This is a genomic window from Zoogloea dura (assembly GCF_012927165.1).
GTDB lineage: Bacteria > Pseudomonadota > Gammaproteobacteria > Burkholderiales > Rhodocyclaceae > Zoogloea > Zoogloea dura.
This window is the reverse complement of sequence record NZ_JABBGA010000008.1, coordinates 167524-222116: the sequence shown is the minus strand read 5'-3', so window position 1 is coordinate 222116 and position 54593 is coordinate 167524. Positions and strand designations below refer to the sequence as shown.

General features: G+C 67.6%; 57 protein-coding genes, 2 tRNA genes and 1 riboswitch (2 of these 60 only partly in view). Of the genes, 34 read left to right on the top strand and 25 right to left on the bottom strand.

Going from position 1 to position 54593, the window contains the following annotated elements; all coding sequences use genetic code 11:
• On the top strand, window positions 1-554 hold the end of the coding sequence (locus tag HHL15_RS12530; RefSeq protein ID WP_169146105.1) for a cation acetate symporter. It extends 1114 nt beyond the left edge of the window; the window shows 554 of its 1668 coding nt (coding positions 1115-1668); the start codon falls outside the window, past its left edge; the stop codon is at window positions 552-554.
• Window positions 555-622: 68 nt separating this feature from the next.
• Here HHL15_RS12530 and HHL15_RS12525 read toward each other — a convergent pair whose 3' ends face one another.
• Together HHL15_RS12525 and HHL15_RS12520 are read right to left on the bottom strand one after the other, a co-directional pair.
• Complete coding sequence (locus HHL15_RS12525; RefSeq protein WP_169146104.1) at window positions 623-1687, bottom strand: zinc ribbon domain-containing protein; 1065 nt, start codon at window positions 1685-1687, stop codon at window positions 623-625.
• Between the two features lie 227 nt (window positions 1688-1914).
• On the bottom strand, window positions 1915-2121 hold the full coding sequence (locus HHL15_RS12520; RefSeq protein ID WP_169146103.1) for a cold-shock protein: 207 nt from the start codon (window positions 2119-2121) through the stop codon (window positions 1915-1917).
• 354 nt (window positions 2122-2475) lie between these two features.
• Here HHL15_RS12520 and HHL15_RS12515 point away from each other — a divergent pair, with 354 nt between their 5' ends.
• The 3 genes from HHL15_RS12515 to HHL15_RS12505 are packed head-to-tail and all read left to right on the top strand — an operon-like array spanning window position 2476 to window position 4666.
• A complete protein-coding gene (locus tag HHL15_RS12515; protein WP_169146102.1) occupies window positions 2476-3729 on the top strand; it encodes an ATP-binding protein in 1254 nt (417 codons plus the stop codon).
• Window positions 3726-4271, top strand: coding sequence for a response regulator transcription factor (locus HHL15_RS12510; protein WP_169146101.1), 546 nt, complete (start codon window positions 3726-3728; stop codon window positions 4269-4271). The genes HHL15_RS12515 and HHL15_RS12510 overlap by 4 nt, the downstream gene beginning before the upstream one ends.
• The gene (locus tag HHL15_RS12505) at window positions 4268-4666 is read left to right on the top strand and encodes an RNA-binding S4 domain-containing protein (protein ID WP_169146100.1); all 399 of its coding nucleotides are present in this window, start codon (window positions 4268-4270) and stop codon (window positions 4664-4666) included. Before HHL15_RS12510 ends, HHL15_RS12505 begins: the two co-directional genes overlap by 4 nt.
• A gap of 16 nt (window positions 4667-4682) precedes the next feature.
• Here HHL15_RS12505 and HHL15_RS12500 read toward each other — a convergent pair whose 3' ends face one another.
• The 11 genes from HHL15_RS12500 to dksA form a co-directional block, all read right to left on the bottom strand.
• Window positions 4683-5555 (bottom strand): AEC family transporter, encoded by an 873-nt coding sequence (locus HHL15_RS12500; RefSeq protein ID WP_169146099.1) that lies wholly within the window; start codon window positions 5553-5555, stop codon window positions 4683-4685.
• Window positions 5556-5683: 128 nt separating this feature from the next.
• Window positions 5684-7021, bottom strand: a complete 1338-nt coding sequence (gene hslU, locus HHL15_RS12495; RefSeq protein ID WP_169146098.1) for an ATP-dependent protease ATPase subunit HslU — start codon at window positions 7019-7021, stop codon at window positions 5684-5686.
• Window positions 7018-7557 (bottom strand): ATP-dependent protease subunit HslV, encoded by a 540-nt coding sequence (gene hslV, locus HHL15_RS12490; protein WP_169146097.1) that lies wholly within the window; start codon window positions 7555-7557, stop codon window positions 7018-7020. The genes hslU and hslV overlap by 4 nt, the downstream gene beginning before the upstream one ends.
• A gap of 118 nt (window positions 7558-7675) precedes the next feature.
• On the bottom strand, window positions 7676-8650 hold the full coding sequence (locus tag HHL15_RS12485; protein ID WP_206198731.1) for an STAS domain-containing protein: 975 nt from the start codon (window positions 8648-8650) through the stop codon (window positions 7676-7678).
• A 323-nt stretch (window positions 8651-8973) separates the two neighbouring features.
• Window positions 8974-9765, bottom strand: a complete 792-nt coding sequence (locus HHL15_RS12480) for a metal ABC transporter permease (protein WP_169146096.1) — start codon at window positions 9763-9765, stop codon at window positions 8974-8976.
• On the bottom strand, window positions 9762-10343 hold the full coding sequence (locus tag HHL15_RS12475) for an ATP-binding cassette domain-containing protein (protein ID WP_169146095.1): 582 nt from the start codon (window positions 10341-10343) through the stop codon (window positions 9762-9764). Before HHL15_RS12475 ends, HHL15_RS12480 begins: the two co-directional genes overlap by 4 nt.
• A 9-nt stretch (window positions 10344-10352) precedes the next feature.
• A complete protein-coding gene (locus tag HHL15_RS12470; protein ID WP_169146094.1) occupies window positions 10353-11261 on the bottom strand; it encodes a metal ABC transporter substrate-binding protein in 909 nt (302 codons plus the stop codon).
• A gap of 11 nt (window positions 11262-11272) precedes the next feature.
• A complete protein-coding gene (locus HHL15_RS12465) occupies window positions 11273-12724 on the bottom strand; it encodes a hypothetical protein (RefSeq protein ID WP_169146093.1) in 1452 nt (483 codons plus the stop codon).
• A 79-nt stretch (window positions 12725-12803) separates the two neighbouring features.
• Window positions 12804-13160, bottom strand: a complete 357-nt coding sequence (locus HHL15_RS12460; RefSeq protein WP_169146092.1) for a hypothetical protein — start codon at window positions 13158-13160, stop codon at window positions 12804-12806.
• Entirely contained in the window at window positions 13157-14227 is a 1071-nt protein-coding gene (locus HHL15_RS12455; RefSeq protein WP_169146091.1) for a CobW family GTP-binding protein, read from the bottom strand. The genes HHL15_RS12460 and HHL15_RS12455 overlap by 4 nt, the downstream gene beginning before the upstream one ends.
• Window positions 14228-14274: 47 nt before the next feature.
• A complete protein-coding gene (dksA, locus tag HHL15_RS12450) occupies window positions 14275-14706 on the bottom strand; it encodes an RNA polymerase-binding protein DksA (protein WP_169146090.1) in 432 nt (143 codons plus the stop codon).
• Between the two features lie 295 nt (window positions 14707-15001).
• Between dksA and ybgC the strand changes: the two genes are divergently transcribed.
• From ybgC to HHL15_RS12370, 16 genes are all read left to right on the top strand, one after another.
• The gene (ybgC, locus tag HHL15_RS12445) at window positions 15002-15442 is read left to right on the top strand and encodes a tol-pal system-associated acyl-CoA thioesterase (RefSeq protein ID WP_169146089.1); all 441 of its coding nucleotides are present in this window, start codon (window positions 15002-15004) and stop codon (window positions 15440-15442) included.
• 4 nt (window positions 15443-15446) lie between these two features.
• On the top strand, window positions 15447-16121 hold the full coding sequence (tolQ, locus tag HHL15_RS12440) for a protein TolQ (protein WP_169146088.1): 675 nt from the start codon (window positions 15447-15449) through the stop codon (window positions 16119-16121).
• Between the two features lie 13 nt (window positions 16122-16134).
• Entirely contained in the window at window positions 16135-16548 is a 414-nt protein-coding gene (tolR, locus tag HHL15_RS12435; protein ID WP_169146087.1) for a protein TolR, read from the top strand.
• Entirely contained in the window at window positions 16545-17531 is a 987-nt protein-coding gene (locus tag HHL15_RS12430; protein WP_169146086.1) for an energy transducer TonB, read from the top strand. The genes tolR and HHL15_RS12430 overlap by 4 nt, the downstream gene beginning before the upstream one ends.
• A gap of 21 nt (window positions 17532-17552) precedes the next feature.
• A complete protein-coding gene (gene tolB / locus HHL15_RS12425) occupies window positions 17553-18836 on the top strand; it encodes a Tol-Pal system beta propeller repeat protein TolB (protein WP_169146085.1) in 1284 nt (427 codons plus the stop codon).
• 65 nt (window positions 18837-18901) lie between these two features.
• Window positions 18902-19453 carry a peptidoglycan-associated lipoprotein Pal gene (gene pal, locus HHL15_RS12420; RefSeq protein ID WP_169146084.1) on the top strand — a complete coding sequence of 184 codons (552 nt, stop codon included), beginning with the start codon at window positions 18902-18904 and terminating at the stop codon, window positions 19451-19453.
• The gene (gene ybgF, locus HHL15_RS12415) at window positions 19453-20202 is read left to right on the top strand and encodes a tol-pal system protein YbgF (RefSeq protein WP_169146083.1); all 750 of its coding nucleotides are present in this window, start codon (window positions 19453-19455) and stop codon (window positions 20200-20202) included. Before pal ends, ybgF begins: the two co-directional genes overlap by 1 nt.
• Window positions 20203-20258: 56 nt before the next feature.
• The gene (queE, locus tag HHL15_RS12410; protein WP_169146082.1) at window positions 20259-20918 is read left to right on the top strand and encodes a 7-carboxy-7-deazaguanine synthase QueE; all 660 of its coding nucleotides are present in this window, start codon (window positions 20259-20261) and stop codon (window positions 20916-20918) included.
• A 62-nt stretch (window positions 20919-20980) separates the two neighbouring features.
• Window positions 20981-21664 carry a 7-cyano-7-deazaguanine synthase QueC gene (gene queC / locus HHL15_RS12405; protein ID WP_169146081.1) on the top strand — a complete coding sequence of 228 codons (684 nt, stop codon included), beginning with the start codon at window positions 20981-20983 and terminating at the stop codon, window positions 21662-21664.
• A gap of 30 nt (window positions 21665-21694) precedes the next feature.
• A complete protein-coding gene (locus HHL15_RS12400; protein ID WP_169146080.1) occupies window positions 21695-22798 on the top strand; it encodes a YeeE/YedE family protein in 1104 nt (367 codons plus the stop codon).
• 42 nt (window positions 22799-22840) lie between these two features.
• Window positions 22841-22916: transfer RNA gene (locus tag HHL15_RS12395), tRNA-Lys, on the top strand.
• A gap of 45 nt (window positions 22917-22961) precedes the next feature.
• Window positions 22962-23037 (top strand) — tRNA-Lys (locus HHL15_RS12390).
• A 161-nt stretch (window positions 23038-23198) separates the two neighbouring features.
• Complete coding sequence (locus HHL15_RS12385) at window positions 23199-23576, top strand: VOC family protein (RefSeq protein WP_169146079.1); 378 nt, start codon at window positions 23199-23201, stop codon at window positions 23574-23576.
• Between the two features lie 76 nt (window positions 23577-23652).
• Window positions 23653-24162, top strand: coding sequence for a YkgJ family cysteine cluster protein (locus tag HHL15_RS12380; RefSeq protein ID WP_169146078.1), 510 nt, complete (start codon window positions 23653-23655; stop codon window positions 24160-24162).
• A 493-nt stretch (window positions 24163-24655) separates the two neighbouring features.
• A complete protein-coding gene (gene infA / locus HHL15_RS12375; protein ID WP_169146077.1) occupies window positions 24656-24919 on the top strand; it encodes a translation initiation factor IF-1 in 264 nt (87 codons plus the stop codon).
• Between the two features lie 350 nt (window positions 24920-25269).
• Window positions 25270-27147 (top strand): bifunctional diguanylate cyclase/phosphodiesterase, encoded by a 1878-nt coding sequence (locus HHL15_RS12370; protein WP_169146076.1) that lies wholly within the window; start codon window positions 25270-25272, stop codon window positions 27145-27147.
• A gap of 3 nt (window positions 27148-27150) precedes the next feature.
• Here HHL15_RS12370 and HHL15_RS12365 read toward each other — a convergent pair whose 3' ends face one another.
• Both HHL15_RS12365 and HHL15_RS12360 read right to left on the bottom strand, forming a co-directional pair.
• Window positions 27151-27867 (bottom strand): uracil-DNA glycosylase family protein, encoded by a 717-nt coding sequence (locus HHL15_RS12365; protein ID WP_169146075.1) that lies wholly within the window; start codon window positions 27865-27867, stop codon window positions 27151-27153.
• Window positions 27868-27890: 23 nt separating this feature from the next.
• Window positions 27891-29153 carry an AmpG family muropeptide MFS transporter gene (locus HHL15_RS12360; protein ID WP_169146074.1) on the bottom strand — a complete coding sequence of 421 codons (1263 nt, stop codon included), beginning with the start codon at window positions 29151-29153 and terminating at the stop codon, window positions 27891-27893.
• Between the two features lie 112 nt (window positions 29154-29265).
• On the opposite strand from HHL15_RS12360, the gene HHL15_RS12355 reads away from it, so the two are divergent.
• Together HHL15_RS12355 and HHL15_RS12350 are read left to right on the top strand one after the other, a co-directional pair.
• Window positions 29266-29580: a hypothetical protein gene (locus HHL15_RS12355; protein WP_169146073.1), complete on the top strand. Its 315-nt coding sequence runs from the start codon at window positions 29266-29268 to the stop codon at window positions 29578-29580.
• Between the two features lie 46 nt (window positions 29581-29626).
• Window positions 29627-30115: a methyltransferase family protein gene (locus HHL15_RS12350; protein ID WP_169146072.1), complete on the top strand. Its 489-nt coding sequence runs from the start codon at window positions 29627-29629 to the stop codon at window positions 30113-30115.
• 24 nt (window positions 30116-30139) lie between these two features.
• On the opposite strand, the gene HHL15_RS12345 is transcribed toward HHL15_RS12350, so the two are convergent.
• On the bottom strand, window positions 30140-31078 hold the full coding sequence (locus HHL15_RS12345) for a diguanylate cyclase domain-containing protein (RefSeq protein ID WP_169146071.1): 939 nt from the start codon (window positions 31076-31078) through the stop codon (window positions 30140-30142).
• Between the two features lie 148 nt (window positions 31079-31226).
• Between HHL15_RS12345 and HHL15_RS12340 the strand changes: the two genes are divergently transcribed.
• From HHL15_RS12340 to HHL15_RS12330, 3 genes are read left to right on the top strand one after another with little or no spacing between them, the layout of a single operon-like run.
• Window positions 31227-31811 (top strand): cytochrome c oxidase subunit 3 family protein, encoded by a 585-nt coding sequence (locus HHL15_RS12340; protein ID WP_169146070.1) that lies wholly within the window; start codon window positions 31227-31229, stop codon window positions 31809-31811.
• A 3-nt stretch (window positions 31812-31814) separates the two neighbouring features.
• Window positions 31815-32075: a cytochrome C oxidase subunit IV family protein gene (locus tag HHL15_RS12335; RefSeq protein ID WP_169146069.1), complete on the top strand. Its 261-nt coding sequence runs from the start codon at window positions 31815-31817 to the stop codon at window positions 32073-32075.
• Window positions 32072-32881, top strand: coding sequence for a CbbQ/NirQ/NorQ/GpvN family protein (locus HHL15_RS12330; protein WP_169146068.1), 810 nt, complete (start codon window positions 32072-32074; stop codon window positions 32879-32881). Before HHL15_RS12335 ends, HHL15_RS12330 begins: the two co-directional genes overlap by 4 nt.
• 1165 nt (window positions 32882-34046) lie before the next feature.
• On the opposite strand, the gene HHL15_RS12325 is transcribed toward HHL15_RS12330, so the two are convergent.
• The 4 genes from HHL15_RS12325 to HHL15_RS12310 all read right to left on the bottom strand — a co-directional run bounded on the left by HHL15_RS12325 (window position 34047) and on the right by HHL15_RS12310 (window position 39707).
• The gene (locus HHL15_RS12325) at window positions 34047-34925 is read right to left on the bottom strand and encodes a PA4780 family RIO1-like protein kinase (protein ID WP_169146067.1); all 879 of its coding nucleotides are present in this window, start codon (window positions 34923-34925) and stop codon (window positions 34047-34049) included.
• Between the two features lie 188 nt (window positions 34926-35113).
• A complete protein-coding gene (arfB, locus tag HHL15_RS12320) occupies window positions 35114-35512 on the bottom strand; it encodes an alternative ribosome rescue aminoacyl-tRNA hydrolase ArfB (protein WP_169146066.1) in 399 nt (132 codons plus the stop codon).
• Between the two features lie 28 nt (window positions 35513-35540).
• Complete coding sequence (gene metH, locus HHL15_RS12315; protein ID WP_169146065.1) at window positions 35541-39260, bottom strand: methionine synthase; 3720 nt, start codon at window positions 39258-39260, stop codon at window positions 35541-35543.
• 87 nt (window positions 39261-39347) lie between these two features.
• A riboswitch (S-adenosyl-L-homocysteine riboswitch) is annotated at window positions 39348-39418 on the bottom strand.
• A gap of 37 nt (window positions 39419-39455) precedes the next feature.
• On the bottom strand, window positions 39456-39707 hold the full coding sequence (locus HHL15_RS12310; RefSeq protein ID WP_169146064.1) for an oxidoreductase-like domain-containing protein: 252 nt from the start codon (window positions 39705-39707) through the stop codon (window positions 39456-39458).
• Between the two features lie 161 nt (window positions 39708-39868).
• Between HHL15_RS12310 and HHL15_RS12305 the strand changes: the two genes are divergently transcribed.
• From HHL15_RS12305 to HHL15_RS12265, 9 genes are all read left to right on the top strand, one after another.
• The gene (locus HHL15_RS12305) at window positions 39869-41170 is read left to right on the top strand and encodes a DUF805 domain-containing protein (RefSeq protein WP_169146063.1); all 1302 of its coding nucleotides are present in this window, start codon (window positions 39869-39871) and stop codon (window positions 41168-41170) included.
• A gap of 2 nt (window positions 41171-41172) precedes the next feature.
• The gene (locus HHL15_RS12300) at window positions 41173-41784 is read left to right on the top strand and encodes a CDP-alcohol phosphatidyltransferase family protein (RefSeq protein WP_169146062.1); all 612 of its coding nucleotides are present in this window, start codon (window positions 41173-41175) and stop codon (window positions 41782-41784) included.
• Between the two features lie 10 nt (window positions 41785-41794).
• A complete protein-coding gene (locus HHL15_RS12295; RefSeq protein WP_169146061.1) occupies window positions 41795-43552 on the top strand; it encodes a bifunctional alpha/beta hydrolase/class I SAM-dependent methyltransferase in 1758 nt (585 codons plus the stop codon).
• Complete coding sequence (locus HHL15_RS12290; protein WP_328825032.1) at window positions 43549-44886, top strand: phosphatase PAP2/dual specificity phosphatase family protein; 1338 nt, start codon at window positions 43549-43551, stop codon at window positions 44884-44886. Before HHL15_RS12295 ends, HHL15_RS12290 begins: the two co-directional genes overlap by 4 nt.
• Entirely contained in the window at window positions 44873-45340 is a 468-nt protein-coding gene (locus HHL15_RS12285) for a hypothetical protein (protein WP_169146059.1), read from the top strand. The genes HHL15_RS12290 and HHL15_RS12285 overlap by 14 nt, the downstream gene beginning before the upstream one ends.
• Window positions 45340-45963: a lysophospholipid acyltransferase family protein gene (locus tag HHL15_RS12280; RefSeq protein WP_169146058.1), complete on the top strand. Its 624-nt coding sequence runs from the start codon at window positions 45340-45342 to the stop codon at window positions 45961-45963. The genes HHL15_RS12285 and HHL15_RS12280 overlap by 1 nt, the downstream gene beginning before the upstream one ends.
• Window positions 45964-45967: 4 nt before the next feature.
• The gene (locus tag HHL15_RS12275; protein WP_169146057.1) at window positions 45968-46912 is read left to right on the top strand and encodes a phosphatidate cytidylyltransferase; all 945 of its coding nucleotides are present in this window, start codon (window positions 45968-45970) and stop codon (window positions 46910-46912) included.
• Window positions 46909-48342, top strand: a complete 1434-nt coding sequence (locus HHL15_RS12270; protein ID WP_169146056.1) for a bifunctional aminoglycoside phosphotransferase/ATP-binding protein — start codon at window positions 46909-46911, stop codon at window positions 48340-48342. Before HHL15_RS12275 ends, HHL15_RS12270 begins: the two co-directional genes overlap by 4 nt.
• Window positions 48343-48418: 76 nt before the next feature.
• Window positions 48419-48907, top strand: a complete 489-nt coding sequence (locus HHL15_RS12265; RefSeq protein ID WP_169146055.1) for a hypothetical protein — start codon at window positions 48419-48421, stop codon at window positions 48905-48907.
• A 44-nt stretch (window positions 48908-48951) separates the two neighbouring features.
• Here the strand turns inward: HHL15_RS12265 and HHL15_RS12260 are convergent, their stop codons facing one another.
• From HHL15_RS12260 to HHL15_RS12240, 5 genes are all read right to left on the bottom strand, one after another.
• Window positions 48952-49263, bottom strand: a complete 312-nt coding sequence (locus HHL15_RS12260) for a hypothetical protein (protein WP_169146054.1) — start codon at window positions 49261-49263, stop codon at window positions 48952-48954.
• 38 nt (window positions 49264-49301) lie between these two features.
• Window positions 49302-50471 carry an ammonium transporter gene (locus HHL15_RS12255; protein ID WP_206198738.1) on the bottom strand — a complete coding sequence of 390 codons (1170 nt, stop codon included), beginning with the start codon at window positions 50469-50471 and terminating at the stop codon, window positions 49302-49304.
• Window positions 50472-50810: 339 nt separating this feature from the next.
• Window positions 50811-52808 (bottom strand): methyl-accepting chemotaxis protein, encoded by a 1998-nt coding sequence (locus HHL15_RS12250; protein WP_169146052.1) that lies wholly within the window; start codon window positions 52806-52808, stop codon window positions 50811-50813.
• A 165-nt stretch (window positions 52809-52973) separates the two neighbouring features.
• On the bottom strand, window positions 52974-54353 hold the full coding sequence (locus tag HHL15_RS12245; RefSeq protein WP_169146051.1) for a cbb3-type cytochrome c oxidase subunit I: 1380 nt from the start codon (window positions 54351-54353) through the stop codon (window positions 52974-52976).
• Window positions 54354-54380: 27 nt separating this feature from the next.
• Window positions 54381-54593 carry the 3' end of a c-type cytochrome gene (locus HHL15_RS12240; RefSeq protein ID WP_169146050.1) on the bottom strand. Its footprint extends 213 nt past the window's final position, so the window shows 213 of its 426 coding nt (coding positions 214-426); the start codon falls outside the window, past its right edge; the stop codon is at window positions 54381-54383.

Below are 54593 nucleotides of genomic sequence, written 5' to 3'. Positions count from 1 at the left end.
CCATCCTCGCGGTGGTGTCCGGCCTGGCCCTGGCCGGTGCCTCGGCGATCGCCCACGATATCTACGCCCGCGTGATCTGCAAGGGCAGCGCCAGCGAAGCCCAGGAAATGCGCGTCTCCAAGATCGCCACCATCGGCCTCGGCGTGGTTGCGGTGCTGCTCGGCATCCTGTTCGAGAAGCAGAACATCGCCTTCCTGGTGGGCCTGACCTTCGGCATCGCCGCTTCCACCAACTTCCCGATCCTGATCCTCTCCATGTACTGGCGAGGCCTGACCACCCGCGGCGCGCTGCTGGGCGGCCTGGCCGGGCTGATCTCGGCGGTGACCTTCGTGGTGCTGTCCAAGGCGGTGTGGGTGGTGGTGCTGGGCAACAAGGAGGCGCTCTTCCCGTACGAGCAGCCGGCCCTGTTCTCGATGCCCCTGGCCTTCTTCTTCACCTGGCTGTTCTCGGTCACCGACAGCAGCGCCCGGGCCAAGACCGACAAGGCAGGCTTCGACGACCAGTACGTGCGCTCCCAGACCGGCATCGGCGCCGCATCTGCCAGCGCCCACTGAGCGACAGCACACAGCGTTTCTTCCTCCCCCTCGAGGAATTTTCGGGCGCCTTCGGGCGCCCTTTTTTTCTAGACGGGGCTGGCTTCCTGTTCCCTGCGCGGCGTGCCGCAGGCATGGCAATAGCGCGCGAAGGCATTCTTGCGCGCCTCGCAGTGGGTGCAGCGGTTGTACAGGCAGATACCGCAATGGGGGCAGAAGTCGATGGCAGGATCCTTCAGGTCCACCGGCCGCTCGCACCCCGGACAGACGCCCTTGGCCAGGCGTGCCAGCGCCAGGTCGTAATCAAGCTCCTGGCGACGCTGGCTGTCCGGCTTGGCTTCGGCCTGCTTCTGCCGCTCCAGGTAGCGGTTCAGCGCCAGGATGGCGTAGCGCCCTGTCAGCACCGTCACCACGATTCCCACCCCGTAGCGCACATAGCCGCCGTAGCTGGGCAGATAGGGGACCAGCTCGACGAAGAAGGCAAACAGCGCGAAGAAGATGAAGCCCCACACGAAGGGCCACCAGGTGCTCTTGCGGTGTCTGGCGAACAGCCAGCCCGCCACCACCAGCAGGGGCAGCGTCAGGGCCAGCCGGTAAAGGAAGACACGCAGTTCGACCGCGCGCTGCTCGACCGCCATGCGCTGGCGTGCTCCGTCCTGCAGCCTGCCGAGTTCGGCCACCGCGGCGTCCCGGGCCTGCTGCGTATCCAGGGCCACCTGCTGCTGTGCCTGCACGGCCTGCCGGGCACGGCTTTCCAGCTGCTTCAGGTCCTCCAGCCTGCGGGTGCGCGCGATCACCTCCGGGTCCTGGTCGGCGCGCTGCGTCGCACGGCGCGTGGCCAGCCAGTTGGCCAAGGTCTCCCGCTCGGCCTGCACCGTGCCCTGGGCCTTGTTGAGCTGCAGTTCGGCCTGGCTTCGCGCGGCGTCGGTCTGCCGCTGCTGCTCTTCCGCCCGCGAGATGCGCTGGCGCAGATCCACGGCCCGCGCCTTGCCGGCCGCATCGAGGAAGTCATCCAGTTGCAGCGCCACCTCGACGCGCGGCAGATCGTCGACGACGCGCCCTCCCAGCCCGATCAGAAAACCCGCAAAGACGATGGCCACCAACCACAGGCCGCGGCGGAACCAGGTTTCGGACAGGCGTAGGGTCTTGCTCATTGCGGTCTCCGCGCGAGGAAAGGCAGTGCATCGGGGATGGCCACGCCTTTACCTTCGAAGCGGGAGCGTCCATCGCGCTGGATAGTGCCTGATGGCGCGATGAATCGTCCATAAAAGCAAAAAGCCCGGCGAACCGGGCTTTTTGCTGGGGAAGTCAGGCTCCGGAGAGCACGCTTCCAGTGGCTCCACCAGGCCGGCCATGGGGCCGACCGGCTTCGCTCCGCGAATTAGTCAGCGGCGCGAATGTTGGAAGCCTGCTGACCCTTCGGGCCAGTGGTGATGTCGAAGGTCACGCGCTGGCCTTCGGCCAGGGTCTTGAAGCCGGAGCCTTGGATCGCGGAGAAGTGAGCGAACAGATCGTCGCCGCCACCTTCCGGGGTGATGAAACCGAAGCCCTTAGCGTCGTTGAACCACTTCACGGTACCAGTTGCCATGTTGAATATCCTCAAAAAAATAAAAGCAGGGACATGCCCCGAAGGTAGGGCGAAGCTCAAGACGGCGGGGTGTGAAGGAAAGACTTCCGCAGGACTGCGGTGTACTGAACCAGCCAACAACAACACTACTTGAAGATCGCGAGCCGTACTTTGCACTGTATCTGCGGGCAACGCAAACACTATTTGCAGAAAACCCTGCCAAATGGCGTATTCAGGTGGACTGCGACAATCAACCGCAACCCCCGCCGCGATGGGAAAGGCAGAATTCCGGCTTCGCGTCGAAGCACCCCGCACGCCGTCCACGGCGCCCGCCCGCCCACCATGTGCCGGGCACGCTTCGAGGATAATCCCCCGATGCACACATCCTTGCCCACGCCCGCCAATCCTGCCGATGCCCTGCGCCGCCTGATCCATCTGCGCTGGCTGTCCATTGCGGCCATGCTCGGCGTGGTGGTGCTGGTGCCCTGGCTGCTCGACCTGTCCCTGCCCGGCCGGGCTCTGCTGCAGATCCCCGCGGCGCTGATCGCCATCAACCTGCTGAGTCTCGCCCGGGCCCGCCGGCTCGACGAGCACCGCCCCACCGAACTGTTCCTGCAGCTGGCCGTCGATCTGGGCGCCTGGAGCGTCTTCCTGTACTTCACCGGCGGCGCCACCAACCCGCTGATCTCCCTGCTCCTGCCCATCGTCGCCATCGGCGCCGCCACGCTTTCGCCGCCCTTCGCCTGGGCCCTCGCCAGCCTCGCCGTGGCGGCCTATTCGATCCTGTGGGATTTCAACGAACAGCTCGACATCTACGACTCCGGCCTTGCCGTGCATTGGCACCTGGCCGGCATGTGGCTGACCTTCGCCGTGTCGGCGGGCGTGATCGTCTGGTACATCGTGCGCATGACCGCCGCCATCCGCAGCCGCGACCAGGCCCTCGCCGAGGCGCGGGAGGCCCGCCTGCGCAGCGAGCGCATCGTCGCACTGGGCAATCTGGCCGCGGGAGCGGCCCATGAGCTGGGCACCCCGCTGGGCACCATGGCCATCGTCGCGGGCGAGCTGGCCCGCAATCCGGCCCTCGACGACGACACCCGGGCCGACGCCGAACTGCTGCGCGAACAGATCGGCCACTGCAAGGCCATCCTCGGCAACCTGACCCTGCGGGCCGGCAGCCTGCGCGCCGAAGGCGGGGAGACCCTGGCGGCCGACGTCTGGGTCAGCGGGATCATCGAACGCTGGCGGCGCCTGCGCCCCCACGTGGCGCTGACGGTGCAGTGCGACTGCGGCCCCTCGGCACCGCAGCTGATCGCCGACACCACCCTCGAGCAGGCCATCCACAACCTGATCAACAATGGCGCCGACGCCAGCCCCGATGGTCTGGCCTGCGAGATCGCAGTGGAGGCCGAACACCTCCGCGTGCGCGTCCTCGACCGCGGGCCCGGCATGCCCGACCCCCCCCTGCCCGCCGCCCCCGCCCCGGAGAGCCCCGGCAAGGGGCTCGGCATCGGCCTGCTGCTGGCCTTTGGCGCCGTCGAGCGTTGCGGCGGCCGGATCCGTTTCAGCGACCGCCCCGGTGGCGGCACCATCGCCACCCTCACCCTGCCTCTCTCCGCCCTACGCCCATGACGCCTTCCCAGGACGCGCCCCACATCCTCGTCATCGATGACGACCCCGCCTTCAACCGGGTGCTCACCCGCGCCCTCGGCCAGCGCGGCTTCGTCGTGTTTGGCGCCCTCGAACCGGAGTCCGCCCTGGCCCTGGCACGTCTGCACGAGCCCGAGTACGTGGTCCTCGACCTCAACATCGCCGGCAGCTCGGGCCTGCGCCTGATCGAGCCCCTGCTCGCCGCCAACCCGGACTGCCGCATCCTGGTGCTGACCGGCTACGCCAGCATCACCACCACGGTGGACGCGATCAAGCTCGGCGCCACCCAGTACCTGGCCAAGCCCGCCGACGTGGACGCCATTCTCAAGGCACTCAACGCCACCGAGGTGGTGATCGAGGACGGCGCACCGAGCAGCCCCATGTCGGTGGACCGGCTGGAGTGGGAGCACATCCAGCGTGTGCTCGGCGAACACGAAGGAAATATCTCGGCCACCGCCCGTGCGCTTAAAATGCACCGTCGCACCCTGCAACGGAAACTGGCCAAACGGCCGGTCAAGGAATGAAAGAACACAACACCGACGACAAGGTCCGCCTCGACAAATGGCTGTGGGCGGCCCGCTTCTTCAAGCACCGCACCCTCGCCACCGAGGCCGTGGACGGCGGCAAGGTCCAGCTCAACGGAATCCGGGTCAAACCCGCCAAGGACGTGAAAATCGGCGATCGGGTGGACATCCGCATCGCTGAGAGCCAGTACTGCGTGGTGGTCACCGGGATTGCCGAGAAGCGCGGCAGCGCCACCATCGCCCAGACCCTCTACACCGAGACCCCCGAGAGCATCGCAGCGCGGGAGGCCCAGCGCGAGAGCCACAAGCTCGCCGCAACACCGGGCTCGGACCTCCACGGCCGGCCGACCAAGCGCGACCGCCGCCAGATGGGGCGCTTCTCGGGCGACTTCTGAGGCCCGCAGCCGCGCCCTAGAGCACCATTGCCAGGGCCAGGGGCAGGAAGGCGACGGCCAGCACGTTGCCGATCAGCACCATCGATGCCACCTTGTCCGGCTCCTGCTGGTAGCGCTCGGCAAACATGTAATTCAGCACGGCCGGCGGCAGGGCGCCAAATACCACCAGCAGGGCCCGCTCCTGGGGCGGAAGCGGCACCAGCCAGACCAGCAGTGCAGACAGGACGAGCCCGATCACGGGCCGCGCCACCGCACCGAACACGCCAAGGCCGAGCGCACCGATGCGCGACTCGCTGATGCGCACGCCCAGGGCGAAGAGCATCAGCGGGATGGAGATATCCCCCAGCATCTTGATGGCCAGCATGGCCGGCGCCCAGATCTCGATGCCGGCAATGCCCACCGCCAGCCCGGCCACGGTGGCCAGCACCGAAGGCACGCGCCAGACGCTGCTGAGACGCGCGTGGTGATCCAGCAGCCAGGCACCAAACGTGAAATGCGCCAAGTTGGAGACCATGAACATCACCACGGCGGGCGCCAGGGCCTGCTCGCCGAAGGCCAGCACCGCCAGGGGCAGCCCCAGGTTCCCGCAGTTGTTGAACATCATCGGCGGCACGAAGGTACGCGGCGAGATGCCGGCAAGGCGGGCCACGCCCCAGGCAAGGAGCCCGGAGCCCACCACCGCCACACAGGTGGCCCCGAGCAGGGGCAGGTACTGGGTGATGTGGAAGGACTTGTTGGCCAGCGCCCCGAAGACCAGCGCCGGCACGAACACATCCATGTTCAGCTTGTTGGCCTGGGAGAGATCGGGCCGGGCACGGCGACCGACCAGAAAGCCGACGCCGGCGATGGCGAACAGCGGGAACAGGATGGATACGATGCGCAGCAGCATGGCCGGAAGCAGGAGATCCGGACAGGTGCCGGTGGAAGCCCGATTGTAGGGCCGGCCCCGCGGGGCCGGCGTCCGGGTTTTCCCGAAGTGAGCCTGTCCGCGCCGGAGTACCGGCGCGGTGCGGAGGATTACAGCACGTAGCGGGCCAGGTCTTCCCGCTGAGCCAGCATTTCGAGGCGACCATCCACGTAGGCCGCATCGATGGTGACCTGCTGCTCACCCGCCTTGCCGGCCTCGAAAGCCAGCTCCTCGAGGAGCTTTTCCATCACGGTGTAGAGCCGGCGGGCACCGATGTTCTCGGTCTTCTCGTTCACCTGGAAGGCGATCTCGGCCAGGCGGCGGATGCCATCCGGCGCAAACTCGAGGCTCACCCCATCCGTCGCCAGCAGGGCTTCGTACTGGCGGGTCAGGCAGGCATCGGTCTGGGTCAGGATGCGTTCGAAATCCTCGACGGAGAGGGATTCCAGCTCAACGCGGATCGGAAAACGTCCCTGCAGTTCGGGGATCAGATCGCTGGGACGCGACAGGTGGAAGGCCCCGCTGGCAATGAACAGGATGTGATCGGTCTTGATCATGCCGTACTTGGTGCTGATCGTGGTGCCTTCCACCAGCGGCAGCAGATCCCGCTGAACCCCCTGGCGGGACACGTCAGCGCCGTGGCTGTCCGAGCGGGTGGCGATCTTGTCGATTTCGTCGAGAAACACGATGCCGTTCTGCTCGACCATGCGCAGGGCCTCGGTCTTGAGATCCTCGTCATTGACCAGCTTGGCGGCCTCCTCGTCGGCCAGCAGCTTCATGGCCTCCTTGATCTTGAGCTTGCGGGACTTCTTCTTCCCGCCGCCCAAGTTCTGGAACATGCTCTGCAGTTGCCCGGTGAGCTCTTCCATACCCGGAGGGGCGAGGATCTCGGCGGTCATGCCGGGCACGGCCACTTCGAGCTCGACTTCCTTGTCGTCGAGTTCGCCCTCGCGCAGCTTCTTGCGGAATTTCTGGCGGGTGAGGTTATCTTCGGCCGCAGCCGGCTCGGCGCCAAAGCCCACGGTCGGGCGGGCCGGTGGCAGCAGGATGTCCAGCACCCGGTCCTCGGCGGCGTCCATGGCCCGGTCGCGGACCTTCTTCATGGCCTGCTCGCGGTGGCTCTTGATGGCGATCTCGACCAGATCGCGGATGATGGTGTCCACATCCCGCCCCACGTAGCCCACTTCGGTGAACTTGGTGGCTTCGATCTTGATGAAGGGCGCATTCGCCAGGCGTGCCAGGCGACGGGCGATCTCGGTCTTGCCGACGCCGGTCGGTCCGATCATCAGGATGTTCTTGGGGGTGATCTCGCTCTTCAGGGGCTCTGCCACCTGGGCCCGCCGCCAGCGGTTGCGCAGGGCCACGGCCACGGCCTTCTTGGCCTTGCCCTGGCCGACGATGTGCTTGTCGAGTTCGGAGACGATTTCCGGAGGCGTCATCTGGGTCATGGCTTGAGCACCTCGATGGTGTGGCACTGATTGGTATAGATGCACAGGTCGCCGGCGATGGTCAGGGACTTCTTGATGACCTCCTCGGGGGCCAATTCGGTGTTCTCGATCAGGGCGCGGGCGGCCGACTGGGCGTAGGCGCCACCGCTGCCGATGGCCACGATGCCCTGCTCGGGCTCGAGCACGTCGCCGTTGCCGGTGATGATCAGGGAGTTGTCGAGGTCGGCCACCGCCAGCATGGCTTCGAGACGGCGCAGGGCGCGATCGGTACGCCAGTCCTTGGCCAGCTCGACCGCGCTGCGGACCAGGTTGCCCTGGTGCTTTTCCAGTTTGGCCTCGAAGCGCTCGAACAGCGTAAAGGCGTCTGCCGTGCCGCCGGCAAAGCCGGCCAGGATGCGGTCCTGGTAGAGCTTGCGGACCTTGCGCGCACTGGCCTTGATGATGATATTGCCGAGGGTGACCTGGCCGTCGCCGCCAAGGGCTACGTGCCGACCACGCCGGACCGAGAGGATGGTGGTGCCGTGATATTGTTCCATCGCACTGATATGAGGACTGAAGAAAGAATTGCAAGGCCGGCCGATGGAGAATCGGCACGCCTCTGCTGCGATATTTCCCGCAGGCCGGGGCCACGGCCGGCCCGCTCCGGGCAACAGCTCAGCTGCGAGCTTCGATGCGCGCGACCTGGTGGATGCCCATGACCTGCATCAGCGCCCCGACCATCGAGTTGACCCCCTTCAGCACCACCAGACGCCCCTGCCCGTGCAGCTGGGAGACCACGTTGAAGAGCGTCCCGGCGGAAACGAAATCCATGCGGCGCAGATGCCTGCAATCCACCTCGACCATGGTGCGGGTCCCGGCAAAGGAGGTGATCTTGCGCAGCACTTCGGTGTTGGGCCCGATGACCTCGCCCTCGAGGCGATAGACATTGCTCATGACCGTCTCAGGCGGCTCACCGCCCGCGGGGCTGTCGGCCTCCACAGCAGGCGGCTCCCAGGAAGGCGGCGACTCCTCGAAGGTCATGGCGTAATCGACGGCAAGCTCTTCGAAGCGCTCATGCTGGTCGGTGAACTGGAGAACTTCGAGTAACAACAACCAGATCTGCTTGCCCTCCGCCTTGCCCGGCACCACCAGCGTGGCCAACACTCCGGCCAGATGGCTGGCACCGATCAGGCTCAGTTTGATGCCGGCCTTGCGCAGGCCGCGGACGGCCCGCAGCAGGAGATCGGCACCACCACCCTCGACACCGCGCAGCCGGGTCAGGTCGATGCGCAGGGCACCGGTGCGCATGCCGATCTGGATCAACTGGGCAAACTGTGCGGCAGCCTGGTTGTTGAGCTGCCCCGAAAGATTGACAGTCTGGACTTTGGCAGCGCCGCCCCGGCCGCCCTGCGTGGACAGATCCTGCCAGGCAGGTGGAGAGCGCTCGAATTCGGTGGCGTACATCAGGCTGAGGGACTCGAAACGCTCCTTGTCGCCGGTCAGGCGGAGCAGGTCGAGGAGCATGCCCCACAGGGCCAGGCGGGCGTCGGGCGTCGCGGTGGAGTCCAGGGCGCTGTCGAGCACACCCAGCGCCTCGTCACAATCCCCGTTGGCGTACAGGATTGCCGCCTCCTCGGCCGCGGCGGGCATTTCACCGGCGCCCTCCTCGACGTGGACGCGGTCCGCGCACTGGGCAAGAACCCGCTTGAGGTCGCCACCGGCGATGGTGAAATCGAGGGAAGAGGTCTCGGTCCGGGGGCCCGGAGTGGCGGAACGAACCGCCGTGCCTCCGGCAGGAGCCGGCTGCGGCGTTGAAGCAGTTGCGGAGCCTGAACCGGCCCGGGGGCGGGGTGCGGGACTTCCGGCAGGTCCTGGCTTCTTGCCGAAAAACGGTAGCACCACTCCACAGCCCTCCCAATCGAATGTCCAAGGATTGGACAGGATATCACTCAATGTCGCACCAGCTTCCGCATTTACAGGCGGTCAGATTTAACACCCGGCAACACAACGAGCCCGACCAGGAGCAGCGCACACACCGGACCGAAAGGCTGATCGAAACCCAGGGACAGCACAAAGGCGGCACTGTAGCCGAGCATCCCGACGAGGGCCGCCAGGGCCAGCCCGGCCCGCCAGCTGCGTCCGAAACGGGAGGCGATCAGCGGCGGCACGAAGACCAGGGCGAAAGCGGCCATGACCCCGATGCTCACGGTGGCCAGCGCGATGACCATGCCGGCCAGCACATCAAAGACCATCAGGCGGGGTCGCGGGTCCAGCCCGCGGGCCCGGTGGAACTCGGGGAAGACATGGGCCAGCAGCAGTGAGCGGTTGAGCCACCACAGCAAGGGCGCAGCCACCCCCCAGGCCACGACGGATGCCGCCAGATGGGCCTCGCCGGTGAAATACAGCTGCCCGTCAAAGAGGGCGTGCCCGGCCTGCTCAGCCAGCGGATGATTGGCCACCAGCAAGACCCCCGCCCCCCAGGCAACAAGCATCATCAGGACATAGGCATGCGCCCCGGCGCGGGCCATCAGCCCCTTGAACAGGGCCGCCAGCAGGGCCGCCAGAGCACCGCCCAGCAGCATCGGCCCATCCATCACCATGGCCACCAGGGCGCCGGCCGAGGCCATCTGCGCAAAAGCCAGGGCCGCCAGCCATTCGCCGCGCAGGCGCAGATACATGCCGATGAGCGGCAGCAGCCCGGCCAGCAACAGCCCGGTGATGAAAGGCAGCCGGAACAGCGGGTCGAACAACAAATCGAGGCTCACTCTTGCGCACCCCTTGCGTCCACCTGGACGAGGCGGGTGCACACCCGCTCGATCAGGGCCGGGTCGTGGGACACAATGACGATCCCCTGCTCTGCGTGGGCGCGGCCCAACCAGTCGGCCAGGTAGTCCACGCCGGCGCGGTCGAGGTTGTTGCTGGGTTCATCCAGCAACACGATGTCTGCCGGCGCCATCAGGCAGGCCCACAGGCGCAGGAACTGGAGCTGCCCGCCGGACAGGCGGTCGAGGCGCAGGCCGAGCCGCTCCGCCAGCCAGGGCGGCAGGCCCTCCGGCGGGGCACCGGTGAGGGCCAACAGCTCGCGCCCGGTGATGGGAACACCGCGCAGATCGGTGAAGCCCTGGGCCTGGTGGGAGATGCGCACGCCGGGCGGCTTCACCACCTGCCCGGCGAACACCTTCACCCCGCCCCACAAGGCCTTCAGCAGGGTGGACTTGCCCGCCCCGTTGGGGCCGGCAAGTCCGAGGATCTCGCCCCGGCGCAGCGTGAACGCCAGCGGACCGGCCACCGGCGCGGCATAGCCGGCAACCAGGCCTTCGACGCGGAGCAAGACCTCGCCCATGGCGGCCTCCTACTTCAGCCCGGCCAGCAGGCGCCGGAGGGTATCGTCGAACAGGGCGAACAGGTCACCGGATTCCGGCGAGCCTCCCACCGTGAAGGGCAGCACCACCACCGGAATGTGGGCGCGCTCCCCAAACCAGTCGGAGGCCGTGGCCCGGGCATAAGCCGGACGCAGGATCATCCGCCCCGGCGTCACCTTCTGCCGCTCAAGCAAGCCCGCCAGCTGGGTGCTGCCGGGCTCCACGCCAGGCTTGGGCTCGAGGGCACCCAGCTCCTTCAGCCCGAGCCAGTCGGCCATGTAGGCGAAGGACCGGTGCTGGACCCACACCGGCGCCCCGCGCAAGGGCGCGGCGCTCTGCTCCCAACGGGCCATCGCCGCCTTCCAGCGCTCGGCAAAGTTCGCCAGGCCGGCCTGGTAGGCCACCGCATTGGCGCCATCCAGCTGGGCGAGCCGGCCCGCCAGGGCCTCGGCCACCTTCAGGATGTTGCGCGGGTCGGTCTGGATGTGCGGATTGCCGCTGGCATGCACATCGCCATCGGCCCGATCGAGGCGGGCCGGCACTTCGAGCATGCGCACCTGGGCCGCCGCCTCGAAGTAACCGGGCTTGCCCGGCTGGATCGCCGCATTGCCGGATTCACGCAGCACCACCGGCAGCCAGCCGATCTCCAGGTCGGCACCGGTCGCCACGACCAGCTGGCTGCTGCGCGCCCGGGCGATCAGGGAAGGCCGGGCCTCGATGCGGTGCGGGTCCTGCAAAGCACTGGTGGCGGCAAAGACATTCACCTTGTCGCCGCCGATCTCGCGGGCCAAGGCCGCCCATTCGGGCACGCTGGCGAACACGTTGACGGCGGCGCCGGCCGGCAGGGCGGCTAGAACAAGCAGCATCGCGGCAAGGCGCAAGAGGGTTTTCACGATCATGATCGGTCTCCTCAGAACTTGTGGGCGCCGTGGGCACCCAGGCTCATGATGTACTGCAGCCAGACTTGATTGTCGGCCTCTCCGTCACGGGACTTGTCGCGGGCCAGTTGCAGGCGCAGGCGTGAGAACTCGGACGGGGACCAATCCACCATGGCCGTGTGACGGGTCGGGTTGTAGCCGGCCAGGATGGGCAGCTCGGTGCCGCTCAGGCTGCCCAGGTTGACGCTGCCGCTGTCCAGCCAGTCACCCCGCACGCCCACCCGCCACCGCGGCATGAATTGGTACACCGCCTGCAGGTAGCTGCCGGACTGACGCAGGCGGGATGCCGACGCCGCGGATGCACCACTCAGGTTGTCCACGTCGTAGGTCAGCATGCCGGTCTCGCGACGCTGGATGTACTCACCCTGGATCTTCAGGTAACGATCGCGGCTATTGCCATCCGGTGCCCACTTGTACACGAAGTCGGCAATCCAGGTCTGGCTGCGCCCGGAGAAGGCATTGGTGACGGCATTGTCTTCAAACGTCCGCTCGCGCGGCTGGGCGCCCACGTGGGACAGACCCACCTGCCAGGCCGAGGACGCCCCGATATCACCCCCCAGGTGGGCAAAGGCCGTCCACAGACCGGCGCCGTTGCGGTTGCGCTCCGCGCCGGGGTACTTCTCGCCGGCAGCCATTTCAGCGCCGAACTCCAGGAACAGGTCGGTGGGCGCCACCCAGCGCACCTGCACCCCGTCGTTCTGCAGGCGGTAGCCGAAGAAGGCCTTGTAGGCCAGCGGCGCGTCGGAAAAATCCCACTCGTGGGGGTGCTGCTGGTTGAGGTAGCCCACGCCGGACAGGAAACGCCCGCCCTTCACCTTGAGGCCGCCAGGCAGGCCGAGGGTCTCCACGTTGACTTCCTCCACCTCGACCACGCCCTGACCGTCATCCTCGGCGAGGGCGAAGCGGGCATTGGCGCGGAACAGATGATCCACGTTGGCCGAGAAAGCCAGCTCCGACTCACCCAGGGAGAAGCCCTTGCGCGGGGGGCCGACCTCACCGCCGGACGGGATGAAGCCGTCGATGCGGTAGGTGGAAGGATCCCGCTGGAAGCGGGTGAACTTGCTGTCGATGATCAGTGAAACAGCGGGATTGAAGGCACTCTCGCCAGCCTGAGGGCGGGAGCCGCCAGCGTTCGCGGCCGCTGCCTGCAGTTCGGCACTGCGGGCCTCGACCCGCGCTACCGACTGAGCGGCAGAGCCAGCGGCAACGCCTGCCTCGGCTGCGGCGGTTGCGGCACCGGCAGCCCGCTGTTCGGTTGCGGCAAGGCGCCGCTCGAGGGCATCGATGCGCTGCTGGTAGGACTCCTTGAGCTCCCGCAGCTGGTCGCGGAGCTGTTTCAGTTCAACATCGGATGCGGCGGATGCCACGGACGGAAAGGCGGCAGCAAGGGCGAGACACAGCGCACCCGGGCGAAGCAAAGTCATGGTCGGATCTCCTGGGATCGGTCCAAAAAAAGGGAATGCCGGCGCAGCCCGCAAGGGCTCGCCGGTCAGCGATCGGGGTTCAGGAGAGGAAGGGCGGGCCGCGGCTGGGCGGCAGGAGCAGCAAACGAGCCGCCCCCGGCAGCACGACACCGTCGGGCAGGGGCAGCGAGGGCAGGGCCACGGCCAGCATCGGCTGGCAGGGCGGAGGCGCGGCAGACAGACCTGCCGCGGCAAGACAGAGCAGGCAGCTCTCGTGACGGGCTGCCTCGGGCACCCCGCCGTCGAAGGAGCTCGCCTCGACAATCGCCTCTCCCCGCGACGGGGCCAGCAGATCGGCCACGTGGCCGACGGCGTGGGCGGCCGCAAAAATCTGGGCCAGGACGAGCAGCAGCGCCAGGGCGCTGCGAAAAAGGGCGGACGGACGGCGCAGCCTCATGCGCTGGCCTCCGAGGTCTCGGCGCAGAAGCAGGCGAAGGCCTGGTCCACCAGTTCGCGCTCCAGATCACGCACGATGAAGACCAGTCGCGTGCTGCGGTCGGCGTCCGGCCAGGCCGGCAGGGACGCCTCCGGGTAACGCAGGTGATGGACGCACTGGATGACCCGTGGCGCAGCCTCGCCACGCACGTTGACGATGCCCTTGATGCGCAGCAGGTGATCGCCGCGCAGCCCCTGCAGCATGTCGAGGGCCGTGGAGAAATCCCCCCACGCCACCGGCTGCTCGAGGCGCACCACGAAAGCATGGGTCAGTGCGTCATGACGGTCCGGATCACCCGACACCGACTGGCGGCGGGGCGCATAGGCCGGGCGGGCTGCCGCCTGGCTGCGCACCGCCTCGTCGGCCAGCCAGCCGGCCACGTCCGCGCTGCGGGTGGCAGGATTCCACAGGCCACAGTCAAGAATGTCGGCGGCGTCCAACCGGCCTTCCGCGACGCGAATCTGGCGCGCCCCCGGATTGAGTGCGCGCAGCCGTGCGGACAGGGCTTCGAGGGCTTCAGGACCAGCCTGGTCGACCTTGGTGAGGAGCAGGCGATCGGCCATCGCAGCCTGCTTCACTGCTTCCCCCTGACGCTCGAGCTGGCCGAGGCCAAAGACACCATCGACAAGCGTGATCACTCCGTCGAGGCGATAGCGTTCGGCGATGAAGAAATCCTGCATCAGGGTGAAGATCACCGGCGCCGGATCGGCCAGGCCGGTGGTTTCGATGACGATGCGGCCGAGGGCTGGCAGCTCGCGGCGCAGGCGGCGCATGAAAAGATCGCGCAGCACCCGCACCAGATCGCCGCGCACCGTGCAGCACAAGCAGCCGGATTCCAGCAGGACGAGGTTTTCATCGATGCGCTCGACCAGGAGGTGGTCGATGGGGACGGCGCCGAACTCGTTCATCAGCACCACCGTGCCAGCCATTGCGGGCTGGCGCAGCAGGTGATTGAGCAACGTGGTCTTCCCCGCCCCCAGGAAACCGGTGAGCAGGGTGACGGGAATGGACGATGCCGGTCCGGTCATGGAATCAGGAAACCGAGCGGAAGCCGAGCCGGCACAGGCCCCGGGGATTACTCCCCGTACAGCTTCTGGGTGCGCTCGCGGCGCTCCTGGGCGTCGATCGAGAGCGTCGCGGTGGGGCGGGCCAGCAGGCGGCCGATACCGATCGGGTCACCGGTCTCCTCGCACCAGCCGTATTCGCCTTCGGAGATGCGTCCCAGCGCCTCGTCGATCTTCTTGAGCAGCTTGCGCTCGCGGTCGCGGACGCGCAGCTCAAGGGCGTGCTCTTCCTCGACGGTCGCCCGGTCGGCCGGATCGGCGACGAGTTCGTTCTCGCGCAGGTTGGCGCCGGTGCTCGCCGCGTTCTCGAGCAGCTCGTCGCGCATCGTCGACAGCCGGACACGGAAGAACTCCAGCTGGGCCGGGTTCATGTAATCATCTTCCGACATGGCCAGGATTTCGGCCTCGGTCAGCAGCTTCTCATTGCTCGTGGTTGCAACCATGTCTCTTTCCTCCCATGAATCGACTATCAGGCGGGGCCCGGATCAGACCGGCCTGGCGACTCTTCCAAGTCCTGCGGAGCATTCTGCCGCAAAAGGCACACCCGGTGACGGGCCTTTGTGCATTTCGGGCCATGCACAAAACGCACCAGCCCTCATTCGAGGCCGCGATTCTAGGCACAGGAGTGCTGCAATTACAACGCCCGTCATGCAATCAGGCAAGAGCACAGAACATTCTGAAACACTGAATCAACGCAAGCGCTTCGGCTCAGGGCGGGTCGTACTGTAAAATGTTGCGATGCATGCATCGATTCATCCCGCGTCCGGCGAGCGCAAGGCCTTCATTTCATTGCCGGTCCGGGTTTACTACGAAGACACGGACGCCGGCGGCGTTGTTTATTACGCCAACTACCTCAAGTTCTGCGAGCGGGCCCGCACCGACGGGCTGCGGGCCCTCGGTTTCGAGCAGGCCCGGCTGGCGGCGGAGGCCGACCTGATCTTCGTGGTGCGTCGCGTGCAGGCCGAATACCTGCAGGCCGCCCGCCTGGACGACCTGCTCGAGGTCACCGCCACCATCGAACGCCTCGGCGGGGCCAGCGTGGTCTTCGACCAGCAGATCCGGCGCCATGATCAGCTGATCTTCGAAGCCCGCGTCACCATCGCCTGCGTCTCCGCGAGCGCCGGACGCCCCACCCCCATCCCGCCGGCTGTGCGCGCACAGTTTGCCACCCTGGTTTGAACCGATGAACGTCACCGAAGACCTTTCCATCCTCTCCCTGATCGCCAACGCCAGCCTGCTGGTGAAGCTGGTGATGGCCCTGCTCGGCACCGTCTCCTTCATGTCCTGGTACTGGATCTTCCGCAAGTGGTTCCAGATCGGCAATGCGCGCAAGAAAACCGACCTCTTCGAGCGCGACTTCTGGAGCGGCGGCGACCTCAACGCCCTGTACCAGAGCGCCACCACCAGCCGCCACGAAGCCGCCGGCATGGAGCGCATCTTCGAGGCCGGCTACCGGGAGTTCGCCAAGCTGCGCGGCAAGAGCATGGACCACGGCGCGGTGATGGACGGCGCCCGCCGCGCCATGCGCGCCACCTACCAGCGCGAGGTGGACGACCTGGAGGCCCACTTGGCCTTCCTCGCCTCGGTCGGCTCGGTGTCGCCCTATGTGGGCCTGTTCGGCACCGTGTGGGGCATCATGAACGCCTTCCGTGGCCTCTCCAACGTCGGCTCCGCCACCCTCGCCCACGTGGCTCCGGGCATTGCCGAAGCCCTGGTGGCCACCGCCATCGGCCTGTTCGCGGCCATTCCCGCGGTGGTGGCCTACAACCGCTTTGCCCATGACATCGACCGCATCGCGATCCGCTTCGAGAGCTTCACCGAGGAGTTCCTGAACATCCTCCAGCGCCAGCTGCGCTGACCGGAGCCCCGCCATGCGTCAACGCCGCCTGATGAACCAGATCAACGTCGTACCCTACATCGACGTGATGCTGGTGCTGCTCGTGATCTTCATGGTCACCGCGCCGATGATCCAGTCCGGCTCGGTCAACCTGCCCAGCGTGGACAAAGTCCCCGCGCCGCCCACCGACGCCATGGTGGTCACCGTCAAGTCCGACGGCGAGCTGGGTCTGCGCGCCACCAGCAACTCGCCCGAGCGGGTTCTCAACCGCAAGGACCTGATCGCCGAAGTGAGCAGCGCCGTGTCGGCCACCCCCGGCCAGCCGGTGGTCATCGCCGCCGACAAGAGCGTCAAGTACGAACTGGTCATGAACACCCTCAACGACCTGCGCAACGCAGGCGTCAACAAGGTCGGCCTGCAGACGCAGATCGGCAAGTCGGCCCGATGAACCCAGCCCTGCCCGGCAACGACAGGGGCAAGTGGTCGTCCCTGGGCCTCGCCGCCCTGGTCCACATCCTGCTCGGCCTGTTCCTTTTTTATGGCGTCCGCTGGCAGAACCGCCTGCCCGACCCTGTCGAGGTCGAGCTGGTCAGCGGCAACCCCCTGCCCCCTGCGCCGACCCTGCCGCCACCGGAGCCGGTCGCCGACGCCCGCCCGACGCCCCCTCCTCCCCCCCCGCCCGAACCCGAGGACGAGCCCGACCCTGAACCGCCGCCGCGCAGGCAGCCCGACATCGCCATCAAGGCGCCCGAGCCTAAAAAGCCGCCCCCCAAGCCGGTGAAGGAAGTGGTCAAGCCCGTGGAAAAGCCCCCGGTCAAGCCGCCCGAGCCCAAACCCAAGCCCAGGCCGGAACCGAAACCCGAGCCCAAGCCGGACCCCAAGCCCACGCCAAAGCCCCAGCCGAAGCCGGAACCCAAGGCCAGGCCCGAACCGGCCAAGCCGGAGAAGTCTGCGGAAAAACCGGTCAAGCCGGTCGATAAGCCGGCCAGGACAGACAAGAATGCCAAGGCCGACGCCGAGAAAGCCCGGGAGCTGGAAGACAAGCGCATGCGCGAGCTGATGGCACGGGACTCGGAGAACGTCAGCCAGTCCAAGCAGTTACAGGAAGAGCTGGCCCGCGTGGCGGGAGCCAAGGCCACCGCTGCGCGCAACAAGGCCCAGGACGCCTACGTGGAGAAGATCCGCGCCAAGGTGAAGGGCAACATCATCCTGCCACCGGGCATCAACGGCGACCCGTTTGCGATCTTTTACGTAGACCAGCTCCCCGACGGCTCGGTGATCGAGGTGCGCCTCAAGCGCTCGACCGGCAACGCCCAGCTCGATGGCGCCATCGAACGGGCGATCCAGAAGTCGAGCCCCCTGCCCAAGCCTGACAAGGCAGAGTTGTTCAACCGTACCCTGGAGCTCAAGTTCTATCCGCTCCGGGACTAAACCACCGTGGACCCCGAACCCATGACCCTACGCATCCCGACCTTCCTGCGCGCCACTCTCGCGGCTTGCACGCTGGCGCTTGCGTCCAGCGCCCAGGCCCAGCTCTCCATCGAGATCACCGGCGCCGGCGCCAACCGCATGCCGGTCGCCATCGCCGCCTTCGAAGGCGAGAGCGCCCTGCCCCGCGCCGTGACCGACGTGGTCCGGGCCGACCTGGAACGCAGCGGCATCTTCAAGATCATCGAACTCGGCCCGAGCCCGATGGGCGCCGAAGCCCCGCCCGACTTCGGGCGGATCCGCTCGCGGGGCGCCGACGCCTTTGCGGTGGGCACCGTGGCCCCCGCCAGCGCCGGGCGCCACCAGGTGCAGTTCCGCCTCTTCGACGCCGCCAAGCAGGTCAGCCTGGGCTCCCAGGCCATGGTGATGTCGCCCAACCAGTACCGCACCACAGGCCACCGCATCGCCGACTACATCTACGAGAAGCTCACCGGCGAACCCGGCGTGTTCTCGACCCGCATCGCCTACGTGCTCAAGTCCGGCTCGCGCTACGAGCTGCAGATCGCCGACGCCGACGGCAGCAACGCCCAGACCGCCCTGGCCTCCAAAGAGCCGATCATCTCCCCGGCCTGGTCGCCGGATGGCACCCGCCTCGCCTACGTGTCCTTCGAGGCCAAGAAACCGGTGGTTTACGTACACTCCCTGGCCACCGGCCAGCGCAACGTGGCGGCCAACTTCAAGGGCTCGAACTCCGCCCCGGCCTGGTCGCCGGATGGCCGCCGGCTGGCCGTGGTGCTGACCAAGGACGGCCAGTCCCAGATCTACACCGTCAATGCCGACGGCTCCGGCGTGCAGCGCCTGGCTTCCTCGGCAGGCATCGACACCGAGCCGTCCTGGTCCACCGACGGCTGGATCTACTTCACCTCCGACCGGGGCGGCAGCCCGCAGATCTACCGGGTGCCCGGTAGCGGCGGAGATGCCCAGCGGGTCAGCTTCGAGGGCGGCTACAACGTGAGCCCGCGCCCCTCCCCCGATGGCAAGAGCCTCGTGTATGTGTCCCGCAACAGCGGCCGCTTCCAGGTCACCCTGCTCGACCTCGCCTCCCGCCAGACCCAGATCCTGACCGACTCCTCCAAGGATGAGTCGCCCAGCTTCGCCCCCAACGGCCGCATGGTGCTGTATGCCACCGAGATGGGCGGCCGCGGCGTGCTGGCCGCCGTGTCATCCGACGGTCGTGTCAAGCAGCGACTGTCGGTACAATCAGGCGACGTTCGCGAACCCGCCTGGGGTCCGCAGCCGCGCAACTGACACATATAAAAGCCAATATTCCATTTTTCCCGCCCTCTGCGTCCGCATCCGGAGCCCACACCACCATGAAGTACACCCGTTTCGCCCTCTCCCTGATCACCATCGGCCTGCTGGCCGCCTGCAGCTCGTCGCCCAAGACCGACGGCCAGGCCGGTGCGGCTGTCGAGGACCGTTCCAGCGCCGCCGCCTCCGGCGTCGACGCCAACCGCGTCGTGCCGGTTGACGCCAATTCCGGCGGCCTGGCCAGCTACCCCGAGCTGAAGGACCCGAAGAGCATCCTGTCCAAGCGCAGCGTGCTGTTCGACTACGACAGCTACGTCATCAAGGACCAGTACCGCGCCTTGGTCGAAGCCCACGCCAAGTTCCTGACCAGCCACCCCAACGTCAAGATGCTGATCCAGGGCAACACCGACGAACGCGGCAGCCGCGAATACAACCTGGCCCTCGGCCAGAAGCGTGCCGACGCAGTCAAGAAGGCCCTGAGCCTGCTCGGCGTCTCTGAAGGCCAGCTCGAATCCGTCAGCCTCGGCGAAGAAAAGCCCAGCTGCAGCGAAGCCAGCGAATCCTGCTGGTCCGCCAACCGTCGCGGCGACATGCTCTATTCGGGTGAGTTCTGATGTTCCGCCCCCTTCTGCCCCGCTTGCTGGCGGGTCTGCTGGCGGGCCTCTGCGCCACCCAGGCCCAGGCTGGCCTGTTTGACGACGAGGAAGCCCGCGCGCGCATCAATTCGCTGCGCAACGAGCTGGCCGGCCGCATCGAGAAAGTCGAAGCGAACCATGCCCGGGCCCAGGTCGACCTTGCCAACCAGATCGAAGAGCTGAAGACCGAAGTTGCCCGCCTGCGCGGCGAGAACGAAGTCCTCACCAACGACCTGGCAAACGCCAACAAGCGGCAGAAGGATTTTTACGTGGATCTCGACAACCGCCTGCGGAAACTCGAGACCACCCCGGCCACTGAGGCGCCGCAGCAGGCCACCCCGGCGGCAGCGGCCGACCCCGCCGCCGAAAGCCGTGATTACGAAGCGGCCCTGACCCAGTTGCGTGGCGCCAAGTACAAGGAAGCAGCTGCCGGCTTCATCGCCTTCACCAAGGCTTATCCGGCCAGCAGCTTCCTGCCCAGCGCCCACTTCTGGGCCGCCAGCGCCCTGTATCAGCTGAAGGACAACATCGGCGCCGCCGAGCAGTACAACAAGGTTGCCACCCAGTGGCCGGATGACAGCCGGGCACCGGACGCTCTCCTCGGCCTGGCCAGCACCCAGCAGGCCCGCGGAGACAACGTCGGCGCCAGCCGCAGCCTCGAGAAGCTGGTTGCCAAGTACCCGAGCAGCTCGGCCGCCCAGATCGCCCGTCAGCGCCTCAAGAAGTAAGCATCAACCCGCCTGCCCCGGTTTCGGCCGGGGCGCGCCTTTTCAGCCGTACCGCCATGTCCTCTACCGGTCGCCCCGCCACCCTCCGCATCACCGAGATCTTCCATTCCCTGCAGGGGGAGACCTCGCGGAGCGGCCTGCCCACCGTCTTCGTCCGGCTCACCGGCTGCCCGCTGCGCTGCAGCTGGTGCGACACCGAGTACGCGTTCACCGGCGGCACCACCCGCAGCCTCGACGAGATTCTCGCCGAGGTCGCCGGCTACCAGTGCCCGACGGTCTGCGTCACCGGTGGCGAACCCCTGTCCCAGAAGAACTGCCAGCCCCTGCTCACCGCCCTGTGCGACGCAGGCCATTCGGTTTCCCTGGAAACCAGCGGGGCCCTCGACATCGCGGACGTCGATCCGCGCGTGTCGCGCATCGTGGACCTGAAAGCCCCCGGCTCCGGCGAAGAGGCCCGCAACCTGCTGTCCAACATTCCGCTGCTGACCCCCCACGACGAACTCAAACTGGTCATCGCCAGCGAGGCCGACTACGAATGGGCCAGGGCCAGGATCGCCGAACACCACCTCACCGAGCGCTGCCCAGTGCTGCTGGCCCCGGTGCAGGGTCAGCTCAAGCCCGCCGACCTGGCTGCCTGGATCCTTCGCGACCGCCTGCCGGTGCGCATGCAGGTCCAGCTGCACAAGATCATCTGGGGCAACGAACCCGGCCGCTGAACGCTTCGTCCCGCTCCGACGGTCCGGGACAACACCAAGATTTCCGAGATCCTGGAGAAAACATGAACACCCCACGCCCCCGCGCCCTCGTCCTGCTCTCGGGCGGGCTCGACTCCGCCACCTGCCTGGCCATCGCCCGTGACGAAGGCTTCGACGCCTACGCCCTCTCCGTCGAATACGGCCAGCGCCATGCCGCCGAGCTGGCGGCCGCCCAGCGGGTCGCCCAGGCACTCGGCGCCGTCGCCCACCGGGTGGCCCACGTCGACCTCGGCCAGTTCGGCGGCTCCGCTCTCACCGACCCCGCCCTGGCCGTGCCCACCGACGGTGCCGAAGGCGGCATCCCGATCACCTACGTGCCGGCCCGCAACACCATCATGCTGTCGATCGCCATGGCCTGGGCCGAGGTGCTCGGCGCCCAGCACATCTACGTCGGCGTCAATGCGGTGGACTACTCCGGCTACCCGGACTGCCGCCCCGCCTTCATAGAGGCCTTCGAGCGCATGGCCAACCTGGCCACCAAGGCCGGCGTCGAAGGCCATCGCCTGAGCATCCACGCCCCGCTGATCGACCTTTCCAAGGCCGACATCATCCGCCAGGGCACCGCCCTCGGCGTCGATTACGGCCTCACCGTATCCTGCTACCAGGCCGATGACGATGGCCGCGCCTGCGGCCTGTGCGACGCCTGCCGCCTGCGCAGGGCCGGCTTCCAGGCAGCCGGCGTGGCCGACCCCACGCCTTATCGCTGAACCCGCGGGCGTCCCGCCGCTCCAAGCGCCATGGACACGCCCACCCTGCCCCTCTCCCTGCCACTCATCGCCTGGGCCGCCTGCACCATCGGCGCCCTGTTTGGCTTCGCAGCCCAGCGCAGCAGCTTCTGCACCATGGGCGCCGTGGCCGACATCATCATCATGGACGACTGGACCCGCATGCGCATGTGGGCCCTCGCCCTCGCCGTAGCCATCGCCGGCACCGCCGGGCTGCAGGTGGCTGGCCTCGTGGACGTGCATGACTCGATCTACACCAGCCAGCGCCTGCCCTGGCTGTCGCACCTGGTCGGCGGCTTCCTGTTCGGCATCGGCATGACCCTCGCGTCCGGCTGTGGCGCCAAGACCCTGCTGCGGCTGGGCAGCGGCAATCTCAAATCGCTGGTCGTCTTTGCCTTTCTCGGCCTCTCCGCCTACATGACCCTGCGAGGCGTGTTCGGCGGCTGGCGCAGCGCCTGGCTAGACCCCGTGGTGATCCAGTTCGACACTCATCAGGACCTTCCCAGCCTGCTCGCTGCACGTTTCACCCTCGACAGCCGCAGCGCCTGGCTGGCCTGCAGCACCGTCGCAGCCGGCAGCCTGGGGCTCTTCGCCCTGTCCGAACGCACCATGTGGCAGCCAGGCCCGTTGTTCGGCAGCCTGGCCATCGGAGCCTGCATCGTCGCCGGCTGGTATCTCAGCGGCCATCTGGGCTATCTCCCCGAGGACCCGGACACCCTGCAGCCCGCCTTCCTGGCCACCAACAGCGGCCATCTCGAATCCCTGAGCTTCGTCGCCCCCTACGCCTACAGCCTCGATCTGCTGATGCTGTGGACAGACACCAGCCGGATCGTCACGATCGGCATCGCCCTCACCCTCGGCGTGATCCTCGGCTCCCTGCTGGCCGCCATCACCGGTCACAGCTTCCGCATCGAGAGCTTCCGTGACGCCCCCGACCTGGCCCGGCACCTGACCGGCGCCATGCTGATGGGGATCGGCGGCGTCACGGCCCTGGGCTGCACCATAGGCCAGGGCCTCAGCGGACTGTCCACGCTGTCCCTGGGCTCGCTCCTCACAACTGTCGCCATCATCGCCGGTGCCACCCTCTCGATCCAGATACAGCTACGAAACAGTTGACACTTTCCAATAAATCTCTATAATGCGGCGCTTCTCTGCTGGGGGTCGTTAGCTCAGCTGGTAGAGCAGCGGACTTTTAATCCGTTGGTCGCAGGTTCGAATCCCGCACGACCTACCACTGAAGCGAAAAGTGGTATATAATGCGCGCCACAGAGAAGAAGTTGGGTTGTTAGCTCAGTTGGTAGAGCAGCGGACTCTTAATCCGTAGGTCGAGTGTTCGAGTCACTCACAACCCACCAGAAATTCAAAGCTGAAGGCCGCCCTCGGGTGGCCTTCAGCTTTTCGCGCTTGCGGGAATCTTCACGAAAGCCCGGCCCCCAGTCTATAGTGGGTTCGTAAGCCTTGCGGCCCGCACTCCCCGACCGCAGGATGCTCCGGACTCTTTCAGGAGGGCTGCATCATGGCAGCAGCAGACTTTGGCTTCCTGCGTATCAAGGTCATCGCCCTGGCAGTCAGCGACAGACACCGCGCGCACCGCTTTTACAGCGAAACCCTGGGCCTCGAACCGGCTTACGAGGGCACCCAGAAAGTCGGCTACTTCCTCGGCACGACCATCCTCATGCTGAAGTCCGACTGGTACGGCAGCCCCACGGAGCAGCCCAATCCCCGCATCACCATCGCCACCGCCCATGCGCCCGACACCGCGGCGGCACTGTCCGCCCGGGGCGTGCGCATCGCCGATCCGGTCCAGGCCTACGATGACGGCTTCAACGTGGGCAGTTTTCTCGACAGCGAAGGCAACAAACTGTGGTTCTGCTCCCCGGTGCACGGCGGATGATCAGCTTGCCAAGCGCAGGCGCGGCCGCAAGAATGACGCCCCGCCACGACCTGATCAAACAGGCAGACAAGCCTCCATGGATGCAAGCCCCCTCACCCAGCTTCACACCGACATCGACGCGCGCGTGCACTTCATCCGCCAGGACCAACCGGAGTGGCTGTGCGGCAAGGGCTGCGACAACTGCTGCAAACGACTCGCAGACATCCCCCAGCTGACCGCCGGCGAGTGGGCACTGCTGCAGGAAGGTCTGACCGCCCTGCCGCCTGCACAGCTCGACCTCATCGCGACCCGCATCACCGCACTGGGGGACAGCCCGGCCCGTCCAGTGACCTGCCCCCTGCTTGACCCCGCCAGCGGCGCCTGTCCGGTCTATGCGCAACGCCCGGTAGCCTGCCGGACTTACGGCTTCTACGTGGACAGGGCCCTGGGACTGTACTGCCGGGACATCGAACAACAGGTCGCCGAGGGCCAGCTCGACCAAGTGGTATGGGGCAACCACGAGGCCATCGAGCAACGCCTGGCCAGGCTCGGCCCGCAGCGCCCCCTGACGGCCTGGTTCCGCGACTGGCAGACGGAGTGCCGCTGAGAGGCTGAAGACGGTTTTTCCGCAACCTTGCCATCGAGCTGGTTTTCCTGCTAGTATTTCTGGCTTACTGGAAGGAATACATGGTCTAATTCCCGACAGAGTGGCTTGCATGCGCGAAGCCAAAGAGGCGCAAGGGCTTACAAGGACAGGCTTTCAAAGTCAGGAATTTTGAACCCGAGGCACCAGGGCTTCAGGAATCTGCCAACAGGGCGATCCGGAGCGCCGGGCCCCTCCCCGATTTCGAATCAAGGCCACCACACGGTGGCCTTGTTTTTTCAGGCGTCGGGCCACCGCCATACCACGCCTTTCATCTTTGTCTGCGACACTGGCGCAGACACAGCATTCGCCGGCCCGCTGATATCCGCGCCGACATTAGATCGCCCAGCCCACCCGGCCTGGGTGAAACCTGGCCCACCAAGGCGGTGGCGGGCCCTGGCCGACACGCCCCCGCGAACCGCGGGATGCCACCCCGGCCACCCACAAGGAGCCCGACATGGCAAAAGAAGAACTGATCGAAATGCATGGCAGCGTCACTGAAGTGCTGCCCGACGGCCGCTACCGCGTCACCCTCGACAACGGCCACAACCTGATCGCCTACTCCGGCGGCAAGCTCAAGAAAAACCACATCCGGATCATCGCCGGTGACGAAGTGACCCTCGAAATGTCGCCCTACGACCTGTCCAAGGGCCGCATCACCTTCCGTCACCTGCCGGCCAAGACCGGCATGTCCTCCCCGCCGCCCGCCCGCCGCTACTAAGCGCACCAGGCAGGCCGCCAAAGGCTCCTCTCCGGCAACGGAAGGAGCTTTTTTTCATCTTGGGCCGCCCCGGGATGAAAGCACCCCCGCGGGAAGCAGCGAGCCGCTCAGCGGGGGCCTGGGAACATTCATTCACCCTGCCCTCCCGGAACGAGCACCCGCAACACCCTCCGCCGCACAAACAGATCAAGCCTGGCCCCGCCCTCGACGTAAACCCGATCTACCCCAGCAAGACACACTGTGTCACGATGTAACGGGCGAACAGGAAGCGGGCCGGCTGCGATCAAGGTCACCAACGACCAGCGCTCCCGGCGAGTACTGCGTGAAGGGCCAGCTACGGCGAGCAACCCATGGAGCAACAGCACACCGCAGACCCCGGGCGCGCCCAACTCAGTGGCCCGGCGCTGCTCACACGCTTGCGGCATCGCCCCCTGCTGATCATTCGCCTGGCGGTGGCCACCCTCGGCATCCTGACACTCGCTCTCGCCTGGCCGGATGTCCTGTCCGACCTGGAATCGCGGGAGACCGCCGCCCGCGAGCGCCTGCGCACCCAGGCCCTGCTCCGCGCGCGCGCCGCCGGCGAGACCATCCAGGCCACCATCGAGCGCTTCGACTTTGCCCTCAAGATCACCCGTGCAGCCGTTCCAGACGGCCTGCAGGCGGTCGCCAGCCACAGCCGGATGGTGGTGGAGGCGCTCCCTCCCGAACTCGTCCTGCAGCAGTTCCTGATCGATGCCGACGGCTACCTCGTTTATTCGTCCCTGGGCCCCTCACCGCGCAACTATCTGGGTGACCGGAACTACTTCCGCAGCCTGGCGACGGACACCGGCGACATCCTGCAGGTCAGTCCGCCGGTGCTGGGGCGCCTGACCGGCAAATGGAGCATCCAGATCGCGCGGGCCATCAAGCGCAACGGGCGCTTCGACGGCGTGGTCTCCCTGGCCGTCTCACCGGACGCCTGGACCCAGCAGCTGGCCCGCTTCGAAACCGCGCCCCGCGACACCCTCACCCTGGTGGACGGCAGTGGCCACGTCCTGCTGCGCACCCTCAAGGGGCGCGAGCACTACGGCAAGCAGGCTCCCCAGCAGCGGGACTACATCCTTCACCCCGAACGTCAGGAGGGCGACTACGTTGCCCACGCCTCCGTCGATGGCGTGCTCCGCCAGTACGCCTGGACGCGCCTCCCCTCGGGCCTGGTGATGCTGTCGGGCATCGCCCTCGACGAGGCCCTGGCGCCGGTGCACGAGATCAACCACTGGACGCTGCTCCGGGCCGGCCTCTCGAGCGCCCTCTTCGCCCTGGTGGTGATCATCCTGCTGCTCGCCCTGCAGCGCTACGAGAAGGCCGTCCATCAGCTTGGCGTGCGGGAGGAACACTACCGGGGGGTGCTCACCCACATGGGGGAGGGCATCATGGTGATAGACCGCCACGGTCTCATCGTGGACACCAACCCGGCTTTCTCGGTGATCACCGGCATCCCGGCTGGCGAAGCCAGGGGGCTGCCGGTATCGGCACTGGAGCCCGCGGATACGGGTGAAACCGGACTCGCCGCCCGGCTCGCCCTGCCTCGTCCTGGCCACTGGGAGACCGATTTTCCGGGAGTGCGCAAGGATGGCCAGGGATATACCGGGCACGCGATGGTGTCCTGCGTCCATGACGCGCACGGCCGCGTCACCCACCGCATCGCCCTGCTCACCGACGTCACCGAACAGCGCCGGCGGGACAGCGAGATCTGGCATCAGGCCAATTTCGACCTGCTCACCGGCCTGCCCAACCGGGCCCTCATGAACGACCGCATCGAGAGCTTGCTGCGCCAGGCCAGGCGCAACCAGGGCCACGTCACCGTGATGTTCATCGACCTCGACCACTTCAAGCCGGTCAACGACCTGTATGGCCACGACACCGGCGACCTGCTGCTCGGTCAGGTCGGGCAGCGCCTCGCCACCCTGTTCCGCGGCGACGACTCGGTGGCCCGCCTGGGCGGCGACGAATTCATCGTCGCAATGGCGGCCGACGCCAACCCGGAAGCCGACGCAGCCCTCGCCCGGAAAGTCCTCGACAGCCTGTCCCGGCCCTTCACCATCACTGGCCGCGACCTGCGCATCTCCTGCAGCATCGGCATCGCCCACTTCCCCGGCGACGGCGACAGCGCCGACACCCTGATCAACCGCGCCGACCAGGCCATGTACAAGGCCAAGGGCCGTGGACGCGCCGGCTGGAGCACCTGAACCTTACAGAGCCGCCCAGACGCCCTGCTCGTGCAGCTGGCGGGTGGCGGCCTCGCTCCAGCCGCGATTGGCCGCCGGGCTGGCCGGACTGGGGTGCAGCACGCGGCCAAAACGCACCGGCAGGCCTTCCAGGGCAAGCCGCGCGCGCTGCTCGGCCCAGGCCCCGACGCCGATCACCCACTCGGGCTGGAGGATCGCCGCCACCTCGCGCAGATGGGCATCACAGGCAGCCAGCAGGGGCCCCTGCTCCGCCGCCGGAAGCTTGTCGGGGGTCAGGTTGCGGCCGCCGTCGAAGAAGGCCAGCGGGCAGTAGTTGGCCACGAAGTGCTCGGCAAAAAAGGCTTCCGCCGTTCCGAAACGCTCGGCGAACAAACCCCACAAACGCCGCCCGCTCACCTCCGAACGGGGGCAGGCGAAGCCCTCGATAGGGCGCTTCGGATTCTCCTCCGGCGGTCTCATCACATCCGCCTCGATGCCCATCCAGTCCCGCACCGCCGCGATCTCGCCAAAAGGCACGCCGGTCTGGACCATGCCGAAGGGCCCCGGATTCATGCCGACAAAGACCACCCGCTTGGGCCCGTGGCCGTAGCGCTGCAGGTACAGCGCATTGGGCGCCCAGGCATAGGTCAGGGGGTTGTACACATGGGACACCGGCGCGGCAAAGCGCATCCCGTCCAGGGCATCGGAGAGACGGCGGGCAGCGGATTCGAGAGAGGTCATGGCAAGAACGGGGGAAAGCAGGATCAGGAGGCCGACTCCCGCGGCGCATGCCACGGCGCAACCTTGACGAGGAGCAGCATGCCGGGCACCGCCAGCACACCGCACAGCATGAAGAAATCGAACCAGCCCAGGAACTCCACCAGCCATCCGGCGGAGGCGTTGATGAAGGTGCGCGGCACCGCCATCAGGCTGGTGAACAGGGCCAGTTGGGTCGCCGTATAGGCCGGGTGGGTTGTGCGCGCCATGTAGGCAACGAAGGCCGTGGTGCCCAGCCCGACGCCCAGCGCCTCCAGGCCGATCACCCCGGCCAGCACGGCCAGCCGTGCCGTGTCGGACTCACCGGGCCCCAGCCAGGCCAGCCAGGCAAAGCCGTAGATTGCCAGCCACTGCACCACGCCGAAGACCCACAGGGCCCGGTTGATACCCAGGCGGATCATCCACAAGCCGCCCAGCAGGCCACCGATCACGCTGGGCCACAGGCCTGCGTTCTTGGCTACCAGGCCGATCTCCGTCTTGGTGAAGCCCATGTCCAGGTAGAAGGGCGTCGCCAGGGCCGTGCACAGGGAGTCACCCAGCTTGTAGAGGAAGATGAAGGACAGCACGACCAGCGCCGAGCGCATGCCATGACGCCCAAAGAACTCCCGGAAGGGCTCCACCACCGCGTCCCGCAGCGTCCGCGGCGCCCCGGCGGCCACCACCGGCTCGCGAACCATCAGGGTCATCGCCAGGCCCGGCGCCATGAACAGGGCCGTCACCAGGAAGACCTGCGACCACGGCAGATGGTCGGCCAGCACCAGGGACAGGGAACCGGGCACCAGCCCGGCCAGCTTGTAGGCGTTCACGTGGATCGCGTTGCCGATGCCCAGCTCGATATCCGGCAGCAGCTCCCGCCGGTAGGCGTCCAGCACGATGTCCTGGGTGGCCGAGAGAAAGGCGATCAGCGCCGTCAGGCCCACCACCAGGCCGAGCTCGGCGGTGGGCGACAAGGTGCCCAGCCAGGCGATCGCCGCCAGCAGCAGCAGCTGGGTCAGCCCCATCCAGCCCCGCCGCCGGCCCAGCAAGGGCAAGGCGTAGCGGTCGAGGAAAGGCGACCAGACGAACTTCCAGGTGTAGGGAAACTGGATCAGTGCAAAGGCCCCGATGGCCTTCAGGGACAGCCCCTCGGTCTTCAACCAGGCGGGCACCAGGTTGAGCAGCAGGTAAAGGGGCAGGCCCGATGAGAATCCGGTCAGCACGCAGATCAGCATGCGACGGTTGGCGAGGGCACGCCAGGGAGATGCAGTCATGGGAGACAGTCGATGAAACAACCGGGGGATGATAACAATCGGTTACTTGATTCCAGCCGCCCGGCACCGAAAAATGCAGGCATCAGGGTGAAAAAAACAAGAGGAGACCAGTATGTACCACATCAGCGTCGTCTTCCGGGCAGACCGGGAGTACGAGTTCAACCTGCACCCCCAGGACGTGGCCGGGCTGAGCAAGGAATCCGCCCGCGAGTGGCTGCAGGAGGAGTTCGACGAACTCGAATGCACGCCCAGCAACCCGGTGGGCAAGGTACTGATACTCGACGTGATCCTCAATGTGGCCAAGTACGGCGGGGAAGCCCGCTTCGCCCAGGGTGGCGACTGGGCCCGGCGCTTTGCGAGCTGCGTGGCCGTCGTGCTCGACCGCCCGACGGTACGCATCGACGTACCGGGCTTCGTGGTGGGATGAAACCCGGCGTGCTTCCGGGGCGCCCCCCGCGGAAGTCATCGCAGCGATGAGCAGACACCCTTGGTGGCTGGGCCGGCGTGGGGAAGGCTATGTCGCCCTGCAGGCGGTGCTGCTGGCCCTGCTCCTGTTCGGCCCCCGTCACCTGGCCGGTCTGCCCGCCTGGCCGGCCTGGAGCCTGTGGCCGGCACAGCTGGCGGGCATCGCCCTGCTGGCCGCCGGGCTGGCGCTTGCATTGGCAGCCGCCCTGCGCCTGGGCCGCGGGCTCACCCCGCTGCCCCACCCCCGGGACGACTGCACGCTGGTCACCACGGGCCCCTATGCCCTGGTGCGCCACCCCATCTACAGCGGCATCCTGCTGGCCGCCTTCGGCTGGGGATGCTTCGTGCAGGGCAGCCTGACCCTGCTGTGGGCCCTCACCCTGCTGGTCTTTTTCGACATCAAGTCGCGCCGCGAGGAAGCCTGGCTGATGGCGCGTTTCCCCGACTACGCAGCCTATCGACAGCGGGTCAGGAAGCTGCTGCCCTTCATCTACTGAGACTCCGCTCCGGACAGGCGCGCATCACCCCATCTCGAAGCGGTTGCGGCCGTTCTGCTTGGCCACGTAGAGGTTGCCGTCGGCTCGCCGGAACAAGGGCACCAGCTTGCCCTCGGCGCGCTCGGCAAAAGCCCCGCCGATCGACACCGTGACCTTGCCCCAGCCGGCATTCTGCTCGTGGGGAATCTCCAGGCGGCGCACCGCCTCCACCGCCACGCCAGCCACCCGCGCCAGTCCGTCGGCACTGACGCCCGGCAGGATCAGAGCAAACTCCTCACCACCGTAGCGGGCCGCAAAAGCCTCGCTGGTCAGGCCCAGGCTGTTCGCCTTGGCCGCGACGTCCGCCAGGCTGGTGGCAATGGCCCGCAGGCAGTCATCGCCAGCCAGGTGGCCATAGTGATCGTTGTACTTCTTGAAGTTGTCCACGTCGAGCATCAGCAAGCCCATGGAGCTCCCCTGGGCGAGGGCCGCGGCCCACTGGCGGTCGAGCCGGGCATCCATGGCGCGCCGGTTGGGAATGCCGGTCAGGCCGTCATGGCTGGCCAGCGCCTCCAGCTTGCGGTTGGCGCGGGACAATTCGGCGCGCAGGGCCGCAATGCGCGCCATGGCCTTCATCTTGGCCTCGAGCACCGCCTCGGGCACCGACTTGGCGATGAAGTCGTCGCCACCCGCATCAATGGCGGTGATCAGGTTCTCATGGGTATCCGACGCGGTCAGGAAGATGATCGGAGTCCACGCCCAGTCCTGGCGGGCTTCCAGGACACGGATCTGCTGGGCGGCCTGGAAGCCGTTCATCACCGGCATCTCGATGTCCATCAGCACCAGGTCGGGCTGCGAATCGCGGAAGCGCTCCAGGGCCGACACCCCGTCGTCCGCCATGACCAGCTCGTGGCCGATCGCCGAGAGCCTTGCCCCTATCACCGCCGCCACCGCCCGGGAGTCGTCCACCAGCAAGATCCGCATCGTTTCCATGTGCCCAGGGTTATTACTAAAGGCATAGTAACGCGATAAAACCCCAGAACTTTAACGGTCTTTTACAGATTCAATCGCGGCATCGGAAAATTGGGACAGATCAAGGCTTCGGCGCGCCTCAAGCAGGACACTGGCTGCCATGGCCGAGCTAACACTTCCCTCCCAACGCAGCAGCGCACCGCCTGGCGACCTGGCCATCTGGGTCTTCATCCTGGCCGAGCTGCTCGCCTTCGGCGTGTTCTTCGCCGCCTACGCCTTCGGCCGCGCCCACAACGTGGCGCTCTTCAACGAGATGCAGGCCACCCTCGACCGGCAGGCCGGCGCCATCAACACCGTGCTGCTGATCACCGCCAGCGCCTGCGTGGCCCGTGCGGTGGAGGCGGTCGGGCGGGCCAGGCAGGTCAGCGGGGCCCGCTGGCTGCTCGCCGGCATCTTCTGTGGCGGCGGCTTCCTGGTCGTGAAGGGAGCGGAATACGCCGATAAATTCTCCGCGGGCATCAACCTGTCGACCAACACTTTCTACATGTTCTACCTGTCGCTGACCTTCTTCCATTTCATGCACGTGATCCTCGGCCTGGTGATCCTGATCGCCCTGTGGTTCAAGACCCGCCAGGGTGCTTACGGCCCGGCGGACATGAATGGCATAGAGAGCGGCGCGGCCTACTGGCACATGGTGGACCTGGTGTGGATCGTCCTCTTTCCGCTGGTCTACGTGATGCGCTGAACCATGGACATACGCCGCCTCAATACCGTCTGGGTCATCCTGATGCTCGCCACCGGCGCCACCTGGGAAGTTGGCGAGCAGGGCTTCGCCGGGCAGCTGGCGATGGCCTTGCTGCTGGTCCTCAGCTTCGTCAAGGGGCGCCTGGTGGTGCTCGATTTCATGGGCCTGCGGCGTGCCGGCCTTATGTGGCGCAGCCTGCTGATCGGCTGGCTGCTCCTTGTCTCGGCGCTGATCGCCATTGCCTACCGGATCGCCCAAACATGAACGCTCCCCACACTCACGTCACGCCCCTCGACACCCCCTTCTACGAAGCAGCCGGCAACGAGATCGAGATCTTCGAGCAGGCCTGGAAGAACCGCCTGCCCCTGCTCATCAAGGGCCCCACCGGGGTCGGCAAGACCCGCTTCGTGGCCCACATGGCGGCGCGCCTGGGGCTGCCCCTGTACACGGTGGCGTGCCACGACGACCTGACCGCCGCCGATCTGGTGGGCCGTCACCTGCTGGGCGACGGCCAGACCACCTGGTGCGACGGCCCGCTGACCCGCGCCGTACGTGAAGGCGGCATCTGCTACCTGGATGAAGTGGTGGAAGCCCGCCGCGACACCACGGTGGTGATCCACCCCCTGGCCGACGACCGCCGCACCCTGCCCATCGAACGCACCGGCGAAGTGCTGCATGCCCCCGAGCGCTTCATGCTGGTGATGTCCTACAACCCGGGCTACCAGAACTTCCTGAAGGGCCTCAAACCGTCGACCCGGCAGCGCTTCGTGAGCCTGCGCTTCGACTTCCCCGAAGCCGGCCGCGAAGAGGCCATCCTGCTCGGCGAGACCGGCTGCGAGCCGATGCTGGCGACCCAGCTGGTGTCCATTGCCCGGCGCCTGCGCAGCCTGAAGGACGTGGACCTCGAAGAAGTGGTGTCCACCCGCCTGCTGGTCTACGCGGCCAAGCTGGTGAAGGTGGGCCTCGACCCGGTGGAGGCCTGCCGCTCGGCCCTGGTGGAAAGCCTCACCGACGACGTGGAAGTGGCCGATGCCCTGCTCGAGGTAGTGAAGGCGACCTTCGGGCGTTAGAACAAGAATTCGGGCAGGCCCTCCCGCCAGCGGCGGAAAGATGTCTCGCAGCGGCTGCGAGATGACTTTTTAGCGCTGCGAGACGTATCGCAATCGTTGCCAGTGCCGAGGCAGGCGCCGCGAGGGAGGTGCCTGCTTTGCCGAGTGCGGCCCCGGAGCGGCCTGCTGCTGTGCCGCAGAAGAGGTTGCAGCGCCGTTGATCCGCTTTTGGGGCGGCTTCAGGCGCTTTTTTGTGCCTTTGTCTGGTCGGCTTTCCTTTTTTCCACGTTGGATTGGCCGGGATTTCGCCCCGGCGGGCGACCTCCTTTCTTGCTTCGCCAAGAAAGGAGGCAAAGAAGGCGACCCGCCTCCCCGGTCATTCGCTTACGCGAATGACTCCCCTGCGCTGCTCACGCCAGGCGGCCGGCGCGGAACTCGCCCTGCGGGCTCAGACAGCCGCGCCGGACTACCCCGCCTGCCGTTCCGCTGCTCGGCGGGTCGGGACGGGCTTTTCGCAAACACCGCGCGTTTGCTGAAGCCTTGGTTGGCTTTCACGGGAAAAGCAAAACCCCAGCGTCTCACACCCACCGGCTCTTCCGTAGAGGCTCGGTGTTTGCTGAAAGCCCGTTCTGACCCGCCGAGCAGCGCAGCAGCGGGCGGGGCTTTCCGGCGCGGCTGTTTGAGGAGGCGCAGCCGACGAGTTCCGCGCCGGCCGCCCGATGCGAGCAGCGCAGGGGAGTCGTCCGCTACGCGGACGACCGGGGAAGCCGGGTCGCCTTTCTTTCCCCCTTTCTTTGGCGACGCAAAGAAAGGGGTCGCCCGCCGGGGCGAATTCCCGGCCAATCCAACGTAAAACAACGGAAAACCGACCCGCAGCCCAAAATCCGCCTCAAACACAAAATTACTGACACTCCCACTGCAAGGGATGGCGCGGGCGCAGAAGGATCTGCGGCAAAGGCAGCGTGCCCTATCGTACATGCCGGATGGCGGCTTCCGCGATGAGAGCACGCCGGCTGCCGAGCTTGCCCAAGGTCCTCACAATCGCCTGCTCGTGCACGTCAAGGCCCGTGCAGCGTTTGAACTCCTGGCGAATTTGATCCAGGGGCGCCGTTCAATCCGACGCCATGATCGTGACAAGATGCACCGAATCTTCGGCTTGGATCTTCGCCGGGCGCCCCGCTCTGGCTCAGACCTCGTCCGGCGGCGGCAGCCCTTCGTTGGCGGCGCGCAGCCGGCCGACCTGGCGCGCCTCTTCCTCGGCCTGGGCGGCATCGATCACCTGGATCACCTCGTCCAGGTTCACTTCGACCTCGGCCTCCTCGAAACGCCCGGTCAGCGGGCTGTCCGGATGCAGGGCCCCGTTCTCGTAGAGGGTCCAGATCTCCGGACCATAGCGGGTGGCCAGCAACTCGGGGGCAAACTGGCCGAAATAGGCGCTCAGGTTGTCCACGTCCCGCTCCAGCATGCGCCGGGCGTTGTTGTTGGCCGCCGCATCCACCGCCTGGGGCAGGTCGATGATCACCGGGCCGGCGGCATCCACCAGCACGTTGTACTCGGACAGGTCGCCATGGACGATGCCGGCGCACAGCATGCGCACCACCTGGCGGATCAGCTCGGCGTGGAAGCGCAGGGCATCCTCGGCGCTCAAGGCCAGGTCGTTGAGGCGCGGGGCAGGCTCTCCGTCCTCGTCCGCCACCAGCTCCATCAGCAGCACACCCTCATGAAACTGGTAGGGCGTGGGCACCCGCACGCCGGCTGCGGCCAGGCGGCGCAGGGCATCCACCTCGGCATGCTGCCAGGCCGCTTCCTGCTCCTCGCGGCCATAGCGGGAGCGCTTGGCCATGGCCCGGGCCTGGCGGCTGTTCTTGACCTTGCGGCCTTCGGTGTAATCCACGGCGGTGTGGAAGCCGCGCTTGTTGGCCTCCTTGTAGACCTTGGCGCAGCGGATCTCGTCGCCGCACTGGACGACGTAGACCATGGCCTCCTTGCCGCTCATGAGCTGGCGCAGCACGCTGTCCACCAGGCCATCGACGACCAGGGGTTCGATCCGGGCGGGCGTCTTCATGCGCTCACCTGCTGCGGGTGAAGCTTGCCCTGCGTGTGGCGGAAGAAGTGCTCAAGGAAGGCGCCATTGCCGGCGATGAAGCGTTGGTTTTGCATGGGAGAGGCCCCGGACGGGGCAGGAAAAAGGGAGACTGCGCGGCCCGTATCGGGACCGGCACGTGCGGGGGATGGATTATCCCCTACTTGAGGCTAGTCCACCCGCCGGCGGGCGGCCTTGATGGCGCCGTGGCGGGCCTTGCCCTCGAGGCGGCGGGTCACCGAGCCACGGGTCGGACGGGTCGGCCGCCGGGTCTTGGGCACATGGGCGGCCCGGTCGATGAGTTCCTGCAGGCGCAGCACCGCCTCCTGGCGGTTCTTCTCGAGGCTGCGGAAGGTCTGGGCCTTGATGACGATCACGCCATCCTTGCTGATGCGCTGGTCGCCCAGCTGGAGCAGGCGCTCGCGCACGGCCTCGGGCATCGACGAGGCCTTGATGTCAAAGCGCAGATGCACCGCCGACGATACCTTGTTCACGTTCTGCCCACCCGCGCCCTGGGCGCGGATGGGGATGAAGGTGATCTCGTCTTCGGGAACCTGCCAGGGCGTCATGATCGTAACCCGCCCAGCCGGAGCCCGTTCAGAGCAGCGGGGCGAGCCACTTGCGGGCTTCGTCCACCGTCATGCCGGTACGGCGGGCCCAGTCTTCCAGCTGATCCTGGCTGATCTTGCTGACCGCGAAGTAGTGGCTGTCCGGATGCGAGAAATAGAAGCCGCTGACCGCCGCCGCCGGGGTCATCGCAAAGCTCTCGGTGAGGGCCATGCCGGTGTGGGCGGGAGCATCGAGAAGCTTGAACAGATCGCCCTTGACGGTGTGGTCCGGACAGGCCGGGTAGCCGGGCGCCGGGCGGATGCCCCGGTAGGCTTCCTTGACCAGTTCCTCGCAGCTCAGGGTTTCGGTCGCCGCGTAGGCCCAGGCTTCCTTGCGCACCTTGGCGTGCAGCCATTCGGCGGCGGCCTCGGCGAAGCGGTCGGCGAGGGCCTTGAGCATGATCGCGTGGTAGTCGTCATGGGTCCGCTCGTAGGCGGCCAGGCGGCCCTCGATGCCGAGGCCGGCGGTCACCGCGAAGGCCCCCACGTAGTCGGCCACGCCCGAGTCCTTGCCGGCCACGAAGTCGGCCAGGCAGTAGTTGGGCTTGCCGGCCGGGCGCTCGTGCTGCTGGCGCAGGCCGCGCCAGCTCATCAGCACCTGGCTGCGCGACTCGTCGGCATAGATCTCGATGTCGTCACCCACCGCGTTGGCCGGGAACAGGCCGAACACAGCGCGGGCCTTGACCCACGGGTTGGTGTCCTGCTCGGCGACCATGCGGGCCAGCATGACCTCGGCGTCGGACTTCAGCTCGCGGGCGGTTTCACCAACCACGTCGTCCTGCAGGATGTCCGGGTAGCGGCCGGCCAGGTCCCAGGTCTGGAAGAAGGGGCCCCAGTCGATGTAATCGACAAGCTCGGCCAGGTCGATGTCGAAAGCCTGCACACCGAGCTGGGCCGGCACGGCCGGCACATAGGCGGGGTCGGCGTTCCACTTGTAGGCGTTGGCCCGGGCCGTTGCCAGGCTGACCATCGCCACGCCCTTCTTGCCGGCGTGCTGGACACGGATCTTCTCGTAGTCGGCGGCCACCTCGGCGGCATAGGCCTGGCTCTGCCCTTCGGACAGCAGGCTGGTCACCACGCCGACGGCGCGGGAGGCGTCGGGCACGTAGATCACCGGCTGGTCGTAGTGGGGGGCGATCTTGATCGCCGTGTGGGCGCGGCTGGTGGTGGCGCCGCCGATCAGCAGGGGCACGTCGAAGCCCTGACGCTTCATCTCGGCGGCCACGTGGCTCATCTCCTCCAGGGAAGGAGTGATCAGGCCCGACAGGCCGATGGCCTGGGCCCCATGCTCGCGGGCGGCGGCGAGGATCTTGTCGCAGGGCACCATCACGCCCAGGTCGACGATGTCGTAGCCGTTGCAGCCCAGCACCACGCCGACGATGTTCTTGCCGATGTCGTGCACGTCGCCCTTCACCGTGGCGATGACGATCTTGCCCTTGCTGGTGGCGCCGGTGCGCAGCTTTTCGGCCTCGATGTAGGGAATCAGGTGGGCTACCGCCTGCTTCATCACGCGGGCCGACTTGACCACCTGGGGCAGGAACATCTTGCCTGCGCCGAAGAGGTCGCCGACGACGTTCATGCCGGCCATCAACGGGCCTTCGATCACCGCCAGGGGCGGCTTGCCTTCGGCTTCCAGCTTGGCCCGGACTTCCTCGGTGTCGGCCACCACGAAGTCGGTGATGCCCTTCACCAGCGCGTGGCTGAGCCGCGCCTCGACGGATTGTTCGCGCCAGGAGAGGTCGGGGCCGGCATCCTTGGCCTTGCCCTCCTTCACGGTCTGGGCAAACTCCACCAGGGCCTCGCCCGCTCCAGGGTGGCGGTTGAGCACCACGTCCTCGACCTTGTGCCGCAGCTCGGCCTCCAGGTCGTCGTACACGCCGAGCATGCCGGCATTGACGATGCCCATGCTCATGCCGGCCTTGATGGCGTGGTACAGGAAGACGGTGTGGATGGCCTCGCGCACCGCGTCGTTGCCGCGGAAGCTGAAGGACACGTTGGAGACACCGCCGCTGATCTTGGCGTAGGGCAGGTTGACCCTGATCCAGGCCACCGCGTTGATGAAGTCCACGGCGTAGTTGTCGTGTTCCTCAATGCCGGTGGCAATGGCAAAGATGTTCGGGTCGAAGATGATGTCTTCGGGCGGAAAGCCGGCGCCGCCCTGCTCCGGCGACGCCGTGAGGAGGTCGTAGGCGCGCTTGCAGATCTCGGTCTTGCGGGCGAAGGTGTCGGCCTGGCCCTTCTCGTCGAAGGCCATCACGATCACCGCCGCGCCGTACTGGCGGCACAGGCGGGCCTGGCGCAGGAACTCGGCCTCGCCCTCCTTCATGGAGATGGAGTTGACCACGCCCTTGCCCTGGATGCATTTGAGGCCGGCCTCGATGACGCTCCACTTGGACGAGTCGAGCATGATGGGCACCCGCGAGATGTCCGGCTCGGAGGCGATCAGCTTGAGGAACTTCTCCATCGCCGCCATGGAATCGAGCATCGCCTCGTCCATGTTGATGTCGATGACCTGGGCGCCGTTCTCCACCTGCTGGCGGGCCACCGCCAGGGCGTCGTCGAAGCGGCCTTCCAGGATCATCCGGGCAAAAGCGCGGGAGCCGGTCACGTTGGTGCGCTCACCGACGTTCACGAACAGCGAGTCGGCCCCCACGTTGAAGGGCTCCAGGCCGGACAGGCGCAGCTTCTTCTCGACATCCGGCACCGTGCGCGGGGTGACCAGCGACACCGCCTCGGCAATGGCCTTGATGTGGGCCGGCGAGGTGCCGCAGCACCCGCCGACGATATTCACCAGGCCGCTGCGGGCCCACTCGACGATCTCCGCTGCCAGCTCCTCGGGCGTTTCATCGTAGCCGGTGGGCGACAGGGGGTTGGGCAGGCCGGCATTGGGGTGGGCCGACACGAAGGTGTTGCAGACGGTGGACAGCTCGTCCACATACTGGCGCAGCTCCCTGGCGCCCAGCGCGCAGTTGAGGCCGAAGCTGATCGGCTGCGAGTGGGACAGGGAGTTCCAGAAGGCCTCGGCAGTCTGCCCCGACAGGGTGCGGCCGGAGGCGTCGGTGATGGTGCCGGAGATCATCACCGGCAGGCGACGGCCCAGGTCGGTGAAGAGCTTCTCGACCGCAAACACCGCCGCCTTGGCGTTGAGGGTGTCGAAGATGGTCTCGATCAGCAGGATGTCCGACCCGCCTTCCATCAGGCCGCGGGCGGAATCGTAGTAGTCGTCCACCAGGGCGTCGAAACTGATGTTGCGGAAGCCCGGGTCGTTCACATCCGGCGAGATCGACAGGGTGCGGGACGTGGGGCCCAGCACGCCGGCACAGAAGCGCGGCTTGGCCGGGTTGGCGGCGGTGAACTCGTCGCACAGCTGGCGCACCAGGCGGGCGCCCTCCACGTTGAGCTCGTAGGCCAGGTCGGACAGGTGGTAGTCGGCCTGGGACACGCGGGTGGCGTTGAAGGTGCAGGTCTCGATGATGTCCGCACCGGCCTCGAGGTAGGCCCGGTGAATGCCGCCGACCACGTCGGGGCGGGTCAGCACCAGCAGGTCGTTGTTGCCCTTGAGGTCCTTGGGGTGATCGGCAAAGCGCGCGCCCCGGTAGTCGGCCTCGCCCAGCTTGTGCTGCTGGATCATGGTGCCCATCGCACCGTCCAGGATCAGGATGCGGTGGGTGAGCAGGGACTGGAGTTCGGGCGTGCGGTCGGCTTGCATGGATCTACCTCTGGATGCGGGTGAACACAGCCGGCAGGCGCCTCGGACGCTTCACAAAAGCGAACGGCGCGGCAAACCCGGCTGGAAGGTTTGCGAGCGCCGTTGTTGGTTGCCGAGCCTGGCCCGCATTTTCACGGGTCGCAACGCTCCTCGACAAGGCACGGATTTTACGGGGTTTTCAGGTGCGCTGCCAAGTCAGGCCGCGGCATTTCCGGCCAGCCCGGCCAGCAGTTCCCGGGCGTCATCCTTCCACCACCCCAGGGCCGCGTAGAAGCCCTCCCAGACGCAGCCGTTGCAGCCCCGCCCGCAACAGGTGGTGGGCGCCGGCGGCGGATTGCGGTGGCTCAGTCCGGCGTCGGCCAGCAGGCCCCGGATCACGGCGATCTGCGCCTCGGCCTCGGCCAGGTCGCGCGCTCGGGTGAGGGGGAAGCAGACGGGCTGGGACATGGTGCGTTCTCCGGTGGGGCGACGACGATAGCACCGCCGGCGGGGCAGGTGAAGCGGCACGCGTGATCCGCCACGACCCGCAGCCCGCCGTCATTGCCGCGACACCGGGGGCCCCTTAGAATGCCGTTCGCACCCCTTCCACCCTTTCCCGGAAGCCTCCCGTGACGACCACCCACGAGATCCTGTTTTTCGGCGAAGTCCTGCCGGGCCATGATCCTGCCACCACCCGCGCCGCCCTCCAGGGCCTGCTCAAATGCCCGGCCGACACCCTGGACCGTGTCTTCTCCGGCGAGCGGGTCACGCTCCGCAAGGGCCTCGCCACCTGGCAGGCCGAGCACTACCTGAGCACCCTCACCGGCATCGGCCTGAAGGTGGTGGTGGAGCCGCCGCTGCCTGAGATGGCCGCCGCCGGGTCCGCGCCCCCCCTCGCTCCCCCCGCCGCCGCCCCGAAACACGCCGGCGGCGCCGAAAGCCCCGTGCCACCCTCGCCGGTGCCGGCCGAAGACAAGGCCGCCACCATCACCTGCCCGGCCTGCGGAGAACAGCAGCCTCCCCGCACCCTGTGCCGGGCCTGCTCCATCGACATGCCCCGCTACACAGCCGCCGCCCAGGCCATGGCCAGCGAGCGCACTGCGCCGGCCGCCGCGCTGCGGCAGTCCCCCTTACCCGATGACGAAGCCAGCGGCGACACACCGCTGTTCGGTTTCGGCCTGGACGGGCGCTTCGGCCGCAGCGCCTACCTGCAGAGCGCCTTCCTGGGCTTCGCCGCCGCCATGCTGCTGATGCCCGTCATGCTGTTCCTTGGCATGCCGGGCATCCTGCTCGGCCTGGCCCTGCTGCTGATGCTGGCGGTGTGGGGCGTGCGCGCCAGCGTGCTGCGCTGCCACGACCTGGGTTTCAAGGGCTGGTGGTCCCTCGCCACCCTGATCCCGGTGGTCGGCTTCATCGCCGGGCTCGCCCTGCTCCTGGTGCCTGGCCAGAAAGAGCACAACGCCTGGGGCCCGCGCCGCCGCCCGGTGGGCATCCCGGCCCTGGCCGGCGCCCTGGTGGTGGCAGTGGCAGGCGCCGGCGTGATGGCCCGCTTCACCCCCGACGGCCTGCCCGACCCCAGCCGGATCGCCGGGCTGGCATCCACGCAACAGGGCGACGAGGCGGCCTTCATGGCACGCTACGATGCCCATCGCGACCGGATCGTCATGTATTCCCTGACCACCTGCGGCTACTGCACCGAGAAGCGCCGCCAGTTCGAACACATGGGCGTCCGCTTCACGGAGTACATGATCGACGAGGACTCCGCCGCCGAGGACAGGCTCAACGCCCACTTGCAGCGGGCCGGCATCACCGGCGCGATCGGCACCCCCATCCTTGAGGTGAACGGCCAGATCCTGCCCAACAATCCGAGCCTGTCGATCCTCGCCCATCACCTCTACGGCCGGGGGCAGGCCCAGGCCAAGACCTTGTGACGATGATCAGCATCTACCAGCTCAAGCCCCGCTTCCAGGCCCTGCTGCGCCCCCTCGTGGCGCGCTTCGCCGCAGCCGGCGTCACGGCCAACCAGGTGACCCTGGCGGCGATGGCCGTGTCCCTCGCGCTGGGCGCCTGGCTGTTCCTCCACCCCGAGGCCACCACGGCCTTCCTGCTGCTGCCCCTGTGGATGTTCCTGCGCATGGCCTTCAACGCTGTCGACGGCATGCTGGCCCGGGAATTCGGCCAGCAGTCGGCGCTGGGGGCCTACCTCAACGAACTCTCCGACGTCATCTCCGACGCCGCCCTGTACCTGCCCTTCGTGTGGGTAGCGCCCTTCTCCTGGGCCGACGTGGGCGCCCTGATCTTCCTCTCCGCGGTGTCCGAGATGGCCGGCGCCCTCGGCCCCATGGTCGGTGCCCCGCGCCGCTACGACGGCCCCATGGGCAAGAGCGACCGGGCCTTCCTGTTCGGCGCCCTCGGCCTGTGGCTGGGCCTGGCCGGCAGCCTGCCCGGCTGGACGGCGTGGATCCTGCCGGTCGCTGCGGCGGCCATCCTGCTCAATATCCATAACCGTATCCGCGGCGGCGTGGCCCAGGCCCGTCCGCGCTGAAAGGCGCTTCATGTCGAGCCCCCGAGCCGTTTCGGAACACCACTTCACGACCCACGACGGGGTCTCCCTGTTCTACCGCCACTGGCCGGCCACCCAGCCGTCCCGCGGCGCCGTGGTGATGTTCCACCGGGGCCACGAACACTCCGGGCGGCTGGTCCACCTGGTGGACGAACTGGATCTGCCCGGTTTCGACTTCTTCGCCTGGGACGCCCGCGGCCACGGCCTGTCCCCCGGCGAGCGGGGCTGGTCGCCCAGCTTCGGCACCTCGGTGCGGGACGTGCAAACCTTTGTCGAGCACATCCGCGACGCCCACGGCATCGCGCTGGCCGACATGGCCGTGCTGGCCCAGAGCGTGGGGGCCGTGCTGGTATCCACCTGGGCCCACGACTACGCGCCGCCGGTACGCTGCCTGGTGCTCGCCTCACCGGCCTTCAGGGTCAAGCTCTACGTGCCCTTCGCGCGGCCCGGGCTGACCCTGCTGCAGAAGCTGCGCGGCAACTTCTTCGTCAATAGCTACGTGAAGGCGAAGTTCCTCACCCACGACCCGGTACGCCAGGCCTCCTACGACAGCGACCCGCTGATCGCCCGGGCCATCTCGGTGAACATCCTGCTCGGCCTCTACGAGGCAGCGGAGCGGGTGGTCGCCGACGCCCAGGCCATCACCCTGCCCACCCAGCTGCTGATCTCCGGCGCCGACTGGGTCGTTCATCACGGCCCCCAGCATGCCTTCTTCGAGCGGCTGGGCTCAACCGTCAAGGAAAAGCACGTCCTCGACGGCTTCTACCACGATACCCTCGGCGAGAAGGACCGGGCGCCAGCCCTGGCCCGCATCCATGACTTCATCCTGCGCCGCTTCGCCGAGCCCGCCAGCCGCCCCGACCTGCGCAACGCGGACCAGCACGGCCCGAGCCGCGACGAGGCCGAGGCGCTGTCCCGCCCGCTGCCGGCCCTCAGCCCGCGGGGCCTCTACTGGTCGGCTTACCGGGCCAGCCTGAAACTGGGCGGCCTGCTGTCCGAAGGGGTGGCCCTGGGGCACCGCACCGGCTTCGACTCCGGCAGCACCCTCGACTACGTCTATCGCAACACCCCGGCGGGCGCCGGCCCCATCGGCCGGGCCATCGACCGCAACTACCTGGATGCGATCGGCTGGCGCGGCATCCGCCAGCGCAAGCTGCACCTTGAGGAACTGCTGCGTCTGGCCCTCCAGCGCCTGCAGCAGGAAGGCCGCCCCCAGCGGGTCCTCGACATCGCCGCCGGCCATGGCCGCTACGTGCTGGAAGCCCTCGAAGGCGCCCCCCGCCGGCCCGACTCCATCCTGCTGCGCGACTTCAGCGACATCAATGTGCGCGACGGCGCCGCCCTGATCCGCGCCAAAGGCCTGCAGGACACCGCCCGTTTCGAAAAGGGCGACGCCTTCGACCAGGCCTCAGTGGCGGCCGTGTCGCCGCGGCCGACCGTCGGCATCGTCTCCGGGCTGTACGAACTCTTTCCCGACAACGGCATGGTGCGCCGCTCCCTGGCCGGCATGGCACAGGCCGTCGAGCCCGGTGGCTACCTGCTGTACACGGGTCAGCCCTGGCATCCCCAGCTGGAGCTGATCGCCCGCGCCCTGACCAGCTACCGGGGTGGCGAGGCCTGGGTGATGCGCCGGCGCAGCCAGGCCGAAATGGACCAGCTGGTGGACGAGGCCGGTTTCGACAAGCTCACCCAGCGCATCGACGAATGGGGCATTTTCACCGTGTCCCTGGCACGACGGCGGCCGACGTGAGCAAGGACACAGCGCCTGCGGAGACCCTGCCCTGGCGGCGGGGCGTGGCCTGGCTGCTGTTCCTCGGGCCTTTCTTCTTCCTGAGCTACGGCTTCGCCAACGCCATGGCCGCCCGCTGGCAGGTGAGCGACGCGGTGGTCTTCGGCTGGGAGCGGCACATCCCCTTCATGCCCTGGACCATCCTGCCCTACTGGTCCATCGACCTGTTCTACGGCCTGTCCTTCCTGCTCTGCCGCAACACCCTGCAGGTGGATCGCCACGCCCTGCGCCTGCTCACCGCCCAGCTCGTGTCGGTGGCCTGCTTCCTGCTGTTCCCGCTGCGCTTCAGCTTCGCCCGGCCGGTCACCGACGGTCTCTTCGGCGGCCTCTTCGAGGCCCTGGCGAGCTTCGACCAGCCCTACAACCAGGCGCCATCGCTACACATCAGCCTGCTGGTGATCCTGTGGGTGCGCTTCGCTGCGGCCAGCCGGGGCGGGCTGCGCCTGGCCGTGCATGTATGGGCCGTACTGATCGCCGTGTCGGTGCTCACCACCTACCAGCACCACTTCATCGACCTGCCCAGCGGCGCGCTGGTCGGCCTGCTGTGCCTGTGGCTGTGGCCCGATGCGGGGTCGACGCCCTTCGCCACTGCTGGGCGGGCATCGCCCGCGGCCCGGCGCCTGGCCGGCCGCTACCTGCTGGGCGCCGTGGCCTGCGGCGGCCTCGCCGGACTCCTCGGGGACGGCGCCCTGTGGCTGCTCTGGCCGGCCACCGCGCTGGGCCTGGTGGCGCTCAACTACGCCTGGCTCGGCCCCGCCGGCTTTCAGAAACGCGATGGCCGGCACAGCCTGGGGGCCGCCCTGCTGCTGGCCCCCTACACCCTCGGCGCCTGGCTCAATTCACGCCTGTGGACGCGCCGCCGCCCCGCCCCCGACCTGATCGTCGACGGCATCTGGCTGGGCCGCATGCCCGACGCCCGCGACATGGCGGCCGGCGGCTTCCGCGCCCTGCTCGACCTCACTGCCGAGCTGCCAGCCCCCCGCGGCTCCTGGCGCTATGCCGGGCTGCCCTGGCTCGACCTGCTGCCGCCCACGACAGCGCAGCTCGAGCAGGCAGCCACCCAGCTCGAGGCCCTGCATGCCCACGGTGGGCCAGTTCTGGTGTGCTGCGCCCTGGGCTACTCGCGCAGCGCCAGCGCGGTGGCGGCCTGGCTGCTGATCAGTGGCCGCGCCGCCAGCGTCGAAGCCGCCGAAGCGCTGCTGCGGCGAGGCCGGCCGGGCATCGTCCTCGGGCCAGCCCATCGCCAGGCCCTGGCCGGCTTGTCGTCCCCCCTGGAGACCCATGGTGGCGCCTGATACCCGCCAGGCGGTAGCCACCGCCCACCTGGCCGCCGCCACCCTGGCCCAGGCCCGCAGCTGCAGCCGCCTCGCCGGTGGCCTGCTGCTCCTCGGCGTCGCCAGTCTGCTCTTGCCGCCGGCCGGCCTGGCCGGCACCCTGCTGACGGCCCTCGCCATCGGCGCCGGTCTGGCGCAGCACTACTACGCCCTGCGCTGCGACCTGGACGCCCGTCTCTTCGCCACCTGGGCCGCGCAATGGGGACGGCCCGACGGCTCCCCTGACGCAGACCTGGCCGCCTTCGACCAGGCCCTCGGCACGCTCTTCGGCAAGTCCCCGCCGCCACGTCCGCTTGAGGAGCGGGCCCGGGCCGCCCTGCGCCTGTTCCGTCATCAACTCGTCGCACTGCTCGTCGAGCTTGCGGCTATCCTTGGCGCCGTGGCCTGGCGCCTGCTCCAGGCAGGAATGAACTGATGTCCCTCGACCGCCTCCTCGGCTCCCTGCTGTGCGGCTTCGCCCGCCTGCTCACCGGCGTCCGCGCCCTGTGGCTGGGCTGCGAGCCGGCGCCGCGCACCCGGGTGTATTTCGCCAACCACCGCAGCCACGGGGATTTCGTGCTGATCTGGGCCTCGCTGCCTCCAGCCCTGCGCCGCCGGACCCGCCCGGTGGCCGGCGCCGATTACTGGCTGACCACGCCGCTGCGCCGCTTTCTGATCGAGAGGGTCTTCAACGGCGTGTGCATCGACCGCCGCCCAGAACGCCACGGCCCCAACCCGGTGGAACAGATGGGCACGGCCCTGGCCGCCGGCGAGTCCCTGATCCTCTTTCCCGAGGGCACCCGCAACATGGGCGAGGGCCTGCTGCCCTTCAAGAGCGGCCTGCACCACCTGGCCCGTGCCCACCCCGAAGCCGAGCTGGTACCGGTTTGGATCGAGAACCTCGGCCGGGTGATGCCCAAGGGCAGCCTGATCCCGGTGCCCCTGCTGTGCACCCTGAGCTTCGGCCCGCCCCTCGTCCCCGTTGAGGGTGAAAGCCGCGACGCCTTCCTGACCCGCGCCCGGGCCGCACTGCTCGACCTCGCCCCGCCCACCGACTGACGCCATGAACGCCTCCTCCGACCTCTTCACCGTCTTTGCCGGGATCTTCGGGCTGCTGGCGGTCTTCAGCCTGATCGGCGCCGGCCTCAAGTGGCGCATCTCGCCCGGCGCCCCCCACGGCGTCATCGACAACCTCAACGCCCGCATCAAGGCCTGGTGGGCCATGATCGCCCTGATCGGCGCAGCCATCTGGCTCGGCAAGGGCGGCGTGATCGCGCTGTTCGCCTTCATCTCCTTCCAGTGCCTGCGGGAGTTCATCTCCCTCACCCACACCCGCATCGGCGACCACCGCGCCCTGCTGTGGAGCTTCTTCGTCTTCCTGCCGGCCCAGTACATCCTGATCGGCATCGACTGGTACGGGCTGTTCTCCATCCTGATCCCGGTCTATGCCTTCCTGCTGCTGCCCATTTCCGCTTCCCTGGGAGCCGACACCACGCGCTTCCTGGAGCGGGCTGCCAAGGTCCAGTGGGGGCTGATGATCTGCGTGTACTGCCTGTCTCACGTGCCGGCCCTGCTCACCCTGGATATCGACGGCTACGCCGGGCGCAACATGCTGCTGATCGTCTTCCTGGTGCTCACCGTGCAGTCCAGCGACGTGTTCCAGTACGTGTGGGGCAAGCTCATCGGCAAGCGCAAGGTGTCGCCGGCGATTTCCCCGTCGAAGACCGTCGAGGGCCTGGTGGGCGGGGTGCTCACCTCCACCGCGGTGGGCGCCGCCCTGTGGTGGATCACCCCCTTCACGGTACTGGAGGCCGCGCTGATCGCCCTGGTCATCAACGTGATGGGCTTCTTCGGCGGCTTTGTCCTGTCGGCCATCAAGCGCGACCGGGGTGTCAAGGACTGGGGCTCGATGATCGAGGGGCACGGCGGCATGCTCGACCGGGTGGATTCGATCAGCTTCTCGGCGCCCATCTTCTTCCACATCGTCCGTTACTGGTGGGTCGCATGAGCACACCCCTGCCCGACTGGCTGGAACGCTTCCGGGCGCGGCTCGGCGCGGAGGTCGTCGAGACGCACATTTCCTGGCTCCTGCTGGCCGACGGCTTCGCCTGGAAGATCAAGAAGCCGCTCAGCCTGCCCTTCCTCGACTACAGCACCCCGGCCAAGCGCCACTTCAACTGCACCGAGGAGCTGCGCCTGAACCGGGTCTTCGCCCCCGACCTCTACCTGGGCCTGGAGCCGGTGGACGACAGCGGCGAATGGGCCGTGAAGATGCGCCGCTTCGACGAGGGCCAGCGCCTGGACCATGTCTGCGAGCGCGGCGCCCTGAGCCCCGCCCACCTGAGTGGCCTGGCCCGGGTGGTCCACGCCTTCCAGCGCCAGGCCCCGGTGGCCGGGCCGGCCAGCCCCTTCGGCGAACCCGGGGAGGTCATGGGGCCGGCCATGGACAACTTCACCGCCCTGCTCAGCCTCGCCCCCGCCGCAAGCAACCGCCTGGACTGCCTGGCCGGCTGGACCCGCAACGAGTTCGCGCGCCTGCGCGACAGCTTCGCGGCGCGCAAGGCCCAGGGCCGCATCCGCGAGGGCCACGGCGATCTGCACCTGGGCAACCTGGTGCTGCTGGGCGGGCAGGTCACCCCCTTCGACTGCATCGAATTCAACGACAGCCTGCGCTGGATCGACGTGGCCTCGGAGCTGGCCTTCACCTGGATGGACCTGCTCGACCGGGGCCGCCCCGACCTGGCCGGCTGGCTGCTCAACGAATGGCTGAGTGAATCGGGGGATTACGAGGCCGTGCCGGTGCTGCGCTTTTACGCGGTGTACAAGGCGATGGTGCGCGCCAAGGTGGCTGCCCTGTCCGGCGACCCGGCCGGCCTGGAGCGCTATCTGGCGCTGGCCGAACACCTGACCTGCCCGCCGCCGCCCCGCCTGGTGATCACCTACGGTCTGTCCGGCTCGGGCAAGACCACCCACAGCCGCCAGTTGCTGACGGCCGATCCCCGGGCGGCCACCCTGTGCTTGCGCTCCGACGTGGAGCGCAAGCGCCTGCACGGCCTGGCCCCGCTGGCCCGCAGCGACAGCTCGCCGGGGGCCAGCATCTATACGCCGGACGCCACCCGCCGCACCTTCTCCCGGCTGGCCCGGCAGACCGCCATGATCCTCGACGCGGGCTGGTCCTTGATCATCGACGCGGCCTTCCTGAAGCGGGCGGAGCGGGACGACTTCCACACCCTGGCGGCCAACCATGGCGCCAGCTTTGCCATACTGGCCTGCACGGCACCTTTTGAAACTCTCGCCGAGCGCCTCGAGAAACGGCGTGGCGACGCCTCCGAAGCCACCGTGGCGGTCCTTGAAAAACAGCTCGAGTGGATCGAGCCGCTGACGCCCGCCGAGCTGCAGCATGTACTGCCCTGGCCCCCGGCGGATGCCGCGACCTGACATTACCTGCGCGGAAGAGGGCCCGATTGAGGCATCATTGCACGCCTTGAGGATCAACCGGCACGAAGGCCCCACCATGTACCCGACCAACGATATCGACGCCCAGTTGCTGCTGGCCACCCTGATTGCCTCCAAAAGGCGGCCTGCCGAGCTGGTCGAGATCGTGGCCGCCGCCGATGTGCTGGGCTGCCCGGTCACCTCGGGCAACCTGTGGGCGGAGTCCTTCCGGCGCTTTGCCACCCACGGCCTGATCGTCGCGGCCGAGGGCGGCTATGCCCTGACCCCGGCGGGCCAGGCCCTCGGTGAAAAGCTCCCCAAGAAGGCCGACACCAGCGAGCGGGTCTTCCTGGTCCGGGAACGCCTGTCGGCCTATATGCCGGCCGAGAAGAGCCCGTCGGTGCCGATGAGCACGGAGCAGTTCGAGGAAGCCATGGCCGCGCATGCCGTGGCCGCCAAGCAGGGCGGCAAGAACCTGCTGATGCCCAAGCCCAAGGTGGACGAGGACGCCCAGCGTGGCCGCGGCCCCGGCCGGCGCCCCTTTGGTGCCAACCGGCGCCGCGGCTGAACCCTCCGCAGGTCCGCCCCCCCAGGCGGCATGGTGTCGGAGCCTCAGCGCAGGGAGCCCACGTAACGCTCGGTGGGATGGGTCGCCTTGGGACGTGCGGCGCGCAACCTGTCGAGCAGGCCCGGTCCGGCCACCTCCAGCTCCGGCGGCGCTTCGTCCAGCTCCATGGCGGTCCGCAGGCGGGCGCACAGCTCGGCCAGCTCCGGGTGTCCCGTGGCCAGCGCCAGTTGCAGCACCTCCCGGGCGTAGTCCTTGTTCACCCGCATGTACTCCACGTCGGTGATGCGGTTGGTCACCCGCCGCAGCAACAGGTGGATGCGTCCAAGCAGGCCGTAGATGACGGAATCGGATTCCATGGAAGCTCCTTCAGGTTCGGAATGCGGAAGGCGACCGGTCAGGCGACCGCTTCGCCGTGTTCGACGAGATCCAGCCCGTCCGTTTCGGTGCTCTCGCTGACGCGCAGCCCGACCATCCGGTTCACCAGGATCAGGATGGCGAGGGTCATCATGCCGCTGTAAACCACGGTGGCCCCGACACCCGCCAGCTGAGCCAGGATGTCGCCATGCGCGCCGCCGACCGCCGGGTTTGCCAGCCAGCCGGTCAGCACGGCCCCGAGAATGCCGCCGACCCCGTGAATGCCAAAGGCATCCAGCGCATCGTCGCAGCGGAGCAGGCGTTTCAGGGAGGTGGCGCCCAGGTAGCAGCCCACCCCGGCCACCAGGCCGATGAGCAAAGCGGAGCTCGGCGTCACGAAGCCGGAGGCCGGGGTGATGGCAACCAGCCCCCCCACCGCGCCGGACACCAGACCGAGGGCGCTGGGGCGGCCGCGCGACAACCATTCGGCGCCCGTCCAGGCCACCGCGGCGGTGGCCGCCGCCAGCTGGGTGACCAGCATCGCCATGCCGGCGCGTCCGTCGGCAGCCAGCGCAGAGCCGGCATTGAAGCCGAACCAGCCGATCCACAACAGGGCCGCACCAGCCAGGGTCAGGGCCAGGTTGTAGGGCGTCATCGCCTGACGGCCATAGCCGCTGCGCGGCCCGATGTAGAGGGCGCAGACCAGGCCGGCCACCCCCGCATTGACATGCACTACCGTCCCACCTGCGAAGTCCAGCGCCCCCAGGCGGGCCAGCCAGCCCTCGGGCGCCCACACCCAGTGGGCCACCGGGGCATACACCAGCACCGACCACAAGGCCGCGAACAGCAGCACGGCGGGGAAGCGCATGCGCTCGGCGAAGGCCCCCGGCACCAGGGCCGTGGTGATGATCGCGAAGCTGAGCTGGAACATGGCGAACACGGATTCGGGAATCGCATGGGCCGCATCACCGCTCAAGGAGTCCACGCCGAGGCCGCCCAGGAACAGGCGATCCAGCCCGCCGACAAAGCCGGAGCCCGGCCGCAGGGCCAGGCTGTAGCCCAGGGCGCACCAGGTGAGGGTCACCACCGCGGCAATGGAAAAGGTCTGGGTCATGGTGGCCAGCACGTTCTTCTGGCGCACCATGCCGCCGTAGAACAGGGCCAGCCCCGGCAGTGTCATCAACATCACAAGGGCCGTCGCCACCAGCATCCAGGCCGTATGACCCGCATCGGGCCCACTGCTGCCCTGGGCATGGGCGCCCAAAGGAAGCGCCAACAGAAGAAGGGGCAGGTATCGGGAAGGGCGTCTGGCACAGCTTGCCGGCATGAAAGTCCTCAATGGCACATCGCCTGGTCAGGCGGATGTGCACATGCAGCAAATCTTGTGCCGATCGTGGTGTGGCGCCCTTCTCCGGGCCATCACGGGCCCGGAGAAGGGGCCTGGCGGGGATCTGGCCGGACTATCCGATGCGGATAATCCGGCACTCCCCTGCGCCCACGCCCCCATTCCGGGGCGCCAGGCAGTCCGGAGGCACCAGCCTGGTGCCTCTCAGAGCCGGAAGCGCGACACCAGGTCGCCCAGGCGACCGGAGGTCTGCTCCAGCCTGGACACGGTGCTGGAGCTTTCCTGGATGGCGCTGTCGGTGCTCTGGACCATGTTGGAGGTGAGCTCCACGGAGCGGGCCAGGGCCGTGGTGGCCGCCGACTGTTCGCGGGTCGCTTCGGCGATCTCCCGAACCCGGCCGGCCGCCGCGTCCATGCTGTCGTCGATGGTGGTGATCTCGCGGGCCACCACGCTGGCGCTGGCGATGCCGTTCTCCACCTCCTGGCGGGTACCGTTCATGCCGCTGACCGCCTGCTCCATCTCGTTGCGCATGAACTCGATGGTCGAGCTGATCTCGAGCGTGGCAGAGCCGGTGCGCTCGGCCAGCTTGCGCACCTCGTCGGCCACCACGGCAAAGCCGCGCCCCTGCTCGCCGGCACGGGCCGCTTCGATGGCCGCATTGAGGGCCAGCAGATTGGTCTGGTCGGCCACCTCGCGGATCACCTGGACCACCCCTGCCACCTGCTGGGAGCGGGAGGCCACGCCACCCAGGGCCGTAGCCAGCTGCTCGATGGTCGCGCCGATGCTGCGCATCTGCCCTTCCATGGCGCGCACGGCCTCGCCACTGCGGCGCGACTGCGCGCGGGTGGCCAGCATGACCTCGTCGGCTTCCCGCGCGTGGTCGGCGATGTGGCCGCTGGAAACGGTGATCTCCTCGATGGTGGCGGCGTTCTCGCTGGTGGTGTCGGCCACCGTGCGCGAGCTTTCCGCCACCTGGCCGGTGGACGCCGCCACCGAACGCAGACCGCCGGCCAGCGCCACGCTCTCGTCCCGGACTTCCCGGAACATGCCCTGCAGGCGGTCCAGGAAGGTGTTGAGGGAGGCGGCGGTGCGCCCCAGTTCGTCATTCCGCTCGATGGGCACCCGGCGCGTCAGGTCGGCGTCGCCGCTGGCCAGTTCGGCCATGGCCGCCGACAGGCGCGCCAGCGGGCGGGTAAGGGCGGTGAGCAGGGCGTAGAGCACGCCCGAGATCAACAGCACGCTGACCACCCCGAAGAGGATGGCGGTGGTGCGCACCGTCTCGGCGGAGGCCACGATGGCCGCATCGGGCACGCTGACCACGGTACCCCAGTGGGCATCCAGGCCGTCGACGCGGATCGGCACCAGGAAATTCACCATGCCGTCCTTGTCGGCCCAGCGCAGCGGGCGCCCTTCCTTGAGTGCGCTGGCCACCTCCGCGGGCAGGCTGGCAGGCTTGCCGAGCAAGGCGGAGTCCGGATGGGAGACGACGAGTCCGGAGCCCGCATACAGCGCAACGTGCCCGACGCCCAGCGGCCGGATCGCGCCCAGCTCCTTCTGCAGCGCATCGAGGGCGATGTCCACGCCGGCAATGCCGACGAAGCGCCCCGCCCGCATCACCGGCTGGACCAGCGAAGTGATCAGCACCTGCTTGCCGCCCAGGGCATAGAAGTAGGGGTCGACGAGCTGAGCCTTGCCGCTGCGCTTGGGCAGCAGGTAGTAGTCGCCGGCGCCGTCCTTGGTGTAGTCAACCAGCGGCTCCAGGGCCGGCTGGCCGGAACCCCGGTGCCAGTAGGGGATGAAGCGGCCGCTGTCGTCGTGGCCCTCCTTGCCGGCGAAACGCTTGTCGTCGCCGTCGAAGGCATCGGGCTCCCAGCCGGTATACAGGCCCAGCAGCTCGGGCTGGGACTCGAGGCCGTGGCGCAGCACCGCATTCACGCCGCTGCGGCTGTGCTCGCCAGCCTTGTCCATGCCTTCCAGGGCATAGGCCAGGCTGCGCGACACCGTCATCGCGCGCCCCAGCCGCGACTGGATCTGGCCGGCGGCGTTGCCGGCCTCGGCCTGCGCCAGGGCTTCGCCCTCCTGGCGCGCGGCGTCATAGCTCTTTGAAGTGACGATTCCCAGGGTAAGGGTAAATCCAAGCACGACGGTGGACACCGTCGCGGCGATCAATCGGGTCCGCAGACCGAGGTCTTTCCAGGCCATGTTTCACACCAGTAAAAAGTTGTTTCTCCTTTGATCTACGTCAATAAGCCACTCCTTCTTGAGGACTGTTTCACAAGGCCATGACACTCAAAGGACTTTTCTCCGGACCTGAATGAAAAAGCCCGGCACGAGGCCGGGCTCGGTGATGCTGCGGAACGGGGAGGATCAGGCCGTGCGCGCCTTCGACTCGCCACTCACGAAGAAGCTGATGATGTACACCACCAGGCCGGTGAAGAACATCAGGCCGGCACCTTCACGCAGCCAGTAGAAGATCGCCACCTGGTCCTGGGCCGCCATGAAGGGGATCGGCGTGCTGCTGTAACGCTGCAGCCAGACCTGCAGGATGCCCGCAGCGGTGAGGAACAGGGTGATGAAGACCATCGCCACGGTCATCAGCCAGAAGGCCCACATCTCCATCACCTGGGACTTCTCGCTGTTGGCAGCCCGGCCGCGCAGGATGGGCATGGCATAGCTGATGATGCACAGCACGACCATCGCATAAGCACCGTAGAAGGCCATGTGGCCGTGGGCGGCGGTGATCTGGGTGCCGTGGGTGTAGTAGTTCACCGGAGCCAGGGTATGCAGGAAGCCCCACACGCCGGCACCGAGGAAGGACATCACGCCGGTGCCCAGGGCCCACAGGGTGGCAGCCTTGTTGGGGTGCTCGCGACGGCGGCGGTTCACCATGTTGAAGGCAAACACGGTCATGGCGAAGAAGGGAATCGGCTCCAGCGCGGAGAACACCGAACCCCACCACTGCCAGTACTCCGGCGTGCCGATCCAGAAGTAGTGGTGACCGGTACCGATGATGCCGGTGATGAGGGTCAGGGTGATGATCACGTACAGCCACTTCTCGATCACTTCGCGGTCCACACCGGTCACCTTGATCAGCACGAAGGCCAGCAAGGAGCCGAGGATCAGTTCCCACACGCCTTCCACCCAGAGGTGCACAACCCACCACCAGAAGTACTTGTCCAGCACCAGGTTGTGGGGGTTGTAGAAAGAGAACAGGAAGAACACCGCCAGGCCCCACAGGCCCATCATCAGCACCAGGCTGATGGAGGTCTTGCGGCCCCGCAGCATGGTCATGGTGAGGTTGAACAGGAACACCAGGGCCACCACCACGATGCCGATCTTGGTCAGCAGCGGCTGCTCCAGGAACTCCCGGCCCATGGTCTCGAGGATGTCGTTACCGGTGAACTTGGCCAGGGTGGCGTAGGGCACCAGCAGGTAACCCAGGATGGTCGCCGCACCGGCAACCAGGAAGACCCAGAACATCGCTATCGCCAGCTTTGGCGAATACAGCTCCGTCTCGGTTTCCTCCGGGATCATGTAGTAAGCCGCGCCCATGAAACCGAACAGCAGCCACACGATCAACAGGTTGGTGTGCACCATCCGCGCCACGTTGAACGGGATGGCGGGGAACAGGAAATCGCCGATCACGTACTGCAGGCCCATGATGAGCCCGAACAGCACCTGTCCGACGAAGAGCCCTATGGCCGCGATGAAGTACGGTTTCGCGACCGACTGCGAGGAATATTGCATGCTTGTCACTCCCTTTCGGATCGGCGATCAGCCTTCGATGTTGGGCGGCCAGTTGGCGGTATTGATCTCTGAGCTGTACTTCAGGAACTCCACCAGGTCGTTCAATTGCTGCTCGGTCAGATGGAAATTGGGCATCTGCCGGCGCCCCGGGGCACCCGTGGGCTGGGACTGGATCCAGGCCTTGATGAATTCAGGCCCGCGGCGCTTGTAGACGTTGCCCAGCTCAGGCGCGAAGTAGGC

What these genes read in the sequence shown, in the direction of transcription:
- HHL15_RS12525 (WP_169146104.1), bottom strand. Translation starts at nt 1,687, where the DNA reads ATGAGCAAGACCCTACGCCTGTCCGAAACCTGGTTCCGCCGCGGCCTG.
- HHL15_RS12520 (WP_169146103.1), bottom strand. Translation starts at nt 2,121, where the DNA reads ATGGCAACTGGTACCGTGAAGTGGTTCAACGACGCTAAGGGCTTCGGT.
- HHL15_RS12515 (WP_169146102.1), top strand. Translation starts at nt 2,476, where the DNA reads ATGCACACATCCTTGCCCACGCCCGCCAATCCTGCCGATGCCCTGCGC.
- HHL15_RS12510 (WP_169146101.1), top strand. Translation starts at nt 3,726, where the DNA reads ATGACGCCTTCCCAGGACGCGCCCCACATCCTCGTCATCGATGACGAC.
- HHL15_RS12505 (WP_169146100.1), top strand. Translation starts at nt 4,268, where the DNA reads ATGAAAGAACACAACACCGACGACAAGGTCCGCCTCGACAAATGGCTG.
- HHL15_RS12500 (WP_169146099.1), bottom strand. Translation starts at nt 5,555, where the DNA reads ATGCTGCTGCGCATCGTATCCATCCTGTTCCCGCTGTTCGCCATCGCC.
- hslU (WP_169146098.1), bottom strand. Translation starts at nt 7,021, where the DNA reads ATGACCCAGATGACGCCTCCGGAAATCGTCTCCGAACTCGACAAGCAC.
- hslV (WP_169146097.1), bottom strand. Translation starts at nt 7,557, where the DNA reads ATGGAACAATATCACGGCACCACCATCCTCTCGGTCCGGCGTGGTCGG.
- HHL15_RS12485 (WP_206198731.1), bottom strand. Translation starts at nt 8,650, where the DNA reads ATGCCCGCCGCGGCCGAGGAGGCGGCAATCCTGTACGCCAACGGGGAT.
- HHL15_RS12475 (WP_169146095.1), bottom strand. Translation starts at nt 10,343, where the DNA reads ATGGGCGAGGTCTTGCTCCGCGTCGAAGGCCTGGTTGCCGGCTATGCC.
- HHL15_RS12470 (WP_169146094.1), bottom strand. Translation starts at nt 11,261, where the DNA reads ATGATCGTGAAAACCCTCTTGCGCCTTGCCGCGATGCTGCTTGTTCTA.
- HHL15_RS12465 (WP_169146093.1), bottom strand. Translation starts at nt 12,724, where the DNA reads ATGACTTTGCTTCGCCCGGGTGCGCTGTGTCTCGCCCTTGCTGCCGCC.
- HHL15_RS12460 (WP_169146092.1), bottom strand. Translation starts at nt 13,160, where the DNA reads ATGAGGCTGCGCCGTCCGTCCGCCCTTTTTCGCAGCGCCCTGGCGCTG.
- HHL15_RS12455 (WP_169146091.1), bottom strand. Translation starts at nt 14,227, where the DNA reads ATGACCGGACCGGCATCGTCCATTCCCGTCACCCTGCTCACCGGTTTC.
- dksA (WP_169146090.1), bottom strand. Translation starts at nt 14,706, where the DNA reads ATGGTTGCAACCACGAGCAATGAGAAGCTGCTGACCGAGGCCGAAATC.
- ybgC (WP_169146089.1), top strand. Translation starts at nt 15,002, where the DNA reads ATGCATGCATCGATTCATCCCGCGTCCGGCGAGCGCAAGGCCTTCATT.
- tolQ (WP_169146088.1), top strand. Translation starts at nt 15,447, where the DNA reads ATGAACGTCACCGAAGACCTTTCCATCCTCTCCCTGATCGCCAACGCC.
- tolR (WP_169146087.1), top strand. Translation starts at nt 16,135, where the DNA reads ATGCGTCAACGCCGCCTGATGAACCAGATCAACGTCGTACCCTACATC.
- HHL15_RS12430 (WP_169146086.1), top strand. Translation starts at nt 16,545, where the DNA reads ATGAACCCAGCCCTGCCCGGCAACGACAGGGGCAAGTGGTCGTCCCTG.
- tolB (WP_169146085.1), top strand. Translation starts at nt 17,553, where the DNA reads ATGACCCTACGCATCCCGACCTTCCTGCGCGCCACTCTCGCGGCTTGC.
- pal (WP_169146084.1), top strand. Translation starts at nt 18,902, where the DNA reads ATGAAGTACACCCGTTTCGCCCTCTCCCTGATCACCATCGGCCTGCTG.
- ybgF (WP_169146083.1), top strand. Translation starts at nt 19,453, where the DNA reads ATGTTCCGCCCCCTTCTGCCCCGCTTGCTGGCGGGTCTGCTGGCGGGC.
- queE (WP_169146082.1), top strand. Translation starts at nt 20,259, where the DNA reads ATGTCCTCTACCGGTCGCCCCGCCACCCTCCGCATCACCGAGATCTTC.
- queC (WP_169146081.1), top strand. Translation starts at nt 20,981, where the DNA reads ATGAACACCCCACGCCCCCGCGCCCTCGTCCTGCTCTCGGGCGGGCTC.
- HHL15_RS12400 (WP_169146080.1), top strand. Translation starts at nt 21,695, where the DNA reads ATGGACACGCCCACCCTGCCCCTCTCCCTGCCACTCATCGCCTGGGCC.
- HHL15_RS12385 (WP_169146079.1), top strand. Translation starts at nt 23,199, where the DNA reads ATGGCAGCAGCAGACTTTGGCTTCCTGCGTATCAAGGTCATCGCCCTG.
- HHL15_RS12380 (WP_169146078.1), top strand. Translation starts at nt 23,653, where the DNA reads ATGGATGCAAGCCCCCTCACCCAGCTTCACACCGACATCGACGCGCGC.
- infA (WP_169146077.1), top strand. Translation starts at nt 24,656, where the DNA reads ATGGCAAAAGAAGAACTGATCGAAATGCATGGCAGCGTCACTGAAGTG.
- HHL15_RS12370 (WP_169146076.1), top strand. Translation starts at nt 25,270, where the DNA reads ATGGAGCAACAGCACACCGCAGACCCCGGGCGCGCCCAACTCAGTGGC.
- HHL15_RS12365 (WP_169146075.1), bottom strand. Translation starts at nt 27,867, where the DNA reads ATGACCTCTCTCGAATCCGCTGCCCGCCGTCTCTCCGATGCCCTGGAC.
- HHL15_RS12360 (WP_169146074.1), bottom strand. Translation starts at nt 29,153, where the DNA reads ATGACTGCATCTCCCTGGCGTGCCCTCGCCAACCGTCGCATGCTGATC.
- HHL15_RS12355 (WP_169146073.1), top strand. Translation starts at nt 29,266, where the DNA reads ATGTACCACATCAGCGTCGTCTTCCGGGCAGACCGGGAGTACGAGTTC.
- HHL15_RS12350 (WP_169146072.1), top strand. Translation starts at nt 29,627, where the DNA reads ATGAGCAGACACCCTTGGTGGCTGGGCCGGCGTGGGGAAGGCTATGTC.
- HHL15_RS12345 (WP_169146071.1), bottom strand. Translation starts at nt 31,078, where the DNA reads ATGCGGATCTTGCTGGTGGACGACTCCCGGGCGGTGGCGGCGGTGATA.
- HHL15_RS12340 (WP_169146070.1), top strand. Translation starts at nt 31,227, where the DNA reads ATGGCCGAGCTAACACTTCCCTCCCAACGCAGCAGCGCACCGCCTGGC.
- HHL15_RS12335 (WP_169146069.1), top strand. Translation starts at nt 31,815, where the DNA reads ATGGACATACGCCGCCTCAATACCGTCTGGGTCATCCTGATGCTCGCC.
- HHL15_RS12330 (WP_169146068.1), top strand. Translation starts at nt 32,072, where the DNA reads ATGAACGCTCCCCACACTCACGTCACGCCCCTCGACACCCCCTTCTAC.
- HHL15_RS12325 (WP_169146067.1), bottom strand. Translation starts at nt 34,925, where the DNA reads ATGAAGACGCCCGCCCGGATCGAACCCCTGGTCGTCGATGGCCTGGTG.
- arfB (WP_169146066.1), bottom strand. Translation starts at nt 35,512, where the DNA reads ATGACGCCCTGGCAGGTTCCCGAAGACGAGATCACCTTCATCCCCATC.
- metH (WP_169146065.1), bottom strand. Translation starts at nt 39,260, where the DNA reads ATGCAAGCCGACCGCACGCCCGAACTCCAGTCCCTGCTCACCCACCGC.
- HHL15_RS12310 (WP_169146064.1), bottom strand. Translation starts at nt 39,707, where the DNA reads ATGTCCCAGCCCGTCTGCTTCCCCCTCACCCGAGCGCGCGACCTGGCC.
- HHL15_RS12300 (WP_169146062.1), top strand. Translation starts at nt 41,173, where the DNA reads ATGATCAGCATCTACCAGCTCAAGCCCCGCTTCCAGGCCCTGCTGCGC.
- HHL15_RS12295 (WP_169146061.1), top strand. Translation starts at nt 41,795, where the DNA reads ATGTCGAGCCCCCGAGCCGTTTCGGAACACCACTTCACGACCCACGAC.
- HHL15_RS12285 (WP_169146059.1), top strand. Translation starts at nt 44,873, where the DNA reads ATGGTGGCGCCTGATACCCGCCAGGCGGTAGCCACCGCCCACCTGGCC.
- HHL15_RS12280 (WP_169146058.1), top strand. Translation starts at nt 45,340, where the DNA reads ATGTCCCTCGACCGCCTCCTCGGCTCCCTGCTGTGCGGCTTCGCCCGC.
- HHL15_RS12275 (WP_169146057.1), top strand. Translation starts at nt 45,968, where the DNA reads ATGAACGCCTCCTCCGACCTCTTCACCGTCTTTGCCGGGATCTTCGGG.
- HHL15_RS12270 (WP_169146056.1), top strand. Translation starts at nt 46,909, where the DNA reads ATGAGCACACCCCTGCCCGACTGGCTGGAACGCTTCCGGGCGCGGCTC.
- HHL15_RS12265 (WP_169146055.1), top strand. Translation starts at nt 48,419, where the DNA reads ATGTACCCGACCAACGATATCGACGCCCAGTTGCTGCTGGCCACCCTG.
- HHL15_RS12260 (WP_169146054.1), bottom strand. Translation starts at nt 49,263, where the DNA reads ATGGAATCCGATTCCGTCATCTACGGCCTGCTTGGACGCATCCACCTG.
- HHL15_RS12255 (WP_206198738.1), bottom strand. Translation starts at nt 50,471, where the DNA reads ATGCTGGTGGCGACGGCCCTTGTGATGTTGATGACACTGCCGGGGCTG.
- HHL15_RS12250 (WP_169146052.1), bottom strand. Translation starts at nt 52,808, where the DNA reads ATGGCCTGGAAAGACCTCGGTCTGCGGACCCGATTGATCGCCGCGACG.
- HHL15_RS12245 (WP_169146051.1), bottom strand. Translation starts at nt 54,353, where the DNA reads ATGCAATATTCCTCGCAGTCGGTCGCGAAACCGTACTTCATCGCGGCC.